Here is a 53,131-nt window from a genome sequence, read left to right on the forward strand (position 1 = left end):
AGATGTGACCGGCGGCCAGGTGGCCCGCACCTTCACGGTGAACGCCACAGGGACGTCGAATGTGGGGCTGACCGGCACACCCGTTGTTGCCCTCGCAGGTGCCCATGCGGCCGATTTTTCCGTGACCTCCCAACCGTCCAGTACGACCATTCCTGACTTCTCCCCGCGCACGTTTGTGGTGACGTTTGATCCATCAGCGGCCGGCCTGCGCACGGCGACCGTCTCCATCGACAACAACGTAGCGGGCAAGACCCCCTACACATTCTCCATCGCAGGCACCGGCACCGTTCTCGCGCCTGAAATAGCCGTGCGGGGCAACGGTGTGGAGATCGTGTCGGGCGACGTAACGCCTGCAGCAGCCGACAACACCGATTTTGGCGGTATTGATATTGTAGCCGGCACGCAGGCCAACACTTTTACCATCGCCAACACCGGCACCGGCCTACTCACGCTGGGGGCCAATGCCTTGACGCTTGGCGGGGTCAACGCCGCCGACTTTGCCGTCGCCGCGCAACCCGCTATCAACGTGGCCGCCGCTGCGAGCACTACTTTCACCGTGACATTTGATCCGTCTGCGGAAGGTGCGCGAACGGCTACGGTGTCCATCGCCAACGATGATGCGGACGAAGCGCCCTACACATTTACCCTTCAGGGCACCGGCCAGGCCGGCGGCACCATCACGCTGGTGCAAACCATTGCCGGGCCTGACGTGACCACGCAGTTCACATCATCCACTGCCGTTCTCAATTGATCCCTCACAACCGTGAGCGGCACTGCAACCCTGACTGTGCCCGGCGTGCCCGTGGGCACGCACACGGTGACCGCTGCAAATCTTGTGTCGCTTGGCTATGGCATCACGTCCATCACCTGCACCGACAGCAGGGCGACCGTTGATATTGCCACCGCTGCCGCCACTATCGTGCTCACCGGCGGGGAAACCGTCATCTGTACATTCGTGGCCATTGAAGCGCGTGCTGCGACCTCGCGGATGATCGCTGATTTTCTCGGCGCGCGCGGCACGTTTTTGCTGGCCAACCAGCCCGGCTCAGGCAGACGCACGGCCAGGTTCAGCAGCACAAAAATCGGCAGTACGGCCAGCGGCTCGCTGGCGGGCTTTGGCTTGTCCGGGTCAATCCCGCTGCCGGTGCAGGTGGCTTTCTCCGGCGACATCTTGTCGTTCTCATCTGCCATGGGGTGGGGCACACAGCCCGGCGTGAAGGCCGACGACGACACGGCGCCGGTGTTTGATCTTGATCGCCGGACACTCTGGGTTGAAGGCACAATCGCGGGCTTTGATGACCGCCAGTCCGATGGGTCGTTCGGCGTGGTCTATGCAGGCGCAGACCAGCTTGTAACGCCGGACATTCTGGTCGGCGCGCTGGTGCAGTATGACTGGTTCAGGCAAAACGCCGATAATGGCGGCGAGGTCACCGGCACCGGCTGGATGGCAGGCCCCTATGCAACGTTCAGGCTGGACGATGTTTTGTTTGCTGATGTGCGCGCCGCGTGGGGCCGCTCCAGCAATGACGTCAGTCTCAATGGTCAGTACACCGACAGTTTTGACACGACCCGGTGGCTGGCCAGCGGCGCCCTCATTGGCGATTTTCAGGATGGTGCCTGGAGCATAAGGCCAACTGTTTCGCTCGCCTATCTGAGCGAGACACAGGAAAGTTTTACCAACACACTCAATGTGGCGATCCCCGGCCAGACCGTGTCGCAGGGTGAAGTAAGCGCAGGCCCGCAGATCGGCTATGTGTTCGAGTTGCCCTCAGGTGACGTGCTGTCACCGTCTGTCAGCTTTAACGGTGCATATGTGTTTGGCGACGACGGCCTGTTTTCCGACGGCTCACTGGCCAAGGAAGTGAGTGGCCTGCGCGGGCGCACCGGGGCGGGCCTCGACTACCGTATGCCCGGCGGCACGTCGCTGGCCATCAGCGGCAACTTTGATGGCATCGGCACCAATGCCTCCATATATGGCGGCTCGCTCAAGCTCTCCATTCCGTTGAACTAGGCAGTACGCCGACAGTCTCGCTTCCTGCCGCAAATTAATGATAGTTTGCAGATCAAAGGGTGGGCACAGAAATCCCGCCATATCCGGGAGCGAGAAATGTCCGAGATTCTGGCGCGGTCTGCGCACTATATCGACAATGGCGTGTATGAAGGCGCGGGTCTCATCAACCGTCCGACGACGGAGCTTTCCGAGGTTGGCGACGGTGTGGCGCTCATTGAGGCGTTCAGCCATGTGGTGGCGCTCAAGTCCGGCGATGGGCTGGTGCTGTTTGATACCAGCCTCGATGCGTTTGCCGGTGGGGTGCTTACGTCGCTGCGCAAGTGGAGCGACGAGCCCGTCACGCATATCTGCTACACCCACGGCCACGCCGACCATGTGGGCGGCACCGGGGCCATTTTGTGCGAGGCCTGCGACAAGGGCCACACCCGCCCGCAGGTTGTGGCCCACGAAAATGTGTCGCCCCGTTTCAGGCGCTACGAACTGACCAACGGCTACAACTTCACCATCAATGCGCGCCAGTTTGCACCCGCATCGGAGCTCAAGATGGGCGGCGGTGGAAATGGAAACGCAGGCGGCACACCGCAGCCGCGCCGCTTTGGCCCGGACCCGTGGGTTGATCCGGATACGACCTTTCGTGATGCCATGACGTTGCGCGCGGGCGACCTGACGTTTCAGCTCAACCACGCCATTGGCGAAACCGACGACCATCTGTGGGCCTGGATTCCCGAACACAAGGCCATTTGCTCCGGTGATTTTGTCACCTGGGTGTTTCCCAATGCGGGTAACCCGCAAAAAGTGCAGCGCTATCCGCTGGAGTGGGCCAAGGCCCTGCGCGATATGGCAGCGAAAGAGCCTGAGCTTCTGCTGCCCGCCCACGGCCTGCCGATCGAGGGCAAGGCACGCATTGCAACGGTGCTTGATACCATTGCCACAGCCCTTGAAACGCTGGTGCATCAGGCCCTTGAAATGATGAACAACGGCGCACGGTTTGACGATGTGCTGCACAACGTCAAACTCCCCGGCCATTTCATCGACAAGCCCTATCTCAAGCCCGTGTACGACGAGCCGGAGTTCATTCTGCACAATGTATGGCGGCTCTACGGCGGCTGGTACGATGGCAACCCGTCCCGCCTCAAACCAGCGCCTGACGCAATGCTGGCGCAGGAAATTGTCGCGCTGGCCGGTGGCGTCGCCCCCGTCATTGCTCGTGCGCAGGCGCTGGCGCAAACGGGCGAAGACGCCGACATGCGCCTCGCCTGTCATCTTGTTGAGGCGGCAGCTTTGGCGGAGCCTGACAACCGCGACGCCCACGTGGCCCGCGCGCAGATATATGGTGCCCGCCGCAAGGCCGAACTGTCGTTGATGTCAAAGGGCATATTTGGCTGGGCTGAGCGGGAATCCACCAAAAAGGCGGGCGATTCCTAGCCTTTGAGTCGCGCGGCAACTGGCCAAAGTGCGTAGTTCAAATCCGTGTTTTACTTCGGGGTGGTCGATGGCCCCCTCCGGGTATAGCGTTTTGCAAAAATACGGGGGGAGACACCGCATGACACTCGACAAAAACCAGCGCCTGGTCGTTCGCCACGCACTCATCATTTGCCTGCTCGGCCTTGTCGGCGGCTTCATGCTGGCGTTCAGCGCGCTGGGGCAAATCTCCCTTTCGCCCCTGCCCATCGTGTTTGACTACGCCATTCCCGGCGAGCCATCACAATGGCGCGCGGTGCATGTGGGCAGCATCATGAATGGCATCATGGCCATCGTCTTTGCTCTGCTCATTCCGTATCTCACGCTCAGCGCCGCCGCAGTGCGCCGCATCTCCATCGGCCTGGTGCTGACGGTCTGGGGCAATGCGTTCTTTTACATCTTCGGTATTTTCACGCCCAATCGCGGTCTGTCGCTGGGCGACAACCCGGTGGGTGAGGCAAGCTGGGCCGCGCCGCTGGCGTTCCTGCCTGCCTTCGCTGTGGCCATCGTGCTGATTGTCATTGTGGTGGCCATGCTGCGCGCCGTGCCAAGCGATAACAACACTTAAACTCCCTGTACGGAACATTATCATGTCCGACGCAATTCAACCCCAACCAACGCCAACCATCAGCAGCGATGAGCACCCGATGGACGACATCCCGGTGCGCCCGCTTGAGTTTGACGTGGAGGCGCTGACGCCGGAACAAATTGTGTGGAGCCGCTCGTCGCCGGAGTTCTCGATCTACATAAATGCGTTTGGTGTGCATGTGCCGTATTTCGAGCGTTACTTGATCCGCTCCATGTCCACCGCCAAGAAGCACATCACTGATGAACGTCTGCGCGCCGACATGAGTGCCATCACCGGGCAGGAAGCCCACCACGCCAAAAACTTTCTGGCCTTCAACAAGAAACTGGCCACCCGTTACCCGCGCGTCGCGCAGCTTGATGAGCGTGCCCGTGTGTTCTTCACACACCGTGCCAAAACCGACGATCTCAAACGCCTGGTCGGCTTCACGTCGGGCTATGAAACATTCACGTTTCTGGCCGGCATGATTATTCTCGCCAACTACGAAAAGTGGCTTCAGGATTCTGACCCCACCATCAAGGCTTTGTGGGTGTGGCATCAGGTGGAAGAAGTGGAACACGGTGCCGTAGCCTTTGAGGTGTACAAGGCGCTGTATGGTGAGCAGGAGTGGTACCGCAAATACATGATTTTGGTGGCGCTGCTCCACATCGTGAAGGAGCTGCTGGCTGCCTACTTTCACATGTGCCGCGTCGAGGGTTATTTCAAAAGCCCCGGCAAGGCGATCAAGGCCACGTGGTTTGTGGCGGCAACCGCAGGGCAGATGGTGTGGCACTGCCTGCCCACCTTCTCCAGGCGCTATCATCCGCGCAGGCACCCGCTGGCCACCACCAAACAAAACGCCATCGCCATTGCGTGGCGTCGCTATATCAAAAAAGGCGGCGACGTGTTGAAGATCGACCGCGACAAGATGAGCCGCATCATCAGCTTCAGCTAAGGGGCGGTGTACCTTTCGAGTGACGACAACAGCTCAATGTAAAAGTCTGTGGCGTACACCAGATTGGCAATTGACACTTTTTCATTGGTGCCGTGAATGGTGGTGATGTCGTCCGGCCCCAGCACAAAGGGGTGAAAGCGGTACGCATCATCTGCGACCAGCGCATAATGCTTGCTGTCTGTGCCGGCCACCGTCAGTCCCGGCGCGATGGCCACCTCACCAAACACAGCGTGGGTTGCGGCAACCATTGCTTCAAAGCCCGCTGACGTTGTGCTGGCCACCGGCGACGCATTGTTGCCGCGCCGCGCGATCACTTCAATGTTGTCCGCGCCAATGGCGTTTTCCACGTGCGCCACAACACTGTCCACCGTGTCGCGCGGGTGCAGCCTGAAGTTGACGGTTGCTGTCGCCGTGATCGGCAGCACATTCTCCTTGATGCTGGCCGACAGCATGGTCGGCGCCGTTGTGGTGCGCAGCATGGCGTTGCCCGCGGGAAGCCGCGTCAACATGCCTTCAATCATGCCGCCAAACAGCCATTGGTTGGCAAACGCCATACGCTGGGTAAACGGCATGTGCCGCGCAAGGCTTGAATAGGCTTCACCCGACACGCCATCCAGCCCGCCGGGCACTGGCGCATCGCGCAGTTTCACCAGCGCGGCCGCGAGTGTCGTCACAGCGGTATCGCCCGGTGGCATGGAAGAGTGGCCGCCTGTCGCACTCGCCACAATATCAATGGTGACGTAGCCCTTTTCAGCGACGTTTATCATCGCCACGGGCTTGTCGAGGCCGGGAATAAGTCCGTCGAGCACGAACGAACCTTCGTCCAGCGACCACGCTAGCTGAATGTCGCGTTCGCGCAGATATTCAACAACGCTTGCCGCACCCACACGTCCTCCAATCTCCTCGTCATGGCCGAAGCTGAAATACACTGTTTGTTGCGGCTGAAAGCCGCGCTCCAGCAGCATGGTGGCGGCTTCCATCATCGCAATGATGGCACCCTTGTCGTCCAGCGCACCGCGTCCCCATACATAGCCGTCGGCGATAATGCCCGCATAAGGGGGCTGCTCCCATTGGTCCTCCGTACCCGGAATAACAGGCACCACGTCGTAATGCGCTGTGAGCAACACCGGCCGGGCGGACGTATCACGCCCGCGCCATTCCAGCAAAATAGTGTGGTCAGCAATAAGTGTGCGGTTCATCGCGGTGTGCGCTGCGGGGTAGGTGGCCTCAAACCACGCAATGAACCCATCAAAAGCGGCAACGTCACCCGCATCCGGGTCTTGCCGCGAGATGGTTGGAAACTGAATGGCCTCAGCCAGGTGCCCCGCCAGGACGTCTGCATCCGGCGCGTGGGTAATGGTGTTTGTTGCCTCGTGCTCAGGAGGCGTGAACATCAGCGTGCGAATGATGACGATGGCAGCCAGAAGTACAACCAGCGAGACAGCGGCAAGGAGCAGCTTTTTCATTTTTCTTATTGTCTTTCTTATTGTCCGTTTTGATGAGCCAACAAAGATCAAGGCTAGCAACCGGCAAGGGCCACATCAACGCACAAACACGAAAGGCGGGCGTTGGGTCTGCGCTCCCTAAACGGTTTCGCCGCGCTGATAACGTTCCAGTTCGTCCGGGTCAAACCCTTCATCGTTGTCAATCAGTTCGTCGCGCATGAAGTCCTTTTCCGGGTCAACAGCGGTTGCCCGCACCACAATGGCGCGGCACAATTTGTCGAGAAACGACGTGTTGCGTGAACTGCGTGCCGCCAGCCAGACCATCAGTCGCGCACTGCGCTGCTGGGCGCGGATCTGCTTGTCCGTAGCGGTCATTCTGCAGGCTCCATGGTGCGTGCTTCGTTGGTTGCCTTTGCCTCTGCATCATCCGCCAGCGGTGCCACGCGGCATGGAATGCCCTTGATATGGGGAATGCCCTGCTCACGGTCGAGAAAGTCCGGGTCATCCCGACACAGTTGTGCGTCGCTATAGTCCAGCGCACCACTTAAGTGCCCAATGCCTTGCTGCATTTCCGGTTTCCACCAGCCATGCGGCACACGCACCAGATCGTCGGGCATGGCATCCTTGATCGCCAGCTTGGCCTTGATCCGGCCCAACTGGTTTTCAACGGTCACCCATTCACCCTCTTTCACACCGGCAGCGCGCGCCGTTTTTTCGTTGAGAAATATTTCCGGCTCCGGGTGGCGGGCCCGCATTTCGGGAATATGCCTGTGCCCGGTCTGGAAAAACCCGTCCTCGCGCACGCCGGTAAACATCAGCAGCGGATAATTCTCGTCCTTGGGCGGGTCTTCCCGGAAGTAGGGAAGCGGATCAAACCCCAGATCTTCAAGGATGGATGACTTGAGCTCTACCTTGCCGCTGGGTGTGGCAAAGCCGGTTTGCTCATAGGTCTTGAAGGCGGGCGTCTTGAAGTAAACGTCGGTTTGCACCAGCTCACCAAAAGTCTTGCCGGTACGCGCCACGCGATAGTCATAAAAGTCTTCAAGCGTTTGCCAGGGTACAAGCTCCGGCCGGTCGAGTGCGCCGGCAATGCTTTTCCAGAACGAAAACGTGCTGCGGCATTCGCCGGGCGGTTCCATGGCCTGTTCAGAAAACCGCACGGTTGACATCCACCCGAACATATCGTGCAGCCACGGCCGTTCCAGCCAACTGTCCGCAGGCAGAACATAATCGGCAAGTTGTGCGGAAGGCGTCATGAACTGCTCATGGGCGACAATCAGATCCTGATTCATCATCGCCTTTTGAATGAGCGGCATGTTGGCAAAGCTCATCAGCGGGTTGTTGCCGAGGAAGAAAAACGCCTTTACCGGATACTCGCCTTCGCCCGCCATGGCGCGGAAGGTGGCGGACGGCGTGGCCATGTGGCAGCCCATCACGAGGTTGGCGTATTCCTGGCCATACACGCGCTTTGTCGGCTCCCTGAAAGGAAGCTGCCCGCGATACGTGAAAGCAGGATGCTCTTTCGAGCCAAGCTGTTTGGCTTTTTGCTCGTCCGACAGCACGTCGTGCATTTCAATTTCGGATTCGTTGATGATGTCCGGGTTGAAGCCCTGCAACAGCTCACCGCCGGGCACATCCACGTTGCCGCAAATGGAGCGAAGGATTGTTTGCAGTCGGATGCCTGAGGTGCTGTTGCGCTGCATATCCGTAATCGGCGTCCAGGGAATGATCGCCGGACCGCTGGTCGCATACACGCGGGCGGCTTCGGCAATCATTTCAGGATCACAGCCGGTCAGCTTTGCAACCCGTTCAAGCGGAAACTCGTTTACGCGCTGCTTCAGGTCTTCAAAGCCGATGGTCCAGTTTTTGACGAACTCCTTGTCATACAGCTCTTCGTCGATGATGACCTTGAGCCAGCCGAACATCATGGCTGCATCGCTGCCCACCTTGAGGGGCAACCAGATGTCCGCACGTTCAGCACTCGAACTGCGGCGCGGGTCCATGACAATGAGTTTGGCGCCCTTCGCCTGCGCACTGCGGATTGAGTTGTAGAGCGGCGTCCAGCTATGGCGACGCGGATTGTGCCCCATCAGCACAATGCATTTGGTGTTGGCAAAGTCGCCGAACGGAAACCACCCATAGGTAAAGCGGTTCACGGCGGCGGTGTTACCCGCGCACAGCGCCACACCACTGATCCAGTTTGGCGAGCCCACATGGTTCATGATCCGGCGGCCAAGCCCGTGGTCTGTTGCGGTGTTCCACTGACTGGTGGACACAGCCCAGGCTTCCGGCCCGTGATCGGCGATTACCTTCTTGAGGCGGGTGCCGATGTCACGCATGGCGTCATCCCACGTGACCTGTTCCCACTCGCCTGAGCCGCGCTCGCCGACCCGCCTGAGCGGATGCAGAATGCGGTTCGGGTGGGCAAGGCCCTTGGGTGCGATGATGCCCTTCATGCAGATATTGTCCCGAAAGATCGGGTTGTCTGATGACCTGACTTTGGTCACGCGGCCCTTTTGCACTTCACCCACAACCGTGCAGGCAATGTCGCAGGCGGCGCATATGAGTTTTTTTGTTGTTACGCCCGCGCGTACCGGCCGCTCTTTGAACGTCGCCGTGGCAATGGCTTCGGGGTCGAAGGGGGCTGCTGCGGGCATGGCGTTTGTGTCCAATGCTGATCTGGATGAGGGAACGAACCGGCTACGAAATCAGGTTAGTCCAATAACTGGACTGAGTCGAGGGACTGCACTATATACAAAGCCGGGATACAAAGCCGGGCTTTATATACAAAGCCGGGCATTGGCTTTGGTGCTGGTTGGGCATCGGCGGCACATCAGCGTCAGGAGAGCGGCAAATGAAATGGGATGATCTGCCGAATGAGCAGTGCTCCATGGCCCGCACGTCTGTCGTGCTGGGTGACCGTTGGACGCTGGTTATTCTGAGCGACATTTTTCTCGGTGTGCGTCGTTTTGAAGATTTTCAAAAGCGGCTGGGCATTTCGCGGACCACCCTTGCAAACCGGCTCAGGCTGCTTGAGCAGCATGGTGTGCTCACCCAACGGCAATATGAGGAGAGGCCGCCGCGCTTTGAATACCGGCTGACCCCCAAGGGCATGGGGCTTTATCCGGCCGTCGTCGCGCTGCTTGATTGGGGCGACGAACATTATTCAGATGCCGCCGGTCCGCCCATTCTGCGCCGCCATACAACCTGCGGCCACGACTTTGCCGGTATGCTGCATTGCAGTCACTGCCATGAGCCTGTGACCCCGCATGATGTGGAGGCGCGCAAGCGCACCGCAGACAACCGCTTTGCCGAGGTAAGGCGCGGGCCGGTCAACCGCCGCGGAAGCTGATATTTCGCTGGCAGCGGCTGCTGTGCTAGCGTTTCAGTCAGCCGGCATCAAATAGCCGGAGAACACAATAAGCACGCCGCTCTTCGCCATCGGCATTGCTTTGCAGTGCAATAGGGGGTGTGCGGACCAATGGATGCTTTTTTGTACTCAATGGAATGGGTGCTGCCGCTGCGCAGCGAGTGGGCGACGCCTATCGCAAAGGGCTTCACGTGGCTGGGCTACGCGCCGTTCTTTCTGATCTTTCTGCCCATCGGCTATTGGCTGTGGGACCGGGCCATGTTCACCCGTCTCACTGCGCTTGTTGCCATCACTGCTGTCGTCAACGGCTGGTTCAAGGATCTCTGGCAGGATCCGCGACCTCCGGCTGAAATCCAGCTCGACGGACAGGTGACAGGTTCTCCCGGCCGTCCGTCGGGGCATACCCAGGTTGCTGTCGTCATGTGGCTGTGGCTGGCCTATGAAGTGCGCCGCCCGTGGATGTGGGGGGTGTGCATTGTGCTTGCCGTCGGCGTCAGCTTCAGCCGTCTGTATCTGGGCGTGCATGATGTGGACGACGTGTTGACCGGCACGGCGCTGGCGCTGCTAACGCTTGCGCTGTTTGCCTGGTTGGTGTCGCCGTCAAACTCCCTTGTCATGGCGCTACGCCGGGCACCGGTTGCTCAGCTCATTTTGGTGTTTGCTCTTGTGCCGCTTATTGCAGCGCTTTGGCCAACCGCCGTTGAAGCGGCAGACCGTGCAACCCATACAGGCTCCGGGCCGATCCTCTCCGTGATGTTCATGCTGGCGGGCTGGCTGGCCGGTGCGGCACTCGACACGCGTCTGGCCCCTGACCGCGCACGGTCGGCGTGGTGGCAGATGGTCATCATGGCAGTTGCAGGCATCGTCGTGTTGTTTGTGCTGCGCGATGCAATCGAGGCGGCGGGAACATCCCTTGGGCTGTCAGATGACGTCACCGGCTGGGTCGGCGGCACCATTCTGGGCTTTTACATGACGGGTCTGGCCCCCATCGCGTTCAGGGCCGCGCGGTTGATGCGCTAGTCCACCAGCCGCCAGTGAATGCTTTCGCCTGCGTGGAACGGCACGATTGCGATGTGTCCGTCCTCAATCACGTCGGGCACTGCATGGGCGGTGCGTTCAAGGGTGACGGTGCCGTCATTGAGCGGCAGGCGATAGAACTGCGGGCCGAACTCGGAGGCGAAGCCTTCAAGTTTTGCCAGCGCGCCTTCCTCCTCAAAGGTCTGCGCGTAGCTTTCAATCGCCACAGGTGCACTGAAAATGCCTGCGCAGCCGCAGGCGCTTTCTTTTTCTGATTTGTGATGCGGCGCTGAATCCGTACCCAGAAAAAACTTGTGGTTGCCCGACGTTGCGGCTTTGCGTAACGCCTCGCGGTGCTTGCGCCGCTTGGCAACGGGCAAACAATACGCGTGAGGCCGCATACCGCCCGCAAACATGTCGTTGCGGTCTATGCGCAGATGATGCGCTGTTATGGTGGCGGCAACATTCGGCCCGGCCTCGCTAACAAACACAACCGAGTCTTCCGTCGTGATGTGCTCCAGCACCACCCGCAGCGCCGGGAAATCTTTCAGCATCGGGCCAAGCGTTGTCTCCAGAAACACCGCCTCGCGGTCAAAAATATCGATCTCCGGCGACACGACCTCGCCGTGGATCAAAAGCGGCATACCGATGGTCTGCATCCGCTCGAACACCGCGGACAGTTTTTTAACGTCCGTGACGCCTGCCGCCGAATTGGTGGTGGCGTTCGCCGGGTACAGCTTGCACGCCGTGAACACGCCCTCGCGAAAACCGCGCTCAATCTCGTCGGCATCAATGTCGTCGGTCAGGTAGGCGGTCATCAGCGGTGTGAAGCCATGGTCAGGCCGCACGGCGTGGCGAATGCGGTCACGGTAGTGGGTTGCGGCGGCCACCGTCGTGACGGGCGGCACAAGATTGGGCATGACGATCGCGCGGGCAAACTGCCGGGCGGTAAAGTTGGCGGCGAGCGCCAGCATCTCGCCATCGCGCAGGTGCACATGCCAGTCGTCCGGGCGGCGTAATGTAAGTGTTTCCATGTTTTAACGGGTATCAGCCCGCCCTTGTCCGTTCAAGCGGACGCGCCGCCGCACCCCTGATGCACCCCGACGGCCCGCAAGTTGATTTGTGTCATTTGACAGTTTGTCAGATTGCGTCAGGCTGACCCTGAAATCAAAATGGGCGCGCAGCCTGCATACAGCGCCCGACCAAAGCATATCCAGGGAGCAGACACATGCCAGATACCGCACCCCTCACCCGGGCCAACCCCAAATCATCAAATGGCCCCCAAAACGGCAAAGCCGAGCACTTTGATGTGCTTGTTGTCGGTGCCGGCATTTCCGGCGTCGGCGCGGCCTACCACCTTCAGGACCAGTGCCCTGACAAGAGTTACGTTGTGCTGGAAGCGCTTGAAGATTTTGGCGGCACCTGGTGGATGCATCGTTATCCCGGCATCCGCTCCGACAGTGACCTTTATACATTCGGCTATCGCTTCAAGCCGTGGACCGGCAACCCGATTGCGACGGCCGAAGAAATCCGCACCTATATGGGCGAGGTGATCGGTGAAAATGGCATCGGCGAGCACATCCGCTACCACCACAAGATCCTCTCCGCCGACTGGTCCGATAAAGACAAGCAGTGGACGCTGCACGCCACGCGCACCGACACCAACGAAGACCTGGTGTTTACCTGCAATTTCCTGTGGATGTGCCAAGGCTACTATCGCCACTCGGAAGGCTATACGCCTGACTGGCCGGACATGGACAAGTTCAAGGGCGACATTGTTCACCCGCAGACCTGGCCTGAAAACTACGATTACAAAGGCAAGAAAGTGATCTGCATCGGCTCCGGCGCGACGGCAGCCACAATCGTGCCCGCCATGGCGCCGGACTGTGAGCACATCACGGTGTTGCAGCGTTCACCGACATATTTTGTGCCCGGCCGCAACGAAAACGAGCTTGCTGATTTGCTGCGCGTGCTTGAGGTGGACGAAACATGGATCCACGAAATCACCCGCCGCGCCGTGCTGTACAATCAGGCTGAACTTACCCGTCGTGCGTTTGAAGAGCCTGAGGTCGTGAAGGAAGAACTGCTTGAGGGCATCAAGGAGTTTTTGCCGCCGGACTACGACATTGCCAAACACTTCACACCCAAATACCGCCCGTGGCGTCAGCGTGTGGCATTCGTGCCGGACGGGGATTTGTTCGAGGGCATCAAGGCGGGCAAGGCCTCCATGGTGACTGACGAGATCGAGCGCTTCACCGAAAAAGGCATTCTGCTGAAGTCCGGCGAGGAGTTGGAGGCCGACATCATCGTCACCGCCACAGGCTTCAACCTGTGTGTGCTCGGAGACATCACGTTTTCCATCAACGGCGAACCGATGGCGTTCAGCGACACCATCACCTATCGGGGCATGATGTTTACGGGGATGCCCAACATGGTGTGGGTGTTCGGCTATTTCCGTGCAAGCTGGACGCTGCGTGTTGATCTGGTCGGTGATTTTGTCTGCAAGCTGTTGAAAAACATGGACAAACGCAACGCCAGAAAAGTGACTGTGGCGCTGCGCCCCGAAGACAAGGACATGCCCATTCTGGACTGGATAGACCCGGAAAACTTCAACCCCGGCTACCTGATGCGCAACATGCACCTGCTCCCCAAACGTGGCGATAAACCCGAATGGCAGCACAATCAGGACTACTGGATTGAACGCGACCAGCTCCCCGCCATCGACGTGAATGACGCAGCGTTTGTGTATGAATAAAGCCAACTGACGGGCGCGCGCATAACAGGTCGCAGCCGCGCGCCCTATCGGCATCTGTTGTGAACGTGGTACGCAGCGTGCGCGCGCTTATGCGTACCGTGCGCTGTTTGTCACCACGTTGCCAGGTCCCATGCCGTCTTACCCTCACGCCGACCCCCGCCACGCTTTCTTTGATGGCTCTGAAGCCCGCATTTCCTTTTGGGAGTGGGGCGACCCTGATGGCCAGCCGGTCGTGCTTGTGCACGCCACGGGCTTTCATGCCCGCGTGTGGGATGAAACCGTCAGGCATCTTCCCGACAGCTATCGGATCATTTCGGTGGATATGCGCGGGCATGGCCTGAGCGAGAAGAAAGGCCTGCTGCTGGACTGGTCGCTGGTGGCGCATGATGTCAGCGAGCTGTTGGACCATCTGGCGCTCAAAAACGTCATCGGTGTTGGTCACTCCATGGGCGCACATTGCATGTCGCAGGTGGCGCTCGCGCATCCTGATATGTTTGAACGTCTGCTGCTGGTTGACCCGGTGATGATGGAACCGGAACGCTACGCCACAGATGGCAAGGCAGAGCTGATGGACCCGGCAGAGCACCCCGTCGGCAAGCGCCGCGACCAATGGCGCGACTGGCAGGAGATGTATGACCGCTTCAAGGACCGGCACCCTTATTCGCTGTGGAAGCCGCAGGCGCTTGAAGATTATTGCCGCTATGGCATTCGTCCGCATCCGGACGGTGAGGGTTTCGCGCTTGCCTGCCCGCCGCATGTGGAAGCATCGGTTTATATCGGCAGCGTCAACGGTTGCCTGTATGGCCGCCTGAACGCCATCAAGGTGCCCGTCACAATTCTGCGTGCCAAGGGGCGAGCACCGGGTGATGAAAAGTTGATGGACTTTGCCATCTCGCCCACCTGGGACCAGCTCCACACCGAGTTTGCCAACGCGCGCGACGTGCATCTGCCGCATCTCAGCCACTTCATGCCGATGCAGGATCCGGCACTGACGGCGTATTTCATCCTCAACGCGACCGCTACGGCCGACGAGGCGATCGCAGCCGCCAAATGAGCGACATCACCCACATTCCTCCGGTCTATGACCCAAAGAAAGCCCAGCAGGTACTGTGGGCGGGAATGATCGGCATGTTGGCGACCGGGTTTCCGTTCACCATCCTGACAGTGGCGCTCAACCTCATTGCGGTCGATTTTGGCGTTAGTGAAGCCTTCGCCGCATGGACCGTGTCAGCGCCCATGCTGGTGTCTGCCGCAGCGCTGCCATTGATCGGCAAGCTGGGCGATATGTTTGGGCACCGGCGTATTTTCATCGGCGGCATTCTGGGCTCAACGGTTTTTGCGTTCATGTGCATGGTCGCGTGGGACATCTGGTCGCTGATTGCGTTTCGCGTGTTATCGATGGTGATGGCGGGGGCAACCGGCCCCTCGGCCATGGCGATCTTGTTTCACGTTTATCCCCCGCAACACCGCACCCAGGCCATTAGCTGGTGGTCCATGGGCGGGCCGGGCGCAGCAGCCCTTGGCCTCATTCTCGGCGGCCCGTTTGTGGAGCTGCTGGGGTGGCGCTCTGTATTTTTGCTCCAGGCAGCCACCGGCATCGGCGCGGTTATTCTGGCATGGCGCGTGCTGCCGGAAACCGAACGCCAGCCCGCAAAGTTCGACCATGTGGGCAATCTCATTTTGCTCGTCGCGCTGTCGTGCCTTCTGTTTGTCATCGGCGCGTTTGCCGAGCCTGGCGTCTCTACTGCGTGGCTGGTCAGCGCAGGTATTCTTGGCTTTGTCGGCCTTGGCGTATTCCTGCTGTATGAAAGTTCCATCAGCGACCCCATCGTGCCGCCCGCGCTCTTTTTGCGCCGCAACTTCAATGCGCCTGTCATCTGCAATTTCTTTTTGCAGATGTCGTATCTGGGGGCCCTGATTGCGACACCGCTGGTACTGATCGACCACTTTGGCTACTCCGTATCCGTCGCTGCCGTGCTGATGCTGACCCGCACGGTCAGCCTCACCCTTGCATCCCCCCTTGGCGGCGTCATCGCCACCCAGTGGGGAGAGCGGTTGGGCACGGTCCTGGGCGTGCTGCTGCAGGCTGGTGGCCTGGTGCTTGTTGCGGCGGGTGTGTATGTCACCAGCGTTCCCATATTGCTGCTGGGGCTGGTGTTGCAGGGCATTGGTCACGGTATCGCCATGCCGCCGCTCGCGGCCATCATCGCCACGGCAGTGCCGTCGTCGCAATTCGGTATGGCATCAGGCATGAGCCGTCTGGCCGGGCAAATCGGCTCATCATTCGGCCTCAGCCTGTTCGGCGTGTTGCTGACGTTGCCTGACGACGTGATGAGCCTGCCGACGATCTTTGCCATCGGCGCCGCCATTGCGTTCGTCGCCGCCGTACCGGCGTCGCTGCTGTCAATGAAGCATCGCCGCCAGCTTGCGACGCAGAAAACCGGCGATTAGCCCGCATCCCACCGGCACCCCCCACCGCTTGCGCTAAGTCATGGTTGCCATGTCATGGCCGTGACATGTTTCTTTGCTGCCCTGTCAAAGACAGGAATCGAAGCCCGCGCCACTGGCCGGGCAACGCTACAAAGGGATGTATCGTACCCATGGCCGCTCGCCGCCCCGCCCGACAAATACCATTACAGGACATGATCCTGTGGCTTGAAGATGCCCGCGTGAACGACGTGCCGCGCGTCGGCGGCAAAAATGCATCCCTGGGCGAGATGATCGCCAATCTTTCCGCGATGGGCGTGGATGTGCCCGGCGGCTTTGCCACCACAGCCGATGCCTACCGTATGTTTGTGGCTGCCAACAAACTCGACAAGATCATCAGCAAGCAAACCCGCGCTCTGGCTGCGGGCAAGGCGGAGCTTGCAGAGGTTGGCAAGACAATCCGCAAGGCATTTTTGAAAGCCGAGATGCCCGCCGAACTGGAGGCCGTCATATCAGACGCCTATCGCGAGCTTGGCAACCGCGAAGGCAAGCGCAAGCCCGACGTGGCCGTGCGCTCGTCGGCTACGGCGGAAGATTTGCCCGAAGCGAGTTTCGCCGGTCAGCAGGAAAGTTACCTCAACATCCAGGGGGCAGCCTCTTTGCTGGAGCATGTGCGCCGCTGCTATGCGTCGCTGTTCACTGATCGGGCCATCACCTATCGCAACAACAACGGGTTTGACCATTTGCAGGTCGCGCTGTCTGTCGGCGTGCAGCGCATGGTGCGCTCCGATCGCGGGGCGGCAGGTGTGATGTTTTCCATCGACACTGAAACGGGGTTCCCGGACGTGGTGCTCATCACCGGGGCATGGGGTCTGGGCGAAGCGGTGGTGCAGGGCATTGCCGACCCGGACGAATACATGGTGTTCAAGCCGCTGCTTGAGGATGACGCGCTGGTGCCCGTCATCGAGCGCACGCTGGGCACGAAGGAGAAAAAGCTGGTCTATGCCGATACGCATGGCAAAAAAAGCAGCAAGAAACCCACCAGGTGGCTGCGCACCAAGGCTGACGAGCGCACGCGCTTTACCCTGAGCAACGACGAAGTGCTGAAACTCGCGCGCTGGGCCGTTATCATTGAAAAGCACTATGGCTGCCCGATGGACATCGAGTGGGCCAAGGACGGCAAGAGCGGCGACCTCGCCATCGTGCAGGCGCGCCCTGAAACCGTGCAGTCGCGCGCCGAAGCAACCGACCTTAAAACCTTCCGTATAAAGAACAAAGGCAAGCAGATTTGCGGTGGGCTGGCAGTAGGGTCAGGGGCTGCGGCGGGCAAGGTCATCAACCTGTCCAGCCCGCGCGACATCGCTAAGTTTGAGGACGGGGCGGTGCTTGTCACCACCATCACCGACCCGGACTGGGTGCCGATCATGAAGCGCGCTGCCGCCATTGTGACGGATCATGGGGGCCGCACCAGCCATGCCGCCATTGTCAGCCGTGAACTTGGATTGCCTGCCATCGTCGGCACCCACAACGCCACGCGCGTGCTCAAGACCGGCATGGACGTGACCGTCTCGTGCTCAGAAGGGGATGAAGGCCGCATTTACGAGGGCATCGCCAAGATCAAGGCCGAGGCGTTGAGCCTCGACAACCTGCCCGACACCAAGACCCGCGTCATGCTCAATATGGCTACACCCTCTGCGGCTCTGCGCTGGTGGCGGCTGCCGGCGGACGGCATCGGCCTTGCCCGCATGGAGTTCATCGTCAACAACATCATCAAGATCCACCCGCTGGCGCTCACCCGCTTTGACGAGGTGACCGACAAATCCGCACGCCGGAAAATTGAAAAAATGACTGAGGGCTACGCATCCAAGCCCGACTATTTTGTCGATACGCTGGCCTATGGCGTGGCACGGCTTGCAGCTTCGCAGCACCCCGACCCGGTCATCGTGCGCATGAGCGATTTCAAGACCAACGAATATGCCGAGCTGATCGGCGGGCGTCAGTTCGAGCCCAGGGAAGAAAACCCGATGATCGGCTGGCGCGGGGCCAGTCGCTATTATTCCAAAAACTACGCCGACGGGTTTGCGCTTGAGTGCAGGGCGCTAGCGAAAGTGCGCAAGCAGATGGGGTTCACCAATGTTGTTGTGATGATCCCGTTCTGCCGCACACTGGAGGAAGCTGATTCAGTCCTTGCCATCATGGCCGAACACGGCCTGGTGCGCGGCGAGGACGGGCTTGAGATCTACGTGATGTGCGAAGTGCCGTCGAACGTCATTCTGGCGGACGAGTTTTCCCGGCGCTTTGACGGCTTTTCCATCGGTTCCAACGACCTCACCCAACTGACGCTGGGCGTGGACCGGGATTCAGCGTTGCTCGCGCATCTGTTTGACGAGGAAAACCCTGCCGTTACCCGCATGATCGAAATGGTGATTGCCACCGCACATGAAAACGGGTGCAAGGTGGGCCTGTGCGGGCAGGGGCCAAGCGACAAACCAACATTTGCAAAATTTCTGGTGGAGGCGGGCATCAACTCAATGTCGGTGACGCCGGACAGTTTTATCCGCACCAAACATGCGGTTGCCGAAGCCGAGGCAAACGCACCACCGGTTGCCGCGCGGTAGCCTTTGCGCAAAGGACGGTGTCGGGATGAAGATCGTCGTCTTCGAGACAGAAGAATGGGAGATGGAGCCGCTGCGCTCGCTGGCGGTGGACCACGACGTCACCTTTGTGCCCCAGCGCCTCAAACCGGAAAACGCAGCCGATTATGCAGACGCCGACATCATCTCACCATTTGTGTATTCCAGCGTGACGGCTGAGACCCTGGCGGCGCTGCCAAACCTCAAACTCATTGCCACGCGCTCCACCGGCTATGACCATATCGACGCCGACACCTGCGGTCGGCGCGGCATTGGCGTGGCCACCGTGCCCACCTATGGCGAAAACACGGTCGCTGAACATGTGTTTGCCCTGCTGCTCGCCGTCTCGCACAAAATGGTGGAAGCAACCGACCGCACCCGGCGCGGCGACTTCAGCCAGGCGGGCCTGCAGGGGTTTGACCTGATGGGCAAAACCATCGGCATTGTCGGTACCGGCCATATCGGCCTCAACACCATCCGCATTGCCAACGGGTTCAACATGCGGGTCATCGCCCATGACGCTCACCCCAACGAGGATGCGGCCCGCAGCATGGGCTTTGAGTATGTGTCGCTGGATCAACTGCTCACCACCGCCGACATCATTTCGCTGCATGTGCCCGGCGGTGCGGACACGGACCACATGATTGGTGAGGCGGCCTTTAACAAGATGAAAATGGGAGCCGTGCTCATCAACACCGCACGCGGCAATCTTATTGACGTAAATGCACTGCTCAAGGCGCTGGCTACCGGCAGGCTCGCCGGTGCCGGGCTCGACGTGCTGCCCGAAGAACCCACCATCCGCGAAGAGGCAGAGCTGCTGCGCTCGGTCTATATGCGCCGCCACAACCTCGAAACGCTGCTGGCGGACCATGTGCTGCTGCACCTGCGCAATGTGGTCATCACGCCGCATTCAGCCTTCAACACCCGCGAGGCCATGCAGCGCATTCTGGTAACAACCCGCGCCAATATTGATGCTTTTCTTGACGCCAAAGAGCTTAACCGCGTGGTCTGAAAAGCAGCTCACCGGCATACCGCCGCCGGTAGAAAACCGGGTGATGCCGTGCTCTAATGGACACCATCAAAACAGGACGGCCCAAAGGCCGCGCGACATCAGGGTTCAGGAGCAAAGATCATGACGGCAGTTGACGTACGCCCGCTTGACGGCGTTGGCGCGGAGATTCACGGCGTGGACATCGCCAGGGGCTTGTCCAACACCGAGTTCGACGCCATCCACAAGGCGTTTTCAGATCATGGCCTGATCTTCTTCCGCGATCAGAGCATTTCCGAGCAGGACCACATCAACCTGGCCCGCAAGTTTGGCGAAATAGACATCAACCGCTTTTTTGCCGCCCACCCGGACTATCCCGAAATTGCCATGGTCTCCAAGGATGTGGATCAGAAGGATAATATCGGCGGTGGTTGGCATACGGATCATTCCTACGATCAGGACCCCGCCATGGGCTCCATCCTTGTTGCCCGCGAGCTGCCGCAAACCGGCGGCGACACCATGTTTGCATCCATGTATGCGGCCTATGACGGCCTGAGCGACGGCTTCAAGAAAATGCTCGGCTCGCTCAGCGCCGTGCATTCAGCGGCGCACATTTTTGGCACCGCACCCGACACCCACTACAACCAGACCGATGCCGCAGCGCTGGACCATGAAAGCAAGAACGACGGCCGCATCCAAAACGCGGATGTAGCCGACGCCATGCCGGAGGTAATCCACCCGGTCATCGTTACGCATCCCCTGTCCGGCAAGAAGGCGCTGTATGTGAACCCCGCCTTCACCGTCAGGTTCGAAGGCTGGACCGAAGAAGAAAGCCGCCCGCTGATGCAGCAGCTTTTCGCGCAATGCGCGCGGCCCGAATACACCCACCGTTTTGTGTGGAAGCCCGGCTCCATCGCCTTCTGGGACAACCGCGCCACCTGGCACTGGGCCTTGAACGACTACAACGGCCAGCGCCGCGTGATGCACCGCATCACGGTACAAGGCTGCCCGCTGACGTAGGTGGCTACACGTACATTGCCTCCCCGCGACTTGATCGCGGGGCCCAGAGCGACGGGCACTGCCCTCGCAAGCAGCCCCTGGATTCCGCGATCAAGTCGCGGAAAGGCAATATCGAGACCAGCCGCATGACTTCGGCACATGTGATCGCTTCACCACCCACAGCCCGCTTGCGCAAAGCGCCAAGCACCGTCACGCTCCCTGTCGCATAAATATCAGGGAGCGTGCCCGCCATGGAACGCCAACTCGATCTGGGAAATTTCTCAGTCAGCCTCGCCGTCAAAAACCTCAAGGCCTCACGCGCCTTCTACGAGAAGCTGGGCTTCGCCGTCATCGGCGGCGACGAAGCGCACAACTTCCTCATCCTCGCCAGCCCCTCAGCCACCATCGGTCTTTTCCAGGGCATGTTCGAAAAAAACACCCTGACCTTCAATCCCGGCTGGGACGCCCAAGGTAACACGCTGGATGATTTCAAAGACGTCCGCAACATCCAGAAAGCACTCAAGGCAGACGGCATCACCCTCATCGAAGAAACCGACGAAACCACCACCGGCCCCGCCCACATCACCCTCGTTGACCCCGACGGCAACCCGGTGCTGATTGATCAGCATGTGTGATCTTGCAGGCACGGAAAATACGTGATACGTAATACGTATAAATTGGGTCGGCGATATGGCAATAATTTCGTTCCGGGACAAAGACTGCCAGAAAGTCTATCTGGGCCAGCGCAGTCGGAAGTTTGGCACCATTGCCCGTCGCGCTTTGATACAGCTTCGCCGCATTGATGCGAGCCATCTTCTTGACGACTTGCGCGTGCCGCCGGGCAACCGCCTCGAAGCTCTGAAGGGCGACAGGCGCGGACAGCATTCTATCCGTATCGATCACCAGTGGCGCATCTGCTTTGTCTGGAAAGACGGTGATGCCCATGACGTCGAAATCGTTGACTACCATTGAGTGAGGAAAATCTGATGGCCCGCCAACCGCTGCACCCCGGCGAGATGCTTAAAGAAGGTTTTTTGCAGGAACTTGGCCTGTCTGCCAGCGCACTCGCCCGCCATATTGGTGTGCCGTCCAACCGGCTCACCTCAATCATTGCAGGCAAGCGGGCCATTACCGGCGAGACGGCGATTTTGCTGGGCAAGGCGCTTGGCACCACGCCGGAGTTCTGGCTCAATCTGCAAAAAACCTATGAGCTGGATGTGGCGGCTGCCAGCACGACCGCGAAGCGTGCGAGAAGTATAAGGCAGGTTACGCAGGTTGCTTAAGCACTCTGCACAACCTCCAAAAACACCGCCCCATACTTTTCCAGTTTCCGCGCGCCGACGCCGCCAATCTCGGCCATTTCGTCCAGCGAGCTTGGGCGGGCCATGGCCATTTCCACCAGCGTTTTGTCGGGGAAAATAACATACGCTGGCACGTTCTGCGCCTTGGCGAGGTGCGTGCGTTTGGCTTTGAGGGCCAGCAGCAGTTCGCCGTCGCGTTCTGACAGGTCAACGGGCATGGCGGGTTTGCGGCCGGTCTTGCTGGCCTTGCTTGTTGCGCGCCGCCGCTCCGGTTTGGCGGGCGGCTGGCGCAGCTCAACAGTGTCGTTGTCCTTGAGAACGGCCCAGCCTGCCTGCGTCACCTGCCATGACCCATATTGCGGGTCCACGCTGGTGAGGCCCAGCGCAAACAGCTGGCGATACAGATCGCGCCACTGGTGTTTGTCGTAGTCAGCGCCCACCCCATAGGTTGGCAGTTGCGTGTGGCGCAGGGCGCGCACGCGGTCGGTGTCTTCACCGCGCAGCACGGCGATAAGATGTTCAAGGCCAAACCGCTCGCCGGTGCGCACCATCGCGGACAACGCCTTTTGTGCGTCCTGCGTCCCGTCATAGGTTTTGGGCGGCGTCTTGCACTGGTCGCAGTTACCGCAGGGGGGATGATCCATCTCGCCAAAAAACTGCAACAACACCCGACGGCGGCAGGCGGGTGCTTCCGCCAGGGCCAGCAGTGCATTCAGCCGCTGGTGGTCGGCGCGTCGGCGGTCTTCGGGCGCGTCACTGTCATCAATCTGCAGGCGCCGCAGCTTGATGTCGTCCACGCCAAACAGCGTCAGCGTATCGGCGGGCAACCCGTCGCGGCCCGCGCGCCCCACCTCCTGATAATAGCTTTCCATGCTCTTGGGCAGGTCGGCATGCACCACAAAGCGCACGTCGGGCTTGTCGATGCCCATGCCGAACGCAACCGTCGCCACCATCACAATGCCGTCCTCACGGGTGAACCGGTCCTGCCTGATCTGCCGTGTTTCGGCGTCCAGCCCCGCATGATAAGCCAGCGCCTCAACACCCTTGCTTTGCAGATCATCTGCCAGCTTTTCAGTGCGCGCGCGCGACGAGCAATAGATGATGCCCGCCTGGCCTTCGTGCTGCGCCACAAAATCTGCCACCTGACGGCGCGGCTGGTCCTTGGGTTCAAACGCCAGATACAGATTTGGCCGGTCAAAGCCGCCCAGAAATACACGCGGCGTTTGTGCAAAAAGCTTGGAGGCAATCTCGCTGCGGGTTTCTTCGTCCGCAGTCGCCGTAAACGCTGTGATCTGTATATGCCCAAGCTGCGCGCTTAACTGGTCACGCAGCACGCCGATTTTGAGATAGTCAGGCCGGAAGTCATGCCCCCACTGGCTGACGCAGTGCGCCTCGTCAATCGCCAGCATCGACACACCCGCACGCTGCAACAGCCCGCCGGCAATCGACAGTCGTTCGGGTGCCATGAACAGCAGTTTGAGCACGCCGTCATCAATGGCCTGATGAATGCGCTCGGCCTCGTAGGGGTCCGTGTTGGAGGTCAGCGCGCCTGCTTCCACGCCGTTGGCCTGCAGCGCAGCAACCTGGTCGCGCATCAGCGCAATCAGTGGCGAGACAACCACCGTCAGCCCGTCGCGCATCAGTGCGGGAAGCTGATAGCACAGCGATTTGCCAGCTCCCGTCGGCATGATCGCCAGCACGTCCTTGCCCTCAAGAATGGAGGAGACTATTTCTTCCTGACCCGGACGAAATGCATCAAAGCCGAATACGGTCTTGAGCAGCGCCCTTGACTGGTCAAGCTGAGTGTCAACAGGTGGTGGGACGACGTGGGCGGGTTCAGACATCCTTGAACGTCATAATCAGGTCTTTCGCGTCAATGGTGATGCCCGGCTCAACCATGAGGTCTGCAATCACCCCGTCGCGCTCTGCGGTGACGGTGGTTTGCATCTTCATGGCTTCAAGCGCGACGAGCGTGTCCCCGGTTTTAACTGAGTCGCCCGGTTTGACCGAAATCTGAACCACCAGCCCCGGCATGGGTGCGCCCACATGGTTGGGGTTGGCCGCATCCGCCTTGGGCCGTTCGGCGGCAGGCGCTGCCAGATGCGTATCCAGCACTTTTTCCTGACGCGGCTGACCGTTCAGCTCAAAGAATACCCGCCGGTAGCCTTCCTGGTCGGCTTCCGACACACCCAGACAGCGGATTACCAGCGTCTTGCCCTTGTCGATGTGGACGGAAATCTCCTCACCCACTTCCATGCCGGTGAAAAATACCGGGCTGGGCAGCACCTCCACGTCGCCATGGTCTGTGTGATGTTTGGCAAAGTCCGTGAAGACCTTGGGATACATCAGATATGACGCCAGATCCTCGTCATTGATCTCGCGTCCTGCGGTTTCCGCCGCTGTTGCGCGCTCGGCTTCAAGGTCAGCGGCGGGCAGATGCGCACCGGGGCGACCGGTCAGCGGCTTCTTGCCTTTAAGCACGCGCGCCGTGATGTCGTCGGGGAAGCCACCAGGCGGCGTGCCCAGTTCGCCGTTGAGAAGCTGAATGACGCTTTCAGGAAACGCAATGTCCTTGTCGGGGTCCAGCACGTCCTCAACGGTGAGGCCCGACGACATCATATAGAGCGCCAGATCACCCACCACCTTGGAGGAGGGCGTGACCTTCACGATGTTGCCCAGCAGCTTGTTGACGGCGGCATAAGCGCCCGCCACTTCCGGCCAGCGATGGTCCAGCCCCATAGCCTTGGCCTGCTGGCGAAGGTTCGTGTACTGACCACCGGGGATTTCATGACGATACACGTCGGACGTGCCGGCACGGATATCGCTCTCATAGGGCCGGTAATATTTGCGGACCTGCTCCCAATAGGTGGTAACGGCAATCAGTGCGTCCGGATCAAGGCCGGTGTCGCGCTCGCCGTGACGAAGGGCTGCAGCAATGGAGCCAAGATTGGGCTGCGAGGTCACACCCGACATGGAGTCGATGGCAGCATCCACGGCGTCAACGCCTGCTTCGGACGCGGCCAGCACACTGGCGGCGGCAGCGCCTGATGTGTCGTGGGTGTGGAAATGGATCGGCAGGTCGGTTTCCTGGCGCAGTGCTGTCACGAGCTGGCGCACGGCGTCGGGCTTGCACAGCCCGGCCATATCCTTGATGCCGATCACGTGCGCGCCGGCAGCCTCAAACTGTTTTGCGAGATCAAGATAGTACGGCAGCGTGAACTTGGTTTCGTTCGGGTTGGTCAAGTCGCCCGAATAGCAGATGGCGGCTTCACACAGCTTGCCCGTGCGCGCCACTTCCTCAATTGCAGGCACCATGTTTTCTGCCACGTTGAGGCAGTCAAACACCCGGAACAGATCAATGCCCGCATCCGCCGCGCGATCAATGAAGTAACGCACTACATTGTCGGGATAGTTGGTGTAGCCCACCGCATTGGCAGAGCGCAGCAGCATTTGTGTGAGGACGTTGGGCATGGCCTCGCGCAACTGGTGCAGCCGCGACCACGGGTCTTCGTGCAAAAAGCGCATGGCTACGTCAAACGTGGCGCCGCCCCAGCACTCAACAGACAAAAGTTCCGGCAGGGCACGCGACATATAGGGCGCAATCGCCACAATGTCCTTGGTCCGCATTCGGGTGGCGAGCAACGACTGGTGCGCGTCCCGCATGGTGGTGTCGGTAATCAGCAGGCGCTTCTGGTCGCGCATCCACCGGCCGAACTTTTCGGGCCCCAGCGTGTCCAGCAGTTGTCTGGTGCCGTCCGGTGCTGCTGGCACGGCGGCGCGGGGCGGATGCACAGTGGCGCGCGACACGGTGTGCGCGGCCTCTTTCACTTCGGCGTTGCCATTGACGGTGACTTCGCTGATGAAGCGCAGCAGCCGGGTGGCCCTGTCGCGGCGGGGCGTGAACTCAAACAGCTCCGGTGTTTCATCAATGAAGCGGGTTGAATAGTTGAGCGCCAGAAACTCCGGGTGGTCGATCAGGTTTTCCAGAAAGATGATATTGGTCTGTACGCCGCGAATACGAAACTCGCCCAGCGCGCGGCGCATCCGCTTGATGCACTCATCCTGCGTTGGTGCCCACGCCGTCACTTTCTCCAGCAGGCTGTCGTAGTAGCGCGTGATAAGCGCGCCTGAATAGGCCGTGCCGCCGTCCAGCCTAATGCCAAAGCCGTTGGCCCCACGATAAATCTGAATGCGGCCGTGGTCGGGAATGAAGTTTTGTTCCGGGTCTTCGGTGGTGATGCGGCACTGCATGGCGTGGCCGTTAAGGTGGACGTCCGCCTGCACGGGAATGCGCCCATCGCCAATCCTGGCGCCTTCGGCAACGGCAAGCTGCGCTTTCACAACGTCAACGCCGGTCACTTCCTCGGTAACGGTGTGCTCCACCTGAATGCGCGGGTTTACCTCGATGAAATAAAACGCGCCGGTGGCCATATCCATCAGGAACTCAGCCGTGCCCGCACTTTGGTAATTGGCGGCGCGCGCCAGCTTGAGGGCTGCCTCACATACCTCATGGCGCTGTGCCTCATTGAGATAGGGGGCGGGCGCGCGCTCTACCACTTTCTGGTTGCGCCGCTGCACCGAGCAGTCGCGTTCAAACAGGTGAATGACGTTGCCGTGGGCGTCGCCCAGCAACTGCACTTCCACGTGGCGGGCGCGTTCCACCAGTTTTTCCAGATATACTTCGTCATTGCCAAACGCCGCCTTGGCTTCGCTGCGCCCGGCCTGCACCTGTGATTTTAACTCCTTTGCGGAGTATATCCGTCGCATACCGCGGCCACCGCCGCCCCAGCTTGCCTTGAGCATCAGCGGATAGCCAACTTGTTCGGCGATGACCGCCACTTCATCAAGATCTTCAGGCAATGCATCAGAGGCAGGCACCACCGGCACACCGGCTTCAATGGCGAGGTTGCGGGCTGAAACCTTGTTGCCAAGACGCTTCATTACCTCAGCCGGTGGACCCACAAAGATGATGCCTGCGTCAGCGCAGGCTTCAACAAAGTCAGGCCGCTCTGACAGGAAACCGTAGCCGGGGTGGATGGCATCGGCGCCTGCGTCCTTTGCAACGCGGATCATTTCGTCAATCGACAGATAGGCCTCAACCGGCCCGCGGCCTTCGCCGATCAGATAGCTTTCGTCTGCCTTGAACCGGTGCAGCGCCAGCCTGTCCTGCTCGGAATAAACGGCGACCGTCTTAATGTCGCGTTCGGCGGCGGCGCGCATCACGCGGATGGCGATTTCACTCCGGTTGGCAACAAGCAGCTTTCTGATTTTTGGGGCTGACATCGGGGGGTCCTGTTCGGCATCCTGAGTACTGTGATAGGTGGTAGGGTGCCGTGCGGGCCGGGTCGGGGCAAGAGGCCATGCCGTGGTTGCCGCAATGACGCAGGAAAGGAACTCAAATGGGCGCGATCATTATCAATGTTGTCCTGTTGATTGGCGCTGCGGTTCTTTATGCAATCGGCGAAACCTGGGTGCCGCTCATTGTGGGGGCTGTTGCAGGCACCATGCTGGGCATGGAGCTGACCAAACGGTTTGGCCCTAAAGACTGATATTTTCTTTTGCGCACAAAAACGGCGGCACCCTGCAACAGGGAACCGCCGTTTGATATCAAATCCGGGTGCAGATTCTAGAAAGCTTTGCCTTCGGTCACAGCCCATGTGCTGACGCCCGCTTCGCCGGGAATCTCGCCGGATGCACCAACAGCAGGTGCTTCTTCCGTCACCGTCACGCAGGCTTCCGGCTCACCTTCGAAGGTTGTGCAGATGTCCTGCCCGTTGACCGTCCATGTGCCGCTGGAGGTGGTGCCGTCGGGAAGCTGACGCTCAACCGATGAGGCATCGGGATAGTGCAGCATGACAACAGCGCCGTCGGGGCCGGTGAGTGTCACCGAGTTGCCAACAAGGCCCGCGCCAACGTTTGCGAAAGCAGCAACAGCGCCCGCGCCGGTCAACAATGCGGCAAGCGCCGCGCTCTTAAGAAGTCGCATAGAAAATCTCCCTGGATTTCTGTGGATTAGGTATCCCACGCGGCGCAAACGTTAACCACGAATGCGCGTATATGCCAGAGGTTTTAGGGAGATATTCAGCCTAGTTGCGTGGCGGGCGCATCATGAAAACGATCAGCCACAGGGGAATGATCACCACAATGCCCAGCATCAGGTTGGGCAGGGCCAGGTTCCAGCCGCGCGCAATGAGGTTGCCGATGTCGGCGGGTGTCGCGCCGATTTGTGCCAGCACGGAGGTTGCATCCGTTCCCAGCAGGTGAAGCACGACCGCAATTGCCGCAGAAACCGCAGCAAGCCGCCAAAGAACAGACACCAGATCAAACAGCATTGCCGGCTTCCCCAAGCCTGATTGAGCGCCCGCCTCCGTGTGGTGTGAGCGCTGCACACCGTCTGTTTAACTTATAACCGTTTAAGCGGGGTTGACGAAATAGGGGGGGCGGGCACGCGCCGGGCGCGCTCAGCGCCTGTTACTGGACCGTCAGCTAATGCCGCGCATCCGTTCCGAGCGCCGCCGCAGCAGTTCAACGGCCGTAAGCAGCGCGATCGAGACGATCACCAAAGATGTGGCGACTGCCAGAATGGTGGGTGAAATCTGCTCGCGGATGCCCGCCCACATCTGCCGCGGGATTGTCCGCTCTTCAAATCCCGCCATGAACAGCACCACCACCACTTCGTCAAACGAGGTGACAAACGCAAACAACCCGCCGGACACAACGCCGGGCAGGATGATCGGCATTGTCACCTTGAAAAAGGCTGTGTGCGGCGGGGCGCCAAGCGACTGTGCGGCGCGCGTGAGGTTATGGTCATAGCCCGCAAGCGTTGCGGTGACGGTAATGATGACAAACGGAATGCCCAGTGCCGTATGCGCCAGAATGATGCCCAGATGAGTTTGGGCCAGCCCGACGGCTGAATAGAAAAAATACATGCCGGTGGCGGTAATAATGATCGGCACGATCATCGGCGAAATCAGCACTGCCATGATGGTGCGTCGATAGGGCATGGCGGGGCTTGCAAGTCCAAGCGCTGCGAGTGTGCCGAGGCCCGTTGCCATCAGCGTGGCGGCAATACCGATAACAAAACTGTTGCGGATTGAATGCAGCCACTGGTCGTTTTCAAAAATGTCGCGGTACCAGCGCATGGAAAATGCGTCGGGTTCCAGCGCCAGCATTTGCGGCGTGAAGGTAAAGTAGGGCTGGGCGTTGAACGACAGCGGCACGATGATGAGCAGCGGCGCGATCAAAAAAACAAAAATCGCCGCGCACATAACGCGAAAGCCATAATACCAGGCGCGCTCACCAGTGCTTGCATAAATGGGTGGCGGCATCAGCCAAGCCTCATCTTGTCAACGCCCACCAGTCGGTCATACAGCCAGTAAAGTGCCAGTACGCCCGCCAGCAATATGGCACCCAGCGCCGCGGCCAGCCCCCAGTTGAGGCTTTCCTGCATGTGAAACGCGATGAGATTTGAAATCAGTTGCCCGGTGCGCCCGCCCACGAGCGCCGGCGTGATGTAGTACCCCACTGCCAGAATGAAAACGAGCACGGCACCTGCCCCGATGCCCGGCGCTGTCAGTGGCAGATAGACTTTGAAAAACGCCGTTGATGCGCTTGCCCCAAGCGACTGTGCCGCACGGGTGAGCGACGGCGGAATGCCACGCATCACCGCATATAGCGGCAGCACCGTAAACGGCAGCAGAATATGCGTCATCGCCACCAGTGTGCCGATCTGGTTGTAGATAAGCTGCACACGCCCGCCGTCGGAAATAATGCCGGACCACACCATAAGGTCATTGAGTACGCCTTGGGTTTGCAGCATGGCTATCCATGCGGTTGTCCGTACAAGGAGCGATGTCCAGAACGGCAGCAGCACCAGTATCATCAGCAGGTTGGCGCGGGCGGGTGGCATATGCGCCATCAGGTAGGCAATGGGAAACCCCAGCACCAGGCACAGTACCATCACCAGGGCCGACACCCACAAGGTGCGCCAGAACAACTGTACATACAGCCGCTGCTCTTCCGCGTTGAGCACGATGTTTCCGTCCGCATCCAGCGTGCGGTCAATCGCGGACAGATAAAATATCGGCGTTACGGGCTTCGATACGCGCGAGATTGCTGCCCACAGGTCACGCTGAGCCCAGCGGTCATCAAGGGCTGGCAGTGTCTGGGTATAGGGTGCTTCAAGGTCAGCCGCGCGGCGGGCGGTTTGCATGAACAGCGAGCGCGTGCCGGGCATTTCGTAGTTGAGGCGCGTTGCCGCCTGACCAATGGTGCGGTTGGCGCGGGCAACGCGCATGTCGTCCACGAGGGCTGCATACACAGCCTCGTCCGGCACGCCGTCGCCGCTCCACTGCTCAATAACCTGACTTACCTGCGGCATCACCTGCGAAAATACCGGCGCATACGCGCTGCGGGTGAGCATGGAAAAAATAGGTACAATGAAGGTAATCAGCAGGAAAATGAGCAGCGGCGCAACGAGCCCCAGCGCCTTCCAGCGCGCGTGCCGGTTTGCCCGTTGAAGCTGCCGCTTCAGTTCGGGGTCGGGTGCAGAAACGGCGGCTGCATCGGCAGCGGTCATGCGATTGATCCGGAAACAAACGAAACGCGAGGCGGTGCTGACCGAAAATCACTGGCAGATCACCAGATCATTCTCTTAGCAGGTTGGCGGCAATATCGGAACGTGGGCTATTTTTTCCGCGCGACGACGTACCAGCTTCTCTTTGCACCTGCAAAATACCGCGCGTCGATGATCTCGAAACCCTGTGATGAAATCATGTCCTCCAGTTCCTTCTTGCTGAAGAAGGCGACATAGGGGGCCTTGCGAAACAGTTGTGCAGCGGCGATCAAAATCCGAAAGAACACGTTGTAGCGCCCAAGGCAGGCGGATTTCGAAATGAAGAGGCCGCCGGGTTTCAGGAGCGTGTGGATCGATTTTGCAGCGCCGGGAACATCGTCCAGCAAATGCAGGAAGTTGAACGCCAGCACGACGTCATAGGGACCAGGCGGAATGCGCTCATCGGTCAAGGTGGCGGGTAAGAAAGTAATATTGGCCACGCCAAGTCTTTCAGCCTTTTCCTGACCGATTGCAATCATGCTACCCGAGATGTCCGTCGCTGTGATGTGGCCTGCGCTGCCAGCAAGCTGAAGCGCAGTTGATCCGGTGCCGCATCCGACCTCAAGAACCGCATCGTTCAATGTCAGATGTCTGCGTGTTTCTTCCAACGTCTCCTGATAGGCGCGCTCATTTTGTATTGGCTGCAATGCGTATTTTGGTGCGGCCTTATCCCAGAAATCTTCTGCCTTGATCATGTTCGTTCCATGCGGTTTTTGGTCAAAAACGAGAAGGCCGGAGCAGTGCGCCGCTCCGGCCTTTCAATAGTCAGTACACAGTATTTTTGAAGAAAATGAAATGCCGGGCAGGAATGCTATTGAGCAAGCCAGGCATTGAAACGCTGCTCGAGTTCGTCATTGAAATCCGCCCAGAACTCATAATCGTTTTGAAGCGCATTGGCGAAACGTTCCGGCGTGGTCGGCATATGGGAAGCCATGTCCACGTCGGGATATTCCGCATGTGCGCCGAGCAATGGCAGCGACGAGGCGCGGGCAGGGCCATAGGCAATCCAGCTTGCCTGACCCACCAGACCTTCCGTCGAGGTGGCGTAGGACACAAAGTCCATGGCCAGATCGGTGTTCTTGCCGCCCTTGGGCATCACCCACAGGTCCAGATCCCAAATCTGCCGGTCCCAGATGATTTCAAACGGCTGACCTTCCGTGATCTGGGCATTGAAGATGCGGCCATTGAAGGCGTTGGTCATCACGACTTCGCCGTCCGCCAGAAGCTGTGGCGGCTGCGCACCTGCTTCCCACCAGATGACGTCACCCTTGATGGTGTCGAGTTTTGCAAACGCCCGATCAAGCCCTTCAGGTGTCCGCAGTGTCTGATATACATCTTCGGCGGCGACACCGTCAGCCATCAGCGCCAGTTCAAGATTGATCTTCGGGATTTTGCGCAGGCCCCGCTTGCCCGGATAGGCCTCAAGGTCGAAAAAGTCCTCAAGGGTTGAAGGCGGGTTTTCCGGATAGTTCGACGCGTCATAGGCAATGATGCTGGACCACACTGAAATAGGCACAGCGCATTCGAATAACGTACCGGGCAAAAAGTCCTTGAGCGCGGGCGTGCCGTCGGGTGCGGGCGGCAGGGCGCTGTGATCGACTGGCTCGGTCAGCCCCTCGTCACACAAACGCACCGCTTCGGCGGTTTCCACATCCACCGCGTCCCACACCACATTGCCGCTTTCCACCTGCGCCTTGATAGGCGCGATGTTGCCGTCATAGTCCTCGGACTGAATGGTGACGCCGGTCTTTTCCATAAATGACTTGTGATAGCCCTCCACCTGCGCCTTTGTGTATGCGCCGCCCCATGAGACCACGGTTAAAACCTGGTCGCCTGCGGAGGCTTGGGTTGCAGGGGCGTCGGGCGCAGATGCGTCTTCTACGGTCGCGGTGTCAGTGTCAGCGGGGCGTTCAGCCGCATCGTCAGTGCTGGTATCGCCGCACGCCGCAAGGCCAAGGGCAAGGGCGGCCGTCATCCCCAAAAAACGCACTTTGAAAGGCGGTTGCGGCAAAAGAAAAAGCGTCATGGTGGTCATCTCCCCAAAAAACGAAACCGCGAGGTGCGCTAAGCAGCGGCCCGCGACCCATCACTTTCAAACTCAACAAAATCCAGCGCGTGGCTGTCGCGCGCGGCCCAGCCAACCCGCACGGTGTCGCCGCGCGAAAGCTGGGTGGTGCCGGCCATGTTCGGCACCTTGACGATGAAGTCAGTGTTACCGGCCACATGCAGGCGCGCCCGCACATGATCGCCAAAATAAATCAGTTCACGGACGGTACCCTCAAACACATTATCAAAGGGTGCGGTGTCATCCGCACGCAGAATATGGACCCGCTCCGGGCGCACCGAGAGCAACACCCGGTCACCCGGGGCCGACACGGCAACCGCCGTTGCAGCAATCTCGCCCGCGCCGCCGTCCAGTGTGACTGTCGCGGCCGGGCCATTGATATGGCTTACAGTTCCCGCCAGCCGGTTGCTCTCGCCAATGAACGACGCCACAAAACTGTTCTGCGGGTTTTCGTAAAGGCGGGCAGGCGGGTCCACCTGCTGAATGATGCCGTCATTGAACACCGCGATGCGGTCCGACATGGTCAGCGCCTCACCCTGATCGTGGGTGACATACACAACCGTAATGCCCAGCCGCTCGTGCAGGCGTTTGATTTCAATCTGCATCTGTTCGCGCAGCATCCGGTCAAGCGCGCCCAGCGGTTCGTCCATCAACACCAGCTTTGGTTCAAACACCAGCGCGCGGGCCACGGCCACGCGCTGTTGCTGGCCGCCTGAAAGCTGGCCCGGCATCCGGGTGCCGAAGTCTTCAAGTTCCACCATGTCCAGCGCGTCCGTCACCCGCGCAGCAATTTCGGCCGCGGGTCTGTTGCGGACCCTGAGCGGGAAGGCGAGGTTTTCAGCCACCGACATATGGGGAAACAGCGCGTAGTTCTGAAACACCATGCCGATGTCGCGCTTGTGCGGCGGCACCCGCGTAATCGGCTCGCCGTCCAGCAGAATGTCGCCGCCGGTTGGCGTTTCAAAACCCGCGAGCATCATCAAACAGGTGGTTTTGCCTGAACCCGACGGGCCGAGCAGCGTCAGAAACTCGCCGCGCGCAATATCGAGGTCCAGACCTTTTACCACCAGTGTTTCGCCGTCATAGGTTTTTTGCACACCGCGAAACTGCACCAGTGGCGCATCAGCCTGCGGCATGGTGAGCTGCGGCATGGCGGGCTGCGGCGTGGTGTTCAGCGTATCCGGCGCGGCGGTATCAGCGGTCATGTGGCTCCTGCCCGGCAAATAAATCAGCCGGTTTGGCAAAGCCTAGACGAAGTGCCGCCGCGTGCAAACTGCCTGTGGAATAACGGGTTGGTTAACGGCCAAACAGCCCGCGCAGAAGCTCTTCGGGGTTGGGCTGCTTTTGCTCCGGGGCGGCCTCCTGCGCCGCTTCATCTGCGGGTGCTGCATTATCGTTTGCAGGCTCCTGCTGCCCCAACAGCCCGCGGATAATGTCCTTGGGCTGCAGCTTCTCAAGGCTTTCAACGCCTTTCAGCACCTCGGTGGGGTTGGAAATCACCGCCGCCAGATCGGGCGCAAACTTGGGGTTCGACCATGTGCCGGTCACAAGCACCGGAATGTTGAGCCCGCTCTTGTCGGCCTCGCCGCCCTGACCTTCAAGGGAGGCCACCAGCTTGGGCGACAGCCGATAGTTGATGGTCTGTGCCGCAATGTTGGTGCTGCCGGTGCCAGTCAGCCGCAGCAGCGGCCCCAGCATCTTGAGATCGTTGTTCGCCAGCACGCCATTGGTGATGATGAATGAGCCGTTGAGCTCGCTGAAATCAGTATCGGCAGATGATGCGTTGCTCCATCCCGAAATCGGGTTGGTCAGTGCCGTGCGAATGATCTGCGCCAGGTTGATGCCCTTGATGGCGCCGTTACGAAAATCAATGTTGCCGGTGCCGTTGAGCGCGTTCACCATCTGGGCCTGCGAGGTGCCCTGCGTTGTTACGGCAATGTTGAAAAGCCCTGTACCCGCCAGCCGCTCAAAGCCTGCTGCCGCCTGCAGGAACGGCTGCACGGCAAGGCCGGACAGGTTGAAATTAGCCGCCAGCGAGGGTGTGGCCTGGCGACCGTTCAGGGTCAGCTTGCCGCTGCCGCTGCCCCCATACAGCGACATCCTGCCAAGCGCTGCTTCAAGCCGGCCGTTGGTCAGTTCCAGATCAAGCGCACTGGCGCCAATGACGATATTGCCGAAAATGATTTCGTCCGCAGACAGATCAAGATTGGCATCCACGGCCTTGAGGCCGGTAAAATCAATCTGTTCCGTGCTCCAGCCGGCGTCACCTTCGCCGCTATAGACATTGGTATCAATCTGATCGACCGCCAGCGTGCCGGAAAGTTTGGGCCGGGCACCTGATGTTTCCACCACCAGGTTGCCGTTGGCGTTCATGCCATCAAGCGCCATGGTGGCATTGGAGAAAGTGTAGCGGCTGCCGGCGCTGGCAAGCTGCCCGGTGAGTGACAGCGGCCCAAAACCGCCCCCTTCTGCCATCGGGCTGCCGGTCCAGGCGGCAAGTTGGCGCACAGACGGCACTTCCAGGTCCACGGTGCCCGTTGTGGCGAGGGCCGAGCCAAATGTCACGTCGCCCGAATAATCAAGTGTCAGCGGATTTGAAGAGACCGCAATCGTGGCTGATGTCGTGCCCGCGTCCAGCACCGCGCGTGGCCGCTCAACCGCAGCGTCCACATTCACCCGCTCACCGTTCCATGTCAGCACGCCATCCACGGTCATCTGTTGGTCGAGGCTGGGCAATGCCAGGGTCACGTCCACATCGCTGAACGTATAGGCCGCGCCGGATTGCGTATCGCGATAGCTGATCTGGCCGTTTTCAATAGTCATGGCGGCCAGCGACACTTCGGTGGGGGTGATGCCCTGACCTGCGGCCTCGCCGGTGTCGCTGGGCCCGCCGGTATCCTGGGGGGCTGGTGTCTCACCTGCGGGAGACGCCGCAGGCTCAAACTGCCAGTTGGGTTTGCCGTTGCGGGCGACTTCCAGATTGATGACCGGCTCGCTCAGCACAAACTCATCCACCTGCACGGTCCCGGAAAACAGCGGCATAATCGCGAGTTTTGCCCGCAGTTGCTTCATGGTGGCCATATTCGGCTCGGCAGCGCCCGGCGCATTGGCAAAGGTCACGTCGCCAATATTGGCTGCAAGCGCGGGCCACGCGCTGATCGAGACATCCCCGGCGATCGTGAGTTTACGCCCGGTCGCGTTTTCCACCGCCGCCTCAACCTCGCGCTTCACAAGGTCGGCGGAAATGAACATAGGCGCCAGAAAAACAGCACCCCCTGCAAGGATCACGATGATGATGATGAAGGTCAGGAGGGTGCGCATTGTCGGCTCCGGGGGCTGGCAGCGGGGGCTGTCGGTGAGGGTATGCCAAGTGTTGCAAGCATACCGCGCTTTGAGCAGTCCTGCCATGCATCACAACTTCATGGCTTCCACCATCGCGCGATGGTGTGGCATTGTCATGACCGGATTGCCCGTTGGGGTGATTCACTTTTGCGATTTACGCAGCCCGCATCGCCAGTTTTGGGCGGTCCCGGCTTTCCAGGATGAGGTGCTCGATGACTATCGAAACTTCTCGCGTGATCGCGTTTTCTAAACCTCGTGCACACAAATCTTGTGCACCTGGGCATCGCGCCTAGACACGAGGCTTAGGCAAACGCGGCTGGGCCCGGTCACGCGGCCCACCAAAAATGCCCCAATGAACCTGGGGCGTTCTTTCCTGCGTTTGCTCATTTCTGAAAACTGATTTCTTCCTGGGACGGCACGCCGCATTGAGGCTTGCCGCGCATAACATGACCAATCTATCGACCTTCGACACCGCGCGCTTCGTGTGGGATTACTGGATGCGCTATCCGCGTCTGTTTGCCGTCTGCGTGCTGCTGGTGGTTGGCATGGCGGCAATGGACACATTGCTGCCGGTGGTGGCCGGGCGCTTCATTGACATTATTTCCGGCGATAATTCCAACAGCAATGTCTGGCAGATGCTCGCCATCGTCATTGGTGTTTCGGTGCTCTACTTCACCCTGCGTTACATCATGTATCGCGTGTGGATCGTGTTCGCGGCCAATGTCATGCGCCATCTTGTGGCGGATGCATTTGAGCGGGTGCAGCGGTTTTCCTCGGAGTGGCACGCCAACGCGTTTGCCGGTGCCACCGTGCGCAAGATCAGCCGCGGGTTGTGGGCCTATGACACCTATTCCGACACGATCATTCATGCGTTGCTGACGGCCGTGCTGACGCTGATCGGGCTGACCGTCATGCTGTCCGTGCAGTGGCCGGTGATGGGGGCAACGGTAGGCGGGTTGATCGTGGTGCATCTGGGTGTCGGCTACTGGCTGGCGGCCAACTTTGTGGCACCCGCCAACAAGGTGCACATGGCTGCCGACAGCCGGATCAGCGCCACCATGTCGGACGCCATCACCTGCAATGCCGTGGTCAAGAGCTTTGGCGCGGAAGCCCGCGAGGACGCGACATTCAGGGCGGTGGTGCGCGACTGGGCCGGAAAGGCGCAGTTTGCCTGGATACGAAATGAAAACGCAGCGATGTTTCAGGTCGCCATGCAGGTTTTGATGATGGCGGCTTTGCTGGGCTTTTCCACCTATTACTGGACCCAGGGCACAGCCTCGCCGGGTGACGTGGTGCTGGCGCTCACAACCTTTTTCGTGATCGACAGCAATTTGCGCCACGCATCCTTTCACATCCGCAACGCACAGCAGGCCATCAACGAGCTTGATGATCTGGTGTTGTTTGCCCGTCAGCCCATGGGCGTGGCCGACACACCCGGCGCGCCGGACTTTGTGCCTGGCACCGGCCGCGTTGAGTTTGAGCGCGTGCGCTTTGCGTATGCCAACCAGCCGGACCCGATCTATGACGATTTCTCGCTGACGTTGCAGCCCGGTGAGCGGGTGGGCCTTGTAGGCCGGTCGGGCGCGGGCAAGAGCACGTTCGTCAAGCTGCTGCAACGCCTGCATGATGTGGATGGCGGGCGCATCATCATTGATGGGCAGGATGTGGCGCGGGTGGGCCAGGCGTCTTTGCGGCAGGCCATTGCGCTGGTGCCGCAGGACCCGGTGCTGTTTCACCGCTCCCTGGCAGACAACATCGCCTATGCGCGGCCCGATGCCACCCGTGAGCAAATCATGGAGGCGGCAAGACGGGCGCACGCGGATGAGTTCATTCAGGCGCTTCCGCTGGGCTATGACACGGAAGTGGGCGAGCGCGGCGTCAAGCTGTCCGGCGGGGAGCGCCAGCGCATTGCGATCGCCCGCGCGTTTTTGGCTGATGCACCCCTGCTGGTGCTTGATGAAGCAACCTCCAGTCTTGACTCGCAAACCGAATGCATCATCCAGGACGCCATCGAGGAGCTCATGTGTGGCCGCACCACCATCCTGATCGCTCACCGCCTGTCCACCCTGCGTGATGTGGACCGGATACTGGTGTTCAGGGACGGACGCATTGTCGAGCAGGGCACTCACGCACAACTGCTTGAAAGGCCCGATGGCGATTTCAGGCAGTTGCTGGAAACGCAGGCGGCGGGGCTGGTCTTCTAGCCCTGCCGCGTGCCACGGCGCGGCGCGGAAAAAAACCGGGACACCAAAAATCCTGCTTTCGCGTTGGCAAAACCCTCGTCATACTCGCCCGCGTAAATCCGCTTGAGGGGAGCTTCATATTTTGGCGGTCATGGCGTTTTTTGTGGGGCTCTATCTGGTCCTTTCCATCGGCATCGGCATATATGCAGCGCGCCGTGTTCACACATCCACCGACTTCATCCTCGCGGGCCGTTCGCTGCCGCTCTACATCGTGATCGCCACCGTTTTTGTGACCTTCTTTGGCTCCGAAGCGGTGCTTGGTATTCCGGCAACCTTCATGGAAGAAGGTATGCACGGCATCGTCGCGGACCCGTATGGCGCGGGGCTTTGCCTCATTTTTGTGGGCCTGTTTTTCGCCGCCCGCATTTACCGCATGAAGCTCAATACCATCGGTGATTTCTTCCGCATACGGTATAGCCCGTCTGTGGAGCTGATGGTCTCAATCGCGATCTGTATCAGCTATCTGGGCTGGATTGCCGCCCAGATTGTGGCGCTGGGGATCGTGCTCAACATCGTGAGCGCCGGTCTCATCAGCTTTGAGATGGGTATGGTGCTGGGGCTGGTCAGCGTTATGGCCTACACGGTTTTTGGCGGCATGATGTCTGTGGCCATTGTGTCGTTCATTCAGATGATCGCCATCATTATCGGCCTTATCGCCATTGCCTGGTTCGTCGCAGGAAATGTCGAGGGGGGCTCGGCGGCCATCGTCAGCCACGCCGCGCAGAACGGGAAGTTCGAGTTCTGGCCTGCGCTCGACCTTGCTGCCATCCTCGCCTTCTTTGGCGCCTTCATCACGCTGGCGCTGGGGTCAATTCCGCAGCAGGACGTGTTCCAGCGGGTCATGTCCGCGAAGAACGAAAACGTCGCGGCGCATGGGTCCGTCTATGGTGGCATTTTGTACATCGCGTTCTGCCTGATACCGATCTTCATCGTTTATGGCGCGTTGCTGATCGACCCGGACCTGGTGGCACTGCATAGCGCTGAGGGCGGCGATACGCAGCGCATCCTGCCCGAGTTCATCCTCGCGCATACGCATGTTGCGCTGCAGGTTCTGTTTTTTGGTGCGCTGCTGTCCGCCATCATGTCCACGGCGGCGGGTACGCTGCTGGCACCATCCGCCATCATGGCGGAAAACATCCTGCGTCCGCACTTCAACCTCAGCGATACGCAGTTCTTGCTGTTGCTGCGTCTGTGCGTCGTGGGGTTCGGGCTGGTTGTACTGGGCTACGCCTATCTCAGTGCCGCCGCGGGCCTGTCGATTTTTGAAATGGTCGAGAATGCCTATCTGATAACGCTGTGTGGTGCGTTCACGCCGCTTGCGTTCGGAGTGTATTGGAAGCGCGCCACCAATGCCGGTGCGCTCGCGTCCATTATCTGCGGTGTCGGCACCTGGGTGGTTCTTGAAATCGTGAGCTGGCAGGTGGTGGCAGCAGGCGGGGACGCGTTGCTTGTGCCGCCGCAGGTGGCGGGCCTGGCAGCAGCGATCGCGGGCATGATCATCGGTTCTTTGTATTTCAAATCCGGACGGGCGATGCAGACCGCCTGAGCTCCAAGGTTGCCACATATCCCAGCGGTGCTAGGTTGACCGTCAGATGAGTGACAAGCCAGACCCTGAAGGCCGTGGAGAAACTGACGACAGTGTGAAGCTGTCGGACAAGGAGCGCGTGCAGGCGCGCAAGAACCTGCGTTCCACCTCGCCAGTCATTTTCGAGACCATCCGGCAGGAAGGCATCGAGGAGCTTGAGCGCCCGCTGCTTTCGCTGTGGTGGTCGGGCGTGGCGGCCGGCCTTGTGATGTCGCTGTCACTGTTTTCCAAAGGCTATCTGCATCACCATCTGCCGGACGAGGCATGGCGGCCGCTGGTCAGCAATTTTGGCTACACCGTCGGCTTTTTGCTGGTCATTCTGGGGCGGCTGCAACTGTTCACCGAAAACACCATCAAGCCTGTGTTGCCCCTGTTCATAACACCTACCATGTGGCGGTTGCGCACCATGGTGCAGTTATGGGTGGTTGTGCTGGTCGCCAATCTCGTCGGCATTTTTGCGTCGGTCGCATTGGCCGACAATGCAGGCATCGCCATGCCGCACCAGATTGCAGCTTTTCTGGAAGTCTCCCATCACCTTGCCGATCGTTCCGCGCTGGAAAACATTGCGCTGGGTGTGCCTGCCGGGTTTTTGCTTGCCACACTGGTGTGGGGTCTGGCCGACATGAAGTCGGGTCGCGTGTGGCTGATCATCATCGTCACCTACGTCATTGCTGTTGGCGAGTTCAGCCATGTGGTGGCGGGGTCCGCGGAGGTGTTTTTGCTGGCACTCCATGACAAAATGAGCTTCAGCGCGGCATTCGGGCAGTTTGTGTTTCCCACTTTGCTGGGCAATGTGCTGGGCGGCACCGGCCTTTTTGCCCTCATTGCCTATGGTCAGGTGCGCCACGAAATCACCGAACCGGATGACGGGAGGTAGGGCTTCCCGGGCCGGGCTGCGGAAATATTTTTGATTTCAGGCGGGCAGGGGGCTATCGCATAGGTATGTCTCATCCTGATCGCATTTTGTGGCAGCCGAACACAGCGAACCCAAGCCCCATGCTGCGCTTTGCAGCGGCAGCATCCGTGCGCTGGTCGCGCGACCTTGGCGCATGGCCGGATCTGCACGCATGGTCGATCACCCACCGCGACGAGTTTTGGCGCACCGTGTGGGACGAGTGCGGTATTGTTGGCGAGCCAGGTGATGTGGTTTTGCAAAACGCGGACGCCATGCCCGGCGCGCGGTTTTTTCCCGACGCCAAACTGAACTTCGCTGAAAACCTGCTTGCTCATGCGCGTGGCGACGATGATGTGGCGCTCGTGTTCCGCTCAGAAACCGGCGACGCGTGGCGCGTCACCTGGGGCCAGCTTCTGCATGATGTGGCCCGCGCGCAGCAGGTGTTCGCGCGTATGGGGCTTGGCCCCGGCGACCGGGTGGCGGCCATGCTGCCCAATAGGCCGGAGGCCATTGTGGCCATGCTGGCGGCGGCAGGCATGGGGGCTGTTTTCTCATCATGCTCGCCTGACTTTGGCGTCAAGGGCGTGCTCGACAGGTTCGGCCAGATCGAACCCAAGGTTCTGATCGGCTGCGCAGCCTATGCCTATGGCGGCAAAGTGCATGACACGTGCGCAAAGCTCGCCCGGGTTGCTGCCGGGTTGCCTAACCTCAATGGCGTGCTGGTGGTGCCCTATTTAGGGGACGAGGACGTGTCCGCCATTGACGGTGCGGAATTGTGGGCCGACGCGCTGGAAACCGAAGACGCTGACACACCTATCTTCCTGCCTTTGCCGTTCAATCATCCGCTGTATGTGTTGTTCTCATCCGGTACCACGGGCGCACCCAAATGCATTGTGCATTCGGCGGGCGGCACCGTGTTGCAGCACGCCAAGGAACACCGGCTGCATTGTGGCCTCACGAGCGACGATACGCTGTTCTATTTCACAACCTGTGGCTGGATGATGTGGAACTGGATGGTATCTGGCCTGCAGGCGGGCGCAACGCTGGTGCTGTATGACGGGTCGCCGTTCCACCCCGGAGCCGACACACTGTTTGACGTGGTGCAGCGCCAGCGCGTCACCCATTTTGGCACCTCGGCAAAGTTCATCGATGCCCTGCGCAACGAAAGCCGGCGCCCGCGTGACACCCATGACCTGACCGCCATGCGTATGCTGCTGTCCACCGGCTCACCGCTGGTGCCGGAAGGCTTTGACTATGTGATGGATGCCATCAAGCCGGATGTGCATCTGGCGTCGATTGCCGGGGGCACCGACATTGTGTCGTGTTTTGTGCTTGGCAACCCGATGCAGCCCGTGAGGCGCGGCGAAATACAGGGGCCGGGCCTTGGCATGGCGGTGGAAGTATGGAGCGACGACGGCGCACCGTTGGTGGCTGAAAAAGGCGAACTCGTCTGTACACGGCCTTTTGCGTCCATGCCCCTAGGTTTTTGGAATGATGACGATGGTGCGCGGTATGCTGCTGCGTATTTCGAGCGTTTCCCCAATGTCTGGCATCACGGTGACTTTGCCGAGCAAACAATCCATGGCGGTTTCATTATTCATGGCCGGTCCGATGCAACGCTCAACCCCGGCGGCATCCGCATCGGCACGGCGGAGATCTATCGGCAGGTCGAACAGTTGCCGGAGGTGGCCGAGGCGTTGGTGATTGGCCAGGAGTGGCGCGGCGATACCCGCGTCGTGTTGTTTGTTGTGCTGGCGCCGGATGTTGCCCTTGATGCTGACCTTGAAGCCCGCATCAAGAAACAGATCAGGGAAGGTGCAAGCCCCCGCCACGTGCCTGCCCGTGTTGTACAGGTGGCCGACATCCCGCGCACCAAATCGGGCAAAATCACCGAGCTTGCCGTTCGCGATGTGGTGCATGGCCGCGAGATCAAGAACGCGGAAGCGTTGGCAAACCCTGAGGCTCTGTCGCTTTTCCGTAATCTGGATGCCCTGAAAACCTGAACCCCGCGACGCCACTTTGACGCACCAGCGGGTCTGGATTCATCTTGACTTGCGAATAGTTCTCATATTCAGTCGCATTATATTGTGCGATTCATTCGCAAGTTTGGAAAAACTCTCTATCAGGAGCCAAAACCCTATGAGATTTCTTGTTGCCCTATCTGCGGCGCTGATCGCCTTTCCTGCACTGGCGCAGGCAGCAGGCGAAGTGAACATCTATTCGTCGCGCCATTACGACACTGACGAGCGGCTGTATTCGGACTTTGAAGAGGCCACCGGCATTACCGTCAACCGTATTGAGGACGAGGCGAATGTGCTGATCGAGCGCATCAAGGCAGAAGGCGCGAATTCGCCCGCAGATATTCTGCTGACTGTGGACGCGGGCCGTCTTTATCAGGCCGATCAGGCGGGCCTGTTCCAGCCGGTTGAGTCAGAGGTTCTTGAAGACCGCATTCCTGCAAACCTGCGCCACCCCGATGGTCACTGGTTTGGCTTTTCAACCCGCGCCCGCGTCATTTTTTATGACAAGGCCAGGGTCGATCCCGCTGACATTCAAACCTATGCAAGCCTCGCCGACCCCAAACTCAAGGGGCTGGTCTGCACCCGGTCTTCGTCCAACATCTACATGCTGTCGCTGATGGCGGCTATCATTGAGCATGTCGGAGAAGAACAGGCCAAAGCATGGGCTGAGGGCGTGTGGGCCAACCGCGCGCGCGACCCCGAAGGCGGCGACACCGACCAGTTGCGCGCCATCGCGTCGGGTCAGTGCGCGATTGCAATATCCAATACCTATTATTTTGCCCGCGCGCTGTCGTCCGACGTGCGTGACCTTGCCAACCCCGACGATACGGACCGGATCGGCATTGTTTTCCCGGATCAGGATGGCGAGGGCACCCATGTCAACGTGTCTGCCGGTGGCGTGGTGGCCAACGCCCCCAACCGGGACAACGCAGTTGCGTTTCTTGAGTACCTGTCAAGCGATGCCGCTCAGAAATATTTTGCGGACGGCAACAACGAATACCCGGTCGTAGAGGGTGTTGAAGCATCGTCGGCGGTTGAGTCACTGGGTGCGTTTGAGGCGGATGATCTGCCGCTCATCGCGCTGGGTGAAAACCAGGCCAGGGCGCAGGCCATCTATAACGAAGTCGGCTATCAGTAAGATCCTCCCTGAGCGCCGACACTCAAGGCCCGGTTGCCCCTGCGGTAGCCGGGCCTTTTTTGTGGGCCTGGCTCTTCTTGCCGGGAGAGCCGGGGCGCGAAGCCATGATGGTGCGTGACAGCACGATCACCGGCAGCAGTCCGGTCGCCACAATCATAAGGCTTGCGGTCGAGGCTTCGGCCAGCCGCTCGTCGCTTGCCAGCCTGTAGGCCTGTATGGCCAGCGTATCAAAATTGAACGGCCGCATGATGAGCGTCGCCGGCAGTTCCTTCACCACATCCACAAACACAATCAGCCCTGCGGTCAACAGACTGCCGCGCATCAGCGGTGTATGAACTTCTGCCAGCGTTGCGAACTTTGAGCGCCCCAGCGAGCGCGCGGCGGCATCCATGTTGGGTGTCACTTTGGCAAGGCTCGCTTCCACCGTGTTGATGGACACCGCCATGAACCGTACCAGATACGCAAACACGAGGCCCGCTATTGAGCCGGTAAGAATAAGCCCGGTCGAAACACCGAATGTTGTGCGCATCCATGCATCCAGCGTGTTGTCGATGGTGGCGAGCGGAATGAGTACGCCCACCGCAATCACCGAGCCGGGCACGGCATATCCAAGCCCCGTCAGCCTGTTGGCCAGCCGCGCCAGCGGGCTGCGTGACAGGCGCACGGCATAGGCCATCAACACGGCCAGTGCGACGGCCAGCACGGCGGCAATGCCTGCCAGGGTGAATGTGTTGAGCGTCAGCGTGATGTAGCGGCTGCCAAAAAGACTGTGCCCGCCAACAAAATTAAGATGCACAAGAATGCCAAGCGGCAACAAGAAGCCAAGCGTCACCGGCAATGCGCAGACGGCAAAAGCGACTACTGCGCGCGGGCCTGTCAGAGGATAATCCGGCAACCGTTGAAACTGCGTGCGCGACTGGGCATAGCCGGCCCCGGCGCGGCTCACCCGCTCGGCCAGAATGAGCAGCGTCACCAGCCCCAGTAGCGCGGCGGACAACTGCCCCGCCAGCACCCGGTCGCCCAGCGCAAACCATGACTGATAAATGGCCGTGGTGAAGGTGCGCACGCCAAAATGCGACACGGTGCCGAAGTCCGCCAGCGTTTCCATCAGTGCCAGAGCGGCACCCGCGGCAATGGCCGGGCGGGCGAGGGGAAGTGCTGTCGTCCAGAATGCGCCCCACGCCGATTGCCCCAGCGTGCGGCTGGCCTCAAGCGCGCTGACCGATTGTTCCAGAAAAGACGCGCGCGCCAGCAGATACACATACGGGTACAGCACAAACGAAAACACAAACACCGCCCCGCCCTGCGAGCGGATGTTGGGAAACCAGTAGTCATTGGCCCCCCACCCGGTCAGGTCACGCAGCAGCGTCTGCACGGGGCCTGGATGATGCAGAAAGTCCGTGTAGGCATAAGCCACCACATAGGCGGGCACGGCGAGCGGCAGGATAAGCGCCCAATGAAACATGTCGCGGCCGGGAAACCGGCACATGGTCACAAGCCATGCGGTTGATACCCCCAGTACCAGAACGCCCGCCAGCGTGCCGCCTGCCAGCAGCGCCGAGTTGGTGAGCAACTGTGCCATCATTGATTGGCCAAGGTCAGCGACACTCGCTGTCGTCGGCTGAAACAGCGTCGCCACCACGGCAAGCGCAGGCAGCGAAATCACCAGCGCCACAATCAGCGCGCCAAAAGTGAGCGGCCGCCCGGCCGTGCCTGTTGAAAACAGACGTCTGGTCCGGCGCAGCCCTTCACGGACAGACGGCAGGGATGGGGCGGTGTCAGTCATGGCTGTGAAACGCGCGCGGCTCCGCTGGTCGCAAAAAGGCAAACTCTTCCCCCGCGATCTAGGCTTGTTGCGAATGAGTGTCAATAAATGGGTTCGACAACAAACGTGCGGCCAAGTGCCGTCAGGTTGCCAGAACGCTGGTGGGGGCAAAGGTAATCCGCACTGTTGTGCCGCGCCCCGGCACGCTTTCAATGTCGAAGGCTGCCTTGTTGGCCTCTGCCAGACTGCGGGCCAGCGGCAGACCCAGGCCCAATCCGCGCCCTAATCCGCGCCCTAATCCGGGTGTCGATGCCTGACCTGTCTCAGCAGGTGGGGCAGGTGGGGCGATTGCTGCCTGTGCCGCCTCCACCTGTCCAAACGGCTCAAGCGCCTCAGCCAGTTCAGCCGCCGTCATACCGATGCCGGTATCCGCGACGCTAAGCACCACATCGCCCGCATCGGTGCTGGTAGCCCCCATGGTGATGGTGCCGCCGGGACGGGTAAACTTGATGGCGTTGCCAAGCAGGTTGATGAGTATCTGCCGCAGCGCGCCTTTGTCGGCGACCACCGGCGGCACGGTATCAGCGCTGTCGATGGTCAGCGTAAGGCTGCGCCGGGCGGCTTCGTCGCGCAGCATGTCGCCGATCTGTTGAATGAGCGCGGCGGCATCCACCGCCTCGAATGTCAGGTCACGGCGTCCATTCTCAGCGCGCGCCATTTCCAGCAGGTCATCAACCAGCCCCAGCAGGTGCTCGCCTCCTGCCTGTATGTCGCGGGCATAATCCACATATTTGTCGTTGCCCATCGGCCCGAACCGCTCACTCGCCATGATCTGCGAAAAGCCCAGAATTGCGTTGAGGGGCGTGCGCAGTTCATGACCTACATGCGACAGTACGGCGCGGGCTTCATCGCGCGCGCGCGCAGCCACGTCCGGCGTTTCTTGTGCGGGCTCATTTTGTGCCGACATGGTGTTCGCCACGGGTGGTGCCGCCAGCACCCGTGCCCGGTCCGCGATGTCGTTGAAATAGGCGGCGACTGCGGCTCCTCCTGTTTTGGGGTCACGGGCGCGGGTCAGCGTTACCCGGGCCAGACGGGGGCCAAAGCGCGTTGCGATTCTGAAGGTGGCAGACGCCAGCCCGTCTGCAAGTGCCGCCCCCGTCAGTCGCGTGGCAGCGTTCGGGTCGCCCAGAAGCGTGGCAAGGTCCGGTGTCACGTCTCCCAGCAGGGCAAGGGCCGCGTCGTTGCCGACGAGCCACTCACCCGTCATGCCGAACAGTGCACCGGGTGCCGCAATGGCCTCGCCCAGTGTTGCCTGCCGACGGGTTGCGGTTTGAAGCTGCGCCTCTTTGGGCTGCGCATTACCAACGCGCATGGTGAGCGCAAGGCCCATTCTGCCGTCCGCAAGCGGTATTGGGCTCGCCACCCCTGACAGGGGTAGCCCTGACACCGGATGGGGCAGCGTGGTGTCCAGAGCCTGCGCATTAGCACTGGTGGTCGCGCGGTCTGCAAGCTGTTGCAGCGCTTTTGCAAACGCGCCCTGAGCTGCGAATGGTCGCTCCACGAGGTCAAGCACACTTGCCTCACCAAACAGCGCTACCGCAGCGTCATCAGCTTCGACCACCCGCGCACGCTCCGCATCCCAGACAAAGCGGGCGGTGAGGCTGCTGGTTTGATCTGTGCTTTGGGTCATTGATCCTGCACGAACATGGGGCACACACACAAAAGGTACTGAGCGCCAGTTAGCGCGCCCAACAAGCGAACATGCGGTCATGGAAGAAAAATCCCCGTCCTGAACGGATTTGACGCCTTTCAGGTCGCGTACTCCCCCAAGCACGCTCGGCAACCACTATAGCGGCAAAGCTCCGTTGGAGCCTATTGTTACGCAATTGCATCGTTAAGGCTTCCCAGCCTGTGGGTGAGCAAGACAAAAACCGGGAGAAACCATATGGCCGCAGCACCAAAACGCCATTCAAAAGCACCATCCGCCGCCAGGAAGAAAACGTCGGCCATGCGGCGCAAAAAGCCCGCCATCACGGGGTCACGCGGCGAAACCGTTCTTATCACCGGGGCGTCGGCGGGCATCGGCGAGGCGCTGGCGGGCAAATTTGCCGAAGGGGGTTTTGATCTCATTCTGGTCGCCCGCAGCAGGGACAAGCTGACAAAGCTCGCCGATAAACTCTCGGCCAAACACAAGGTAGCCGCCGACGTCATTCAGGCCGATCTGGTTAAGCCCGGTGCCGCGCGTGATCTGTTCAATGTGGTGGCGCAGCGCGGGCTGACGGTGGATGTGCTGGTCAACAATGCCGGTGTGCTTGAAATGGGTGCGTTCAAATCGCAGGAGCCTGAAACACTGAGTGCCATGGTGCGCCTCAATACAGTGGCGCTGACCGAAATTGCCGCGCTGTTTGTACCGGGCATGGCGCGCCGCCGTCAGGGCCGGGTATTGAATGTGGCGTCGGTTGCATCGTTCCAGCCGGTGCCGTCGCTGGCAGTGTATGCGGCGACCAAGGCGTTTGTGCTGTCGCTGACAGAATCACTGGCAGAAGAACTCAGGGCTGACGGTGTGACAGTAACGGCGCTGTGCCCCGGCATCACCGAAACCAGCATGTTCGACACCATCAAGACATCAAACGACCGCACCGAAAAAATTCCGGCATTTCTGGTGGCTGACGTGCAGGACGTGGCGCAGGAAGGTTATGACGCCTGCCTCAAGGGTGAGGTGGTGCGTGTGCCGGGCCTTGCCTATGCCATGACCACCAGCATTGGGCGCGCCTCGCCGCGCTGGCTGACGCGGCTGGTCGCAGGCGCTATCGGGCGGCAGATGATGTAACGGCTTCTTTTGATGCTGCAATCAGTGGTGCTTGGCCGGCGTGTGGCACGGCGTGTCCGCCAAGCCACGCCTCAAGAATGGCGTTCACCTGCTCCGGGGCTTCCTGCTGTACCCAGTGCGACACATTGGGCAACCGACGCAGGGTAAAGTCTGCCATCAGCGGGTCCATCCGGTCGGTTGTTTCAATGCACAGCGCTGAATCCTCTTCGCCCCACACCATGAGGGTCGGGGTTTCAATCACCGGCGGCGTATCGATCACGCCCTTGAAGCGCGAGGGCCTGCGCATCGCGGCGCGATAATAATTGACCATCGCCGTCAGCGCGCCAGGCTTCGAGGCGGCATCCCGGTACACATCCAGCACGTCATCGGGAAACCGCGATTTATCAATCGCCATGTTGTAGAACGCCTTGCCGATGGCATCCGCCCGGTTGGCGCCTAAAAGTTTTTCAGGCAGCCAGGGTATCTGGAAAAATATGACGTACCAGGAGCGTTTGAACTGTTTCCAGGTGCGGAACTCTTCCAAAAAGCGCGTCGGGTGCGGCAGGTTCATTACCACGAAGCGGTCTATCGGACGGACCTTGCCCAGCATGAAAGTCCACGCAATGGCTCCGCCCCAGTCGTGTGCCATCAGGCATATTTCGTCTGCGATGCCTTGCGCTTTGGCCGCATCCACAAGCCCTGCAACATCATCCACCAGGCAATCCATTGCGTAGGCCGCTACACCGTCTGGTCGGCTGGTGTTGCCATAGCCGCGCAGATTGGGCGCCCACACGGTGTAGCCGAGTTTTTGCAGCAGCGGGATTTGCAGCCGCCAGGAAAAATTGAGTTCCGGAAACCCGTGCAGCAGCAGCGCCAGCTTGCGCGGGCGGGTGCCACTATCTGCATCGTTCGAAGGGAGCGGCTCGCCGACGGCAACCTCAAACTCCAGCCCGTTGGCTGAAATCATCCGCGTGTGTGTGCCAGTAATCATGCGTTCCGCCCGACAAGGAATGGTCGGTTGGAGTTTAGCAGTACCCCGCAGCGTATGTGCAAGCCGTTGGCAGATATGCGCGGCTAGTTGGTGGCAGGCGTTTCCAGCAGCGCGGTGGGTACAGCGCGTATCTTGGCCCATATCGTGTTGGCTATGCGCAGGCTGTTCTCCTCGTCAGCCATCCACATCTGTTTCGTGTCGTCGTCGATGAACACGAACAGCTTTTCATCATGTACACGCCAGGTCAGCGGCGCGCCGGGCTTTATCTTGCGGCCCACGCGCACGCCATAGGCGCCAAACCCGCCATATTGGGGCGCCAGAGCGGCGGGGTCTGTCAGGAACACGGCACGGTTCTCCTCGCTGGCAAACCAATAGGTGGCCCCGTCATGGGTGGCCGTAATGTCGCGGTTGCCTTTCAATGCCTCGCCAACAAGAAAAAATGCAACCACGTCATGGCCTGCCGCAGCCACGCCTGCATGGTTCACCGCGACATGGGGTGTGGCAAGCTGGGTGGGCATGTCGGCGCGTGCGGCGCTGTTGCTGCCGATCGCGATGGCGGCGGCGACAAAGGCGATAGCGGCAATGGCATTGAGTGAACGGCTTGCCCATTGTGAGATGCGGGCCATGATGCGGGTTTCCCTGACTGAGGTAGAACAATCTGCATCGCCAACCCTAGGCGCAAGGTCTCAAGGCTCCGGTAACCGGATTGTTCAAAATTGAAATGAATGCGGCTGGTCATGCGCTTGTCAGCGTTGCTATCCGGGCGGCAAACCGGCACAAAAGCAGGCATAATCAACCGTCTTGCAATCGGCAGGGGTGGGCGTTAGTTTCCGGCCCCTTGAGTGTATCGGGTCTGGTTTTTGTACCGGGGCACCCGTCAGGAACATGCCGCCTTAGCTCAGTTGGTTAGAGCGCCGGTTTGTGGAACCGGAGGTCCTTGGTTCGAACCCAAGAGGCGGTACCACTCCTCAGAGTGTCAGCGGCCCGTCAGGCGCTTTAGTTCCGCCAACACCGGCATTGCTTCAAAGTCCGCGTCGGTGAGCGATGCCCAGTCAATGCCATTGATGGCGGTCTGATCGTTTGCTGTGTGCAGGGTTGTTTCAAGCGTCTGCGTCGGCGTTACAATCCAGTGCAGCGGCTCGTCGGTGGTCACCTGCGGGAAGTCAGACACCAGTTGCACATCATGAACGGTGGTTGCCACCGGCACGGGCGCGTGCCCCAGCTCCAGCAAAATGCCGTATTCGCGGTCAGCATAGCCCGCCCCCTTGCCGCATCGCTTGCCACTGGCCGTAACAGCGACGGAGCCGGACACGATTGCATCCATCTGCGGCAGGTCCGCCAGCGGCACCTGCTTCGCCCAGCGCGCCATCGTGGACATAGCCGAAGCCTTGCGGACGGCATCCGGGGGCACAGCACGGGCTTCTATCTTCCAAAAGCCCCCGGCAAGTTTCGGCGTTGGCGCATACACATCAATGCCGCGGCGCAGCGCTTGCGCGCGCACGGCACTTTGCGCTGAATCCGGATTGATCTTGAGCGATGTGGCTGTTGCAAATACCGGAATGTCGAACAACCGGCGCGCAGCATCCGCAGCGCCCTTGAAGTTTGGAATGCGGCCATGCGGGGGAAACGGAAAAGCGGCCAGTTTTTCATCGCGCAACCGGTCCCACACATGGGTGCGGGCCGCATCCTTTGTGGCGAAGTCTGTGGCGCAGTCACGAAGCCTGTTCATCGCCGCCCCTTGCCTCCGCCCACCTTGCGTGTGCGCTTGTGAAAATCAGCAGGCCGCTTGCGGACCCACTTAACGAAGGCTGCAATATCGGGATGGTCTGTCAGCAACTCAACCGTGTTGAAGTTGTTTGCCAGTTCGCTTTCGGTGAACAGCGAATGGATTTTCTTGTGACAGATCGCGTGCAGCGGAACCGTATCCGTGCCGCCCTTGAGGCGCGGGACAAGATGATGTTTTTCCACTTTGCCAGCCAGCGGCCGGGTGCAAAGCGCGCAGGTTGCAAGCGCGTCAGCAGGGTTTGCCCGGGCGCGCTGTGGAGTGAGCGGAAGCTGCGTGATGCGGTGGTCTGACATGCTGATGAGATGGTGTGTGGTCGGCTGAAAGTCAAAATTGTGCAGCGGCGGTGCAAATGGCTAAGGTGCGGCCAAGCAGCAACCGCTTCACACACGGAGACACACCATGGATACAAAACCCGATGATGCCATCACCGCGATGGCGACCCCCGTCGTACCGCCGGCCTCAGGCGAAGCATTGCATATCGGTGAAAACGATCTGCCGTTTGTTGATCTGGGCGACGGCACCAAAATACAGTTGCAACAGGTGGACCTGACCCAGGGCCTGTGGGTGCTGCGCACGAAGTTCGCGCCCGGCTATCAGGTGGCCACCCACTACCACACCGGCCCGGTCTTTGCGGTGACGTTCACCGGAAGCTGGCACTACCGCGAATACCCCGATGTTGTGAACACCAAGGGCTCTTACCTGTTTGAGCCTGCAGGGTCCGTCCATACGCTGATTGTGCCGGACACCAATACCGAGGAAACCGATGTGTGGTTTGCCATCTACGGCCCCAATATCAACACCGATGAAACCGGGCAGGTGACGGGCATTCTGGATGCCAACAGCATTCTGAACGTTTATCGCGCCATGTGCGACGATCAGGGCCTTGCCTATGACAAGCTGATTGTGATCGGCGAAGATCTTTAGCGCACGGGTCAACGCAGGACATTCATAAGACAAGGCCCGGACGGTAAAGCCGTCCGGGCCTTTTTCATGCTTGCGCCTGAGCTAGCCGCCTATTTTGTAAAGGCCGCTTACGACACCTGTATTGGTTTCGTACCTCATTATGTGACCACCCACCAAAACGTCAGTGTGCGACGCACATTCTGAAAGCTGGCCCTGCAGCCATGATGGCACGGGCTTGGCGCGTTTCAGCAGACCCGGCGGCATCATCTGGCCCTCAACAAGCCCTGCCTCGATAAAGTTCGGCAGCGCATCTTGCGGGTGCGGCACGCGGTCGTAATACGCATCCATCGCCTGCCGCTCGGCAACCGTGAACCCGTCGGTGCAAACAGCGCCCGATTGATCGGCCAGGGTTGCGCCCGACTGTTGTGCCGGCTGCGGTTCGGGCTGGGGCGCAGGCGCATCCGCTACAGGCTCGCTAGGCGCTGACGGTGCCGATACCTGACCCTGCGGCGCCTGAGCCGCCGGTGCCTGTGGTGCTGCTGGCGTGGTTGCGCCACCCGCAGGTTGTGCCGGAGCTGGAGCCGGTGTGGTCGCCGGTGCCGGTGCCGGTGCTGATGGCGTGCCGGTGGTCGGCGGCGTGCTTGGTGTTGGTGCGGCCGGGGTGCCTGCACCGGAGGCCCCGCCTGCTGCCGCATCATCTCCGCCACCTATGATGGCCGCAGCAATGCCGATTGCGGCGGCGCCGCCAACAATTGCTGCTGCTGTACCTGCATCAATACCCCCGTCCGAGCCGCCGCCCGAATTACCGTCCGAACTGTCGGAAGGTGCTGCTGCTTCAGGTGCGGAAGGTGCGGGGCTGGCGGGCTCATCCGGCGTTGTAGGCGCGGGGGCCTCTGGTCCCGGCGGCACAACGCCGGTGTCACCAGTATCGCCGGTGTCACCAGTATCGCCGGTGTCACCAGTATCGCCGGTGTCACCAGTATCGCCGGTGTCACCAGTATCGCCGGTGTCACCAGTATCGCCGGTGTCACCAGTATCGCCGGTGTC

Annotated in this window: 44 protein-coding genes, 1 tRNA gene and 1 pseudogene; 25 read left to right on the forward strand and 21 right to left on the reverse strand. The window is 60.2% G+C overall.

What is annotated here, in order from left to right:
- The 5 genes from RIB87_RS15270 to RIB87_RS15290 form a co-directional block, all read left to right on the forward strand.
- A partial coding sequence (locus tag RIB87_RS15270) for a choice-of-anchor D domain-containing protein (RefSeq protein WP_350148272.1) occupies positions 1-751 on the forward strand: 751 nt, incomplete at its 5' end.
- 12 nt (positions 752-763) lie between these two features.
- Entirely contained in the window at positions 764-2,011 is a 1,248-nt protein-coding gene (locus RIB87_RS15275; protein WP_350148274.1) for an autotransporter outer membrane beta-barrel domain-containing protein, read from the forward strand.
- 96 nt (positions 2,012-2,107) lie between these two features.
- Entirely contained in the window at positions 2,108-3,436 is a 1,329-nt protein-coding gene (locus RIB87_RS15280; RefSeq protein ID WP_350148276.1) for an alkyl sulfatase dimerization domain-containing protein, read from the forward strand.
- Positions 3,437-3,554: 118 nt separating this feature from the next.
- Positions 3,555-4,040, forward strand: coding sequence for a styrene oxide isomerase (locus tag RIB87_RS15285; RefSeq protein ID WP_350148278.1), 486 nt, complete (start codon positions 3,555-3,557; stop codon positions 4,038-4,040).
- Between the two features lie 22 nt (positions 4,041-4,062).
- The gene (locus RIB87_RS15290; protein WP_350148280.1) at positions 4,063-4,992 is read left to right on the forward strand and encodes a metal-dependent hydrolase; all 930 of its coding nucleotides are present in this window, start codon (positions 4,063-4,065) and stop codon (positions 4,990-4,992) included.
- On the opposite strand, the gene RIB87_RS15295 is transcribed toward RIB87_RS15290, so the two are convergent.
- The 3 genes from RIB87_RS15295 to RIB87_RS15305 form a co-directional block, all read right to left on the reverse strand.
- Positions 4,989-6,458, reverse strand: coding sequence for a M20 family peptidase (locus tag RIB87_RS15295; protein ID WP_350148282.1), 1,470 nt, complete (start codon positions 6,456-6,458; stop codon positions 4,989-4,991). The genes RIB87_RS15290 and RIB87_RS15295 overlap by 4 nt on opposite strands.
- A gap of 117 nt (positions 6,459-6,575) precedes the next feature.
- Positions 6,576-6,812, reverse strand: coding sequence for a hypothetical protein (locus tag RIB87_RS15300; RefSeq protein WP_350148284.1), 237 nt, complete (start codon positions 6,810-6,812; stop codon positions 6,576-6,578).
- Entirely contained in the window at positions 6,809-9,094 is a 2,286-nt protein-coding gene (locus RIB87_RS15305) for a molybdopterin-containing oxidoreductase family protein (RefSeq protein WP_350148286.1), read from the reverse strand. The genes RIB87_RS15300 and RIB87_RS15305 overlap by 4 nt, the downstream gene beginning before the upstream one ends.
- 197 nt (positions 9,095-9,291) lie before the next feature.
- On the opposite strand from RIB87_RS15305, the gene RIB87_RS15310 reads away from it, so the two are divergent.
- Both RIB87_RS15310 and RIB87_RS15315 read left to right on the forward strand, forming a co-directional pair.
- The gene (locus RIB87_RS15310) at positions 9,292-9,789 is read left to right on the forward strand and encodes a winged helix-turn-helix transcriptional regulator (protein WP_350148288.1); all 498 of its coding nucleotides are present in this window, start codon (positions 9,292-9,294) and stop codon (positions 9,787-9,789) included.
- A gap of 129 nt (positions 9,790-9,918) precedes the next feature.
- Complete coding sequence (locus RIB87_RS15315) at positions 9,919-10,827, forward strand: phosphatase PAP2 family protein (RefSeq protein WP_350148290.1); 909 nt, start codon at positions 9,919-9,921, stop codon at positions 10,825-10,827.
- Here the strand turns inward: RIB87_RS15315 and pyrC are convergent.
- On the reverse strand, positions 10,824-11,858 hold the full coding sequence (gene pyrC / locus RIB87_RS15320) for a dihydroorotase (RefSeq protein ID WP_350148292.1): 1,035 nt from the start codon (positions 11,856-11,858) through the stop codon (positions 10,824-10,826). The genes RIB87_RS15315 and pyrC overlap by 4 nt on opposite strands.
- A gap of 194 nt (positions 11,859-12,052) precedes the next feature.
- Here pyrC and RIB87_RS15325 point away from each other — a divergent pair, with 194 nt between their 5' ends.
- The 9 genes from RIB87_RS15325 to RIB87_RS15365 all read left to right on the forward strand — a co-directional run bounded on the left by RIB87_RS15325 (position 12,053) and on the right by RIB87_RS15365 (position 21,909).
- On the forward strand, positions 12,053-13,579 hold the full coding sequence (locus RIB87_RS15325; RefSeq protein WP_350148294.1) for a flavin-containing monooxygenase: 1,527 nt from the start codon (positions 12,053-12,055) through the stop codon (positions 13,577-13,579).
- A gap of 130 nt (positions 13,580-13,709) precedes the next feature.
- Entirely contained in the window at positions 13,710-14,633 is a 924-nt protein-coding gene (locus tag RIB87_RS15330; protein WP_350148296.1) for an alpha/beta fold hydrolase, read from the forward strand.
- Positions 14,630-16,030, forward strand: coding sequence for an MFS transporter (locus RIB87_RS15335; RefSeq protein WP_350148299.1), 1,401 nt, complete (start codon positions 14,630-14,632; stop codon positions 16,028-16,030). Before RIB87_RS15330 ends, RIB87_RS15335 begins: the two co-directional genes overlap by 4 nt.
- Before the next feature lie 149 nt (positions 16,031-16,179).
- Positions 16,180-18,624, forward strand: coding sequence for a phosphoenolpyruvate synthase (gene ppsA, locus RIB87_RS15340; protein WP_350148301.1), 2,445 nt, complete (start codon positions 16,180-16,182; stop codon positions 18,622-18,624).
- 25 nt (positions 18,625-18,649) lie between these two features.
- The gene (locus RIB87_RS15345) at positions 18,650-19,651 is read left to right on the forward strand and encodes a hydroxyacid dehydrogenase (RefSeq protein WP_350148303.1); all 1,002 of its coding nucleotides are present in this window, start codon (positions 18,650-18,652) and stop codon (positions 19,649-19,651) included.
- A gap of 120 nt (positions 19,652-19,771) precedes the next feature.
- Positions 19,772-20,647 (forward strand): TauD/TfdA dioxygenase family protein, encoded by an 876-nt coding sequence (locus tag RIB87_RS15350; RefSeq protein ID WP_350148305.1) that lies wholly within the window; start codon positions 19,772-19,774, stop codon positions 20,645-20,647.
- A gap of 230 nt (positions 20,648-20,877) precedes the next feature.
- Positions 20,878-21,261, forward strand: a complete 384-nt coding sequence (locus RIB87_RS15355; RefSeq protein ID WP_350148308.1) for a VOC family protein — start codon at positions 20,878-20,880, stop codon at positions 21,259-21,261.
- A gap of 55 nt (positions 21,262-21,316) precedes the next feature.
- Positions 21,317-21,598 (forward strand): type II toxin-antitoxin system RelE/ParE family toxin, encoded by a 282-nt coding sequence (locus RIB87_RS15360; protein WP_350148310.1) that lies wholly within the window; start codon positions 21,317-21,319, stop codon positions 21,596-21,598.
- A gap of 14 nt (positions 21,599-21,612) precedes the next feature.
- The gene (locus RIB87_RS15365; protein WP_350148313.1) at positions 21,613-21,909 is read left to right on the forward strand and encodes a HigA family addiction module antitoxin; all 297 of its coding nucleotides are present in this window, start codon (positions 21,613-21,615) and stop codon (positions 21,907-21,909) included.
- Here the strand turns inward: RIB87_RS15365 and recQ are convergent.
- Together recQ and RIB87_RS15375 are read right to left on the reverse strand one after the other, a co-directional pair.
- On the reverse strand, positions 21,906-23,771 hold the full coding sequence (gene recQ, locus RIB87_RS15370; protein ID WP_350148315.1) for a DNA helicase RecQ: 1,866 nt from the start codon (positions 23,769-23,771) through the stop codon (positions 21,906-21,908). The two genes, RIB87_RS15365 and recQ, sit on opposite strands and share 4 nt — an antisense overlap.
- Positions 23,764-27,210: a pyruvate carboxylase gene (locus RIB87_RS15375; protein WP_350148317.1), complete on the reverse strand. Its 3,447-nt coding sequence runs from the start codon at positions 27,208-27,210 to the stop codon at positions 23,764-23,766. The genes recQ and RIB87_RS15375 overlap by 8 nt, the downstream gene beginning before the upstream one ends.
- Before the next feature lie 116 nt (positions 27,211-27,326).
- On the opposite strand from RIB87_RS15375, the gene RIB87_RS15380 reads away from it, so the two are divergent.
- On the forward strand, positions 27,327-27,476 hold the full coding sequence (locus RIB87_RS15380) for a hypothetical protein (RefSeq protein ID WP_350148319.1): 150 nt from the start codon (positions 27,327-27,329) through the stop codon (positions 27,474-27,476).
- Positions 27,477-27,553: 77 nt separating this feature from the next.
- On the opposite strand, the gene RIB87_RS15385 is transcribed toward RIB87_RS15380, so the two are convergent.
- The 8 genes from RIB87_RS15385 to RIB87_RS15420 all read right to left on the reverse strand — a co-directional run bounded on the left by RIB87_RS15385 (position 27,554) and on the right by RIB87_RS15420 (position 35,927).
- Positions 27,554-27,913 (reverse strand): hypothetical protein, encoded by a 360-nt coding sequence (locus tag RIB87_RS15385; RefSeq protein ID WP_350148322.1) that lies wholly within the window; start codon positions 27,911-27,913, stop codon positions 27,554-27,556.
- 100 nt (positions 27,914-28,013) lie between these two features.
- Positions 28,014-28,259, reverse strand: a complete 246-nt coding sequence (locus RIB87_RS15390) for a hypothetical protein (protein WP_350148324.1) — start codon at positions 28,257-28,259, stop codon at positions 28,014-28,016.
- Between the two features lie 150 nt (positions 28,260-28,409).
- Positions 28,410-29,255 (reverse strand): ABC transporter permease, encoded by an 846-nt coding sequence (locus tag RIB87_RS15395; RefSeq protein ID WP_350148326.1) that lies wholly within the window; start codon positions 29,253-29,255, stop codon positions 28,410-28,412.
- Positions 29,255-30,505 carry an ABC transporter permease gene (locus tag RIB87_RS15400; protein WP_350148328.1) on the reverse strand — a complete coding sequence of 417 codons (1,251 nt, stop codon included), beginning with the start codon at positions 30,503-30,505 and terminating at the stop codon, positions 29,255-29,257. The genes RIB87_RS15395 and RIB87_RS15400 overlap by 1 nt, the downstream gene beginning before the upstream one ends.
- Positions 30,506-30,612: 107 nt before the next feature.
- On the reverse strand, positions 30,613-31,236 hold the full coding sequence (locus RIB87_RS15405; RefSeq protein ID WP_350148330.1) for a class I SAM-dependent methyltransferase: 624 nt from the start codon (positions 31,234-31,236) through the stop codon (positions 30,613-30,615).
- 116 nt (positions 31,237-31,352) lie between these two features.
- Positions 31,353-32,567, reverse strand: a complete 1,215-nt coding sequence (locus RIB87_RS15410) for an ABC transporter substrate-binding protein (protein ID WP_350148332.1) — start codon at positions 32,565-32,567, stop codon at positions 31,353-31,355.
- 38 nt (positions 32,568-32,605) lie between these two features.
- Positions 32,606-33,742, reverse strand: coding sequence for an ABC transporter ATP-binding protein (locus tag RIB87_RS15415; protein WP_350148363.1), 1,137 nt, complete (start codon positions 33,740-33,742; stop codon positions 32,606-32,608).
- A 160-nt stretch (positions 33,743-33,902) separates the two neighbouring features.
- Positions 33,903-35,927 (reverse strand): AsmA family protein, encoded by a 2,025-nt coding sequence (locus RIB87_RS15420; RefSeq protein WP_350148334.1) that lies wholly within the window; start codon positions 35,925-35,927, stop codon positions 33,903-33,905.
- A gap of 467 nt (positions 35,928-36,394) precedes the next feature.
- Between RIB87_RS15420 and RIB87_RS15425 the strand changes: the two genes are divergently transcribed.
- From RIB87_RS15425 to RIB87_RS15445, 5 genes are all read left to right on the forward strand, one after another.
- Positions 36,395-38,152: an ABC transporter ATP-binding protein gene (locus RIB87_RS15425; protein ID WP_350148336.1), complete on the forward strand. Its 1,758-nt coding sequence runs from the start codon at positions 36,395-36,397 to the stop codon at positions 38,150-38,152.
- Positions 38,153-38,282: 130 nt separating this feature from the next.
- Positions 38,283-39,737: a high affinity choline transporter 1 gene (locus tag RIB87_RS15430; protein ID WP_350148338.1), complete on the forward strand. Its 1,455-nt coding sequence runs from the start codon at positions 38,283-38,285 to the stop codon at positions 39,735-39,737.
- Between the two features lie 46 nt (positions 39,738-39,783).
- A complete protein-coding gene (locus tag RIB87_RS15435) occupies positions 39,784-40,653 on the forward strand; it encodes a formate/nitrite transporter family protein (RefSeq protein ID WP_350148340.1) in 870 nt (289 codons plus the stop codon).
- A 65-nt stretch (positions 40,654-40,718) separates the two neighbouring features.
- Positions 40,719-42,674 carry an acetoacetate--CoA ligase gene (locus tag RIB87_RS15440; RefSeq protein WP_350148342.1) on the forward strand — a complete coding sequence of 652 codons (1,956 nt, stop codon included), beginning with the start codon at positions 40,719-40,721 and terminating at the stop codon, positions 42,672-42,674.
- Positions 42,675-42,810: 136 nt separating this feature from the next.
- The gene (locus RIB87_RS15445) at positions 42,811-43,830 is read left to right on the forward strand and encodes a Fe(3+) ABC transporter substrate-binding protein (RefSeq protein ID WP_350148344.1); all 1,020 of its coding nucleotides are present in this window, start codon (positions 42,811-42,813) and stop codon (positions 43,828-43,830) included.
- A 22-nt stretch (positions 43,831-43,852) separates the two neighbouring features.
- Here the strand turns inward: RIB87_RS15445 and RIB87_RS15450 are convergent, their stop codons facing one another.
- Together RIB87_RS15450 and RIB87_RS15455 are read right to left on the reverse strand one after the other, a co-directional pair.
- The gene (locus RIB87_RS15450) at positions 43,853-45,616 is read right to left on the reverse strand and encodes an ABC transporter permease (protein WP_350148346.1); all 1,764 of its coding nucleotides are present in this window, start codon (positions 45,614-45,616) and stop codon (positions 43,853-43,855) included.
- Positions 45,617-45,737: 121 nt separating this feature from the next.
- Positions 45,738-47,285 (reverse strand): sensor histidine kinase, encoded by a 1,548-nt coding sequence (locus tag RIB87_RS15455; RefSeq protein WP_350148348.1) that lies wholly within the window; start codon positions 47,283-47,285, stop codon positions 45,738-45,740.
- 255 nt (positions 47,286-47,540) lie between these two features.
- On the opposite strand from RIB87_RS15455, the gene RIB87_RS15460 reads away from it, so the two are divergent.
- The gene (locus RIB87_RS15460) at positions 47,541-48,425 is read left to right on the forward strand and encodes an SDR family NAD(P)-dependent oxidoreductase (protein ID WP_350148350.1); all 885 of its coding nucleotides are present in this window, start codon (positions 47,541-47,543) and stop codon (positions 48,423-48,425) included.
- Here the strand turns inward: RIB87_RS15460 and RIB87_RS15465 are convergent.
- Both RIB87_RS15465 and RIB87_RS15470 read right to left on the reverse strand, forming a co-directional pair.
- Positions 48,403-49,395, reverse strand: coding sequence for an alpha/beta fold hydrolase (locus RIB87_RS15465; RefSeq protein ID WP_350148352.1), 993 nt, complete (start codon positions 49,393-49,395; stop codon positions 48,403-48,405). The genes RIB87_RS15460 and RIB87_RS15465 overlap by 23 nt on opposite strands.
- Positions 49,396-49,478: 83 nt before the next feature.
- Positions 49,479-50,021, reverse strand: coding sequence for a YHS domain-containing (seleno)protein (locus tag RIB87_RS15470; RefSeq protein ID WP_350148354.1), 543 nt, complete (start codon positions 50,019-50,021; stop codon positions 49,479-49,481).
- Positions 50,022-50,282: 261 nt separating this feature from the next.
- On the opposite strand from RIB87_RS15470, the gene RIB87_RS15475 reads away from it, so the two are divergent.
- A tRNA-His gene (locus RIB87_RS15475) sits at positions 50,283-50,359 on the forward strand.
- A 12-nt stretch (positions 50,360-50,371) separates the two neighbouring features.
- On the opposite strand, the gene RIB87_RS15480 is transcribed toward RIB87_RS15475, so the two are convergent.
- Together RIB87_RS15480 and RIB87_RS15485 are read right to left on the reverse strand one after the other, a co-directional pair.
- On the reverse strand, positions 50,372-51,124 hold the full coding sequence (locus tag RIB87_RS15480; protein ID WP_350148356.1) for a 5-formyltetrahydrofolate cyclo-ligase: 753 nt from the start codon (positions 51,122-51,124) through the stop codon (positions 50,372-50,374).
- Entirely contained in the window at positions 51,121-51,474 is a 354-nt protein-coding gene (locus tag RIB87_RS15485) for an HNH endonuclease (protein WP_350148359.1), read from the reverse strand. The genes RIB87_RS15480 and RIB87_RS15485 overlap by 4 nt, the downstream gene beginning before the upstream one ends.
- Before the next feature lie 106 nt (positions 51,475-51,580).
- Here RIB87_RS15485 and RIB87_RS15490 point away from each other — a divergent pair, with 106 nt between their 5' ends.
- Positions 51,581-52,105 (forward strand): 2,4'-dihydroxyacetophenone dioxygenase family protein, encoded by a 525-nt coding sequence (locus RIB87_RS15490; protein WP_350148361.1) that lies wholly within the window; start codon positions 51,581-51,583, stop codon positions 52,103-52,105.
- Positions 52,106-52,186: 81 nt separating this feature from the next.
- Here RIB87_RS15490 and RIB87_RS15495 read toward each other — a convergent pair.
- Positions 52,187-53,131 (reverse strand): annotated as a pseudogene (locus tag RIB87_RS15495) (hypothetical protein); the annotation flags it as partial.

The sequence above is a fragment of the Pyruvatibacter sp. genome (assembly GCF_040219635.1).
Taxonomy (GTDB): Bacteria; Pseudomonadota; Alphaproteobacteria; order CGMCC-115125; family CGMCC-115125; genus Pyruvatibacter.

Excerpts from the sequence above, each read along its gene's own strand:
- RIB87_RS15280 (WP_350148276.1), top strand. The coding sequence starts at position 2,108 with ATGTCCGAGATTCTGGCGCGGTCTGCGCACTATATCGACAATGGCGTG.
- RIB87_RS15285 (WP_350148278.1), top strand. The coding sequence starts at position 3,555 with ATGACACTCGACAAAAACCAGCGCCTGGTCGTTCGCCACGCACTCATC.
- RIB87_RS15290 (WP_350148280.1), top strand. The coding sequence starts at position 4,063 with ATGTCCGACGCAATTCAACCCCAACCAACGCCAACCATCAGCAGCGAT.
- RIB87_RS15295 (WP_350148282.1), bottom strand. The coding sequence starts at position 6,458 with ATGAAAAAGCTGCTCCTTGCCGCTGTCTCGCTGGTTGTACTTCTGGCT.
- RIB87_RS15300 (WP_350148284.1), bottom strand. The coding sequence starts at position 6,812 with ATGACCGCTACGGACAAGCAGATCCGCGCCCAGCAGCGCAGTGCGCGA.
- RIB87_RS15305 (WP_350148286.1), bottom strand. The coding sequence starts at position 9,094 with ATGCCCGCAGCAGCCCCCTTCGACCCCGAAGCCATTGCCACGGCGACG.
- RIB87_RS15310 (WP_350148288.1), top strand. The coding sequence starts at position 9,292 with ATGAAATGGGATGATCTGCCGAATGAGCAGTGCTCCATGGCCCGCACG.
- RIB87_RS15315 (WP_350148290.1), top strand. The coding sequence starts at position 9,919 with ATGGATGCTTTTTTGTACTCAATGGAATGGGTGCTGCCGCTGCGCAGC.
- pyrC (WP_350148292.1), bottom strand. The coding sequence starts at position 11,858 with ATGGAAACACTTACATTACGCCGCCCGGACGACTGGCATGTGCACCTG.
- RIB87_RS15325 (WP_350148294.1), top strand. The coding sequence starts at position 12,053 with ATGCCAGATACCGCACCCCTCACCCGGGCCAACCCCAAATCATCAAAT.
- RIB87_RS15330 (WP_350148296.1), top strand. The coding sequence starts at position 13,710 with ATGCCGTCTTACCCTCACGCCGACCCCCGCCACGCTTTCTTTGATGGC.
- RIB87_RS15335 (WP_350148299.1), top strand. The coding sequence starts at position 14,630 with ATGAGCGACATCACCCACATTCCTCCGGTCTATGACCCAAAGAAAGCC.
- ppsA (WP_350148301.1), top strand. The coding sequence starts at position 16,180 with ATGGCCGCTCGCCGCCCCGCCCGACAAATACCATTACAGGACATGATC.
- RIB87_RS15345 (WP_350148303.1), top strand. The coding sequence starts at position 18,650 with ATGAAGATCGTCGTCTTCGAGACAGAAGAATGGGAGATGGAGCCGCTG.
- RIB87_RS15350 (WP_350148305.1), top strand. The coding sequence starts at position 19,772 with ATGACGGCAGTTGACGTACGCCCGCTTGACGGCGTTGGCGCGGAGATT.
- RIB87_RS15355 (WP_350148308.1), top strand. The coding sequence starts at position 20,878 with ATGGAACGCCAACTCGATCTGGGAAATTTCTCAGTCAGCCTCGCCGTC.
- RIB87_RS15360 (WP_350148310.1), top strand. The coding sequence starts at position 21,317 with ATGGCAATAATTTCGTTCCGGGACAAAGACTGCCAGAAAGTCTATCTG.
- RIB87_RS15365 (WP_350148313.1), top strand. The coding sequence starts at position 21,613 with ATGGCCCGCCAACCGCTGCACCCCGGCGAGATGCTTAAAGAAGGTTTT.
- recQ (WP_350148315.1), bottom strand. The coding sequence starts at position 23,771 with ATGTCTGAACCCGCCCACGTCGTCCCACCACCTGTTGACACTCAGCTT.
- RIB87_RS15375 (WP_350148317.1), bottom strand. The coding sequence starts at position 27,210 with ATGTCAGCCCCAAAAATCAGAAAGCTGCTTGTTGCCAACCGGAGTGAA.
- RIB87_RS15380 (WP_350148319.1), top strand. The coding sequence starts at position 27,327 with ATGGGCGCGATCATTATCAATGTTGTCCTGTTGATTGGCGCTGCGGTT.
- RIB87_RS15385 (WP_350148322.1), bottom strand. The coding sequence starts at position 27,913 with ATGCGACTTCTTAAGAGCGCGGCGCTTGCCGCATTGTTGACCGGCGCG.
- RIB87_RS15390 (WP_350148324.1), bottom strand. The coding sequence starts at position 28,259 with ATGCTGTTTGATCTGGTGTCTGTTCTTTGGCGGCTTGCTGCGGTTTCT.
- RIB87_RS15395 (WP_350148326.1), bottom strand. The coding sequence starts at position 29,255 with ATGCCGCCACCCATTTATGCAAGCACTGGTGAGCGCGCCTGGTATTAT.
- RIB87_RS15400 (WP_350148328.1), bottom strand. The coding sequence starts at position 30,505 with ATGACCGCTGCCGATGCAGCCGCCGTTTCTGCACCCGACCCCGAACTG.
- RIB87_RS15405 (WP_350148330.1), bottom strand. The coding sequence starts at position 31,236 with ATGATCAAGGCAGAAGATTTCTGGGATAAGGCCGCACCAAAATACGCA.
- RIB87_RS15410 (WP_350148332.1), bottom strand. The coding sequence starts at position 32,567 with ATGACGCTTTTTCTTTTGCCGCAACCGCCTTTCAAAGTGCGTTTTTTG.
- RIB87_RS15415 (WP_350148363.1), bottom strand. The coding sequence starts at position 33,742 with ATGCCGCAGGCTGATGCGCCACTGGTGCAGTTTCGCGGTGTGCAAAAA.
- RIB87_RS15420 (WP_350148334.1), bottom strand. The coding sequence starts at position 35,927 with ATGCGCACCCTCCTGACCTTCATCATCATCATCGTGATCCTTGCAGGG.
- RIB87_RS15425 (WP_350148336.1), top strand. The coding sequence starts at position 36,395 with ATGACCAATCTATCGACCTTCGACACCGCGCGCTTCGTGTGGGATTAC.
- RIB87_RS15430 (WP_350148338.1), top strand. The coding sequence starts at position 38,283 with ATGGCGTTTTTTGTGGGGCTCTATCTGGTCCTTTCCATCGGCATCGGC.
- RIB87_RS15435 (WP_350148340.1), top strand. The coding sequence starts at position 39,784 with ATGAGTGACAAGCCAGACCCTGAAGGCCGTGGAGAAACTGACGACAGT.
- RIB87_RS15440 (WP_350148342.1), top strand. The coding sequence starts at position 40,719 with ATGTCTCATCCTGATCGCATTTTGTGGCAGCCGAACACAGCGAACCCA.
- RIB87_RS15445 (WP_350148344.1), top strand. The coding sequence starts at position 42,811 with ATGAGATTTCTTGTTGCCCTATCTGCGGCGCTGATCGCCTTTCCTGCA.
- RIB87_RS15450 (WP_350148346.1), bottom strand. The coding sequence starts at position 45,616 with ATGACTGACACCGCCCCATCCCTGCCGTCTGTCCGTGAAGGGCTGCGC.
- RIB87_RS15455 (WP_350148348.1), bottom strand. The coding sequence starts at position 47,285 with ATGACCCAAAGCACAGATCAAACCAGCAGCCTCACCGCCCGCTTTGTC.
- RIB87_RS15460 (WP_350148350.1), top strand. The coding sequence starts at position 47,541 with ATGGCCGCAGCACCAAAACGCCATTCAAAAGCACCATCCGCCGCCAGG.
- RIB87_RS15465 (WP_350148352.1), bottom strand. The coding sequence starts at position 49,395 with ATGATTACTGGCACACACACGCGGATGATTTCAGCCAACGGGCTGGAG.
- RIB87_RS15470 (WP_350148354.1), bottom strand. The coding sequence starts at position 50,021 with ATGGCCCGCATCTCACAATGGGCAAGCCGTTCACTCAATGCCATTGCC.
- RIB87_RS15480 (WP_350148356.1), bottom strand. The coding sequence starts at position 51,124 with ATGAACAGGCTTCGTGACTGCGCCACAGACTTCGCCACAAAGGATGCG.
- RIB87_RS15485 (WP_350148359.1), bottom strand. The coding sequence starts at position 51,474 with ATGTCAGACCACCGCATCACGCAGCTTCCGCTCACTCCACAGCGCGCC.
- RIB87_RS15490 (WP_350148361.1), top strand. The coding sequence starts at position 51,581 with ATGGATACAAAACCCGATGATGCCATCACCGCGATGGCGACCCCCGTC.